At 42.1% G+C, this 57,671-nt stretch carries 43 protein-coding genes and 3 pseudogenes (1 of these 46 running past the window's edge); 27 read left to right on the forward strand and 19 right to left on the reverse strand.

Annotated features, from left to right (window positions below; translation table 11 throughout):
* Nucleotides 1-85 precede the first annotated feature (85 nt).
* Nucleotides 86-169, reverse strand: a pseudogene (locus tag V7K21_RS22400) (Uma2 family endonuclease); the annotation flags it as partial.
* A 682-nt stretch (nt 170-851) separates the two neighbouring features.
* Between V7K21_RS22400 and V7K21_RS22405 the strand changes: the two are divergent.
* The 5 genes from V7K21_RS22405 (at nt 852) to V7K21_RS22425 (ending at nt 5,244) form a co-directional block, all read left to right on the forward strand.
* Nucleotides 852-1,178 (forward strand): DUF6825 family protein, encoded by a 327-nt coding sequence (locus V7K21_RS22405; RefSeq protein WP_335177407.1) that lies wholly within the window; start codon nt 852-854, stop codon nt 1,176-1,178.
* Nucleotides 1,179-1,336: 158 nt separating this feature from the next.
* Nucleotides 1,337-3,022 carry an ABC1 kinase family protein gene (locus V7K21_RS22410; RefSeq protein ID WP_335177456.1) on the forward strand — a complete coding sequence of 562 codons (1,686 nt, stop codon included), beginning with the start codon at nt 1,337-1,339 and terminating at the stop codon, nt 3,020-3,022.
* Between the two features lie 16 nt (nt 3,023-3,038).
* Complete coding sequence (locus V7K21_RS22415; RefSeq protein ID WP_335177408.1) at nt 3,039-3,764, forward strand: PP2C family protein-serine/threonine phosphatase; 726 nt, start codon at nt 3,039-3,041, stop codon at nt 3,762-3,764.
* Between the two features lie 190 nt (nt 3,765-3,954).
* Nucleotides 3,955-4,200 carry a hypothetical protein gene (locus tag V7K21_RS22420; RefSeq protein WP_335177409.1) on the forward strand — a complete coding sequence of 82 codons (246 nt, stop codon included), beginning with the start codon at nt 3,955-3,957 and terminating at the stop codon, nt 4,198-4,200.
* Between the two features lie 846 nt (nt 4,201-5,046).
* Entirely contained in the window at nt 5,047-5,244 is a 198-nt protein-coding gene (locus tag V7K21_RS22425; protein WP_335177410.1) for an NblA/ycf18 family protein, read from the forward strand.
* A 473-nt stretch (nt 5,245-5,717) separates the two neighbouring features.
* Here V7K21_RS22425 and V7K21_RS22430 read toward each other — a convergent pair whose 3' ends face one another.
* The 4 genes from V7K21_RS22430 to V7K21_RS22445 all read right to left on the reverse strand — a co-directional run bounded on the left by V7K21_RS22430 (nt 5,718) and on the right by V7K21_RS22445 (nt 11,380).
* The gene (locus V7K21_RS22430) at nt 5,718-7,268 is read right to left on the reverse strand and encodes a serine/threonine-protein kinase (protein WP_335177411.1); all 1,551 of its coding nucleotides are present in this window, start codon (nt 7,266-7,268) and stop codon (nt 5,718-5,720) included.
* A gap of 1,100 nt (nt 7,269-8,368) precedes the next feature.
* The gene (locus tag V7K21_RS22435; protein WP_335177412.1) at nt 8,369-9,382 is read right to left on the reverse strand and encodes a glycosyltransferase family 2 protein; all 1,014 of its coding nucleotides are present in this window, start codon (nt 9,380-9,382) and stop codon (nt 8,369-8,371) included.
* Between the two features lie 190 nt (nt 9,383-9,572).
* On the reverse strand, nt 9,573-10,019 hold the full coding sequence (locus V7K21_RS22440; protein WP_273762642.1) for a hypothetical protein: 447 nt from the start codon (nt 10,017-10,019) through the stop codon (nt 9,573-9,575).
* Between the two features lie 116 nt (nt 10,020-10,135).
* On the reverse strand, nt 10,136-11,380 hold the full coding sequence (locus tag V7K21_RS22445) for an anhydro-N-acetylmuramic acid kinase (RefSeq protein WP_335177413.1): 1,245 nt from the start codon (nt 11,378-11,380) through the stop codon (nt 10,136-10,138).
* Nucleotides 11,381-12,098: 718 nt separating this feature from the next.
* On the opposite strand from V7K21_RS22445, the gene V7K21_RS22450 reads away from it, so the two are divergent.
* The 3 genes from V7K21_RS22450 (at nt 12,099) to V7K21_RS22460 (ending at nt 16,573) form a co-directional block, all read left to right on the forward strand.
* Nucleotides 12,099-12,902, forward strand: coding sequence for an Npun_F0296 family exosortase-dependent surface protein (locus V7K21_RS22450; protein WP_334792778.1), 804 nt, complete (start codon nt 12,099-12,101; stop codon nt 12,900-12,902).
* Between the two features lie 658 nt (nt 12,903-13,560).
* Complete coding sequence (locus V7K21_RS22455) at nt 13,561-14,976, forward strand: folate/biopterin family MFS transporter (RefSeq protein ID WP_335177414.1); 1,416 nt, start codon at nt 13,561-13,563, stop codon at nt 14,974-14,976.
* Between the two features lie 97 nt (nt 14,977-15,073).
* Nucleotides 15,074-16,573, forward strand: a complete 1,500-nt coding sequence (locus V7K21_RS22460; protein WP_335177415.1) for a carotenoid oxygenase family protein — start codon at nt 15,074-15,076, stop codon at nt 16,571-16,573.
* Between the two features lie 4 nt (nt 16,574-16,577).
* On the opposite strand, the gene V7K21_RS22465 is transcribed toward V7K21_RS22460, so the two are convergent.
* From V7K21_RS22465 to kdpB, 3 genes are all read right to left on the reverse strand, one after another.
* Nucleotides 16,578-17,735 (reverse strand): universal stress protein, encoded by a 1,158-nt coding sequence (locus V7K21_RS22465; RefSeq protein ID WP_335177416.1) that lies wholly within the window; start codon nt 17,733-17,735, stop codon nt 16,578-16,580.
* Nucleotides 17,736-17,806: 71 nt separating this feature from the next.
* On the reverse strand, nt 17,807-18,409 hold the full coding sequence (kdpC, locus tag V7K21_RS22470; RefSeq protein ID WP_335177457.1) for a K(+)-transporting ATPase subunit C: 603 nt from the start codon (nt 18,407-18,409) through the stop codon (nt 17,807-17,809).
* 437 nt (nt 18,410-18,846) lie between these two features.
* Nucleotides 18,847-20,952, reverse strand: a complete 2,106-nt coding sequence (gene kdpB / locus V7K21_RS22475) for a potassium-transporting ATPase subunit KdpB (RefSeq protein ID WP_335177458.1) — start codon at nt 20,950-20,952, stop codon at nt 18,847-18,849.
* Between the two features lie 99 nt (nt 20,953-21,051).
* Here kdpB and V7K21_RS22480 point away from each other — a divergent pair, with 99 nt between their 5' ends.
* Nucleotides 21,052-21,279: a hypothetical protein gene (locus V7K21_RS22480; protein WP_335177417.1), complete on the forward strand. Its 228-nt coding sequence runs from the start codon at nt 21,052-21,054 to the stop codon at nt 21,277-21,279.
* 12 nt (nt 21,280-21,291) lie between these two features.
* Here V7K21_RS22480 and kdpA read toward each other — a convergent pair whose 3' ends face one another.
* Nucleotides 21,292-22,977 (reverse strand): potassium-transporting ATPase subunit KdpA, encoded by a 1,686-nt coding sequence (kdpA, locus tag V7K21_RS22485; RefSeq protein ID WP_335177418.1) that lies wholly within the window; start codon nt 22,975-22,977, stop codon nt 21,292-21,294.
* A gap of 584 nt (nt 22,978-23,561) precedes the next feature.
* On the opposite strand from kdpA, the gene V7K21_RS22490 reads away from it, so the two are divergent.
* On the forward strand, nt 23,562-24,665 hold the full coding sequence (locus tag V7K21_RS22490; protein ID WP_442948909.1) for a sensor histidine kinase: 1,104 nt from the start codon (nt 23,562-23,564) through the stop codon (nt 24,663-24,665).
* 50 nt (nt 24,666-24,715) lie between these two features.
* Complete coding sequence (locus tag V7K21_RS22495) at nt 24,716-25,390, forward strand: response regulator transcription factor (RefSeq protein WP_335177420.1); 675 nt, start codon at nt 24,716-24,718, stop codon at nt 25,388-25,390.
* Between the two features lie 355 nt (nt 25,391-25,745).
* Here the strand turns inward: V7K21_RS22495 and priA are convergent, their stop codons facing one another.
* Complete coding sequence (priA, locus tag V7K21_RS22500) at nt 25,746-28,265, reverse strand: primosomal protein N' (RefSeq protein WP_335177421.1); 2,520 nt, start codon at nt 28,263-28,265, stop codon at nt 25,746-25,748.
* A gap of 802 nt (nt 28,266-29,067) precedes the next feature.
* On the opposite strand from priA, the gene V7K21_RS22505 reads away from it, so the two are divergent.
* From V7K21_RS22505 to petJ, 3 genes are all read left to right on the forward strand, one after another.
* Nucleotides 29,068-30,240, forward strand: coding sequence for an RpoD/SigA family RNA polymerase sigma factor (locus V7K21_RS22505; protein ID WP_335177422.1), 1,173 nt, complete (start codon nt 29,068-29,070; stop codon nt 30,238-30,240).
* 370 nt (nt 30,241-30,610) lie between these two features.
* Entirely contained in the window at nt 30,611-31,102 is a 492-nt protein-coding gene (locus V7K21_RS22510) for a GNAT family N-acetyltransferase (RefSeq protein ID WP_335177423.1), read from the forward strand.
* A 581-nt stretch (nt 31,103-31,683) separates the two neighbouring features.
* The gene (petJ, locus tag V7K21_RS22515; protein ID WP_335177424.1) at nt 31,684-32,019 is read left to right on the forward strand and encodes a cytochrome c6 PetJ; all 336 of its coding nucleotides are present in this window, start codon (nt 31,684-31,686) and stop codon (nt 32,017-32,019) included.
* Nucleotides 32,020-32,388: 369 nt separating this feature from the next.
* Here petJ and V7K21_RS22520 read toward each other — a convergent pair.
* Nucleotides 32,389-32,514: pseudogene (locus tag V7K21_RS22520) on the reverse strand (Uma2 family endonuclease); the annotation flags it as partial.
* Between the two features lie 235 nt (nt 32,515-32,749).
* Here V7K21_RS22520 and V7K21_RS22525 point away from each other — a divergent pair.
* From V7K21_RS22525 to V7K21_RS22540, 5 genes and pseudogenes are all read left to right on the forward strand, one after another.
* Nucleotides 32,750-33,604 (forward strand): hypothetical protein, encoded by an 855-nt coding sequence (locus V7K21_RS22525; RefSeq protein WP_335177425.1) that lies wholly within the window; start codon nt 32,750-32,752, stop codon nt 33,602-33,604.
* Between the two features lie 12 nt (nt 33,605-33,616).
* Nucleotides 33,617-34,174 (forward strand): hypothetical protein, encoded by a 558-nt coding sequence (locus tag V7K21_RS22530; protein WP_335177426.1) that lies wholly within the window; start codon nt 33,617-33,619, stop codon nt 34,172-34,174.
* Between the two features lie 339 nt (nt 34,175-34,513).
* Nucleotides 34,514-34,843, forward strand: coding sequence for a hypothetical protein (locus tag V7K21_RS30835; RefSeq protein WP_442948910.1), 330 nt, complete (start codon nt 34,514-34,516; stop codon nt 34,841-34,843).
* A 106-nt stretch (nt 34,844-34,949) separates the two neighbouring features.
* A pseudogene (locus V7K21_RS30840) lies at nt 34,950-35,528 on the forward strand (TonB-dependent receptor domain-containing protein); the annotation flags it as partial.
* Between the two features lie 278 nt (nt 35,529-35,806).
* Nucleotides 35,807-36,103, forward strand: coding sequence for a hypothetical protein (locus V7K21_RS22540; RefSeq protein ID WP_335177427.1), 297 nt, complete (start codon nt 35,807-35,809; stop codon nt 36,101-36,103).
* A 266-nt stretch (nt 36,104-36,369) separates the two neighbouring features.
* Here the strand turns inward: V7K21_RS22540 and ptsP are convergent, their stop codons facing one another.
* On the reverse strand, nt 36,370-38,985 hold the full coding sequence (gene ptsP / locus V7K21_RS22545; RefSeq protein WP_335177459.1) for a phosphoenolpyruvate--protein phosphotransferase: 2,616 nt from the start codon (nt 38,983-38,985) through the stop codon (nt 36,370-36,372).
* A 94-nt stretch (nt 38,986-39,079) separates the two neighbouring features.
* On the reverse strand, nt 39,080-39,448 hold the full coding sequence (locus V7K21_RS22550) for a hypothetical protein (protein WP_335177428.1): 369 nt from the start codon (nt 39,446-39,448) through the stop codon (nt 39,080-39,082).
* 534 nt (nt 39,449-39,982) lie between these two features.
* Between V7K21_RS22550 and V7K21_RS22555 the strand changes: the two genes are divergently transcribed.
* Nucleotides 39,983-41,161, forward strand: a complete 1,179-nt coding sequence (locus tag V7K21_RS22555; protein WP_335177429.1) for a GNAT family N-acetyltransferase — start codon at nt 39,983-39,985, stop codon at nt 41,159-41,161.
* Between the two features lie 217 nt (nt 41,162-41,378).
* Here V7K21_RS22555 and V7K21_RS22560 read toward each other — a convergent pair whose 3' ends face one another.
* A complete protein-coding gene (locus V7K21_RS22560; RefSeq protein WP_442948911.1) occupies nt 41,379-43,667 on the reverse strand; it encodes a cytochrome-c peroxidase in 2,289 nt (762 codons plus the stop codon).
* A 280-nt stretch (nt 43,668-43,947) separates the two neighbouring features.
* Between V7K21_RS22560 and V7K21_RS22565 the strand changes: the two genes are divergently transcribed.
* The 5 genes from V7K21_RS22565 (at nt 43,948) to V7K21_RS22585 (ending at nt 52,419) form a co-directional block, all read left to right on the forward strand.
* Nucleotides 43,948-44,871 (forward strand): DMT family transporter, encoded by a 924-nt coding sequence (locus V7K21_RS22565; protein WP_335177430.1) that lies wholly within the window; start codon nt 43,948-43,950, stop codon nt 44,869-44,871.
* Between the two features lie 430 nt (nt 44,872-45,301).
* A complete protein-coding gene (locus tag V7K21_RS22570; protein ID WP_335177431.1) occupies nt 45,302-47,089 on the forward strand; it encodes an alpha/beta hydrolase in 1,788 nt (595 codons plus the stop codon).
* A 498-nt stretch (nt 47,090-47,587) separates the two neighbouring features.
* Nucleotides 47,588-49,996 carry a DUF4214 domain-containing protein gene (locus V7K21_RS22575; protein WP_335177432.1) on the forward strand — a complete coding sequence of 803 codons (2,409 nt, stop codon included), beginning with the start codon at nt 47,588-47,590 and terminating at the stop codon, nt 49,994-49,996.
* 491 nt (nt 49,997-50,487) lie between these two features.
* A complete protein-coding gene (truB, locus tag V7K21_RS22580) occupies nt 50,488-51,372 on the forward strand; it encodes a tRNA pseudouridine(55) synthase TruB (protein ID WP_335177433.1) in 885 nt (294 codons plus the stop codon).
* 186 nt (nt 51,373-51,558) lie between these two features.
* Nucleotides 51,559-52,419: an alpha/beta fold hydrolase gene (locus tag V7K21_RS22585; RefSeq protein ID WP_335177434.1), complete on the forward strand. Its 861-nt coding sequence runs from the start codon at nt 51,559-51,561 to the stop codon at nt 52,417-52,419.
* Between the two features lie 170 nt (nt 52,420-52,589).
* Here the strand turns inward: V7K21_RS22585 and V7K21_RS22590 are convergent, their stop codons facing one another.
* The 4 genes from V7K21_RS22590 to V7K21_RS22605 all read right to left on the reverse strand — a co-directional run bounded on the left by V7K21_RS22590 (nt 52,590) and on the right by V7K21_RS22605 (nt 55,630).
* The gene (locus tag V7K21_RS22590) at nt 52,590-52,898 is read right to left on the reverse strand and encodes a DUF1816 domain-containing protein (protein WP_335177435.1); all 309 of its coding nucleotides are present in this window, start codon (nt 52,896-52,898) and stop codon (nt 52,590-52,592) included.
* An 87-nt stretch (nt 52,899-52,985) separates the two neighbouring features.
* Nucleotides 52,986-54,113, reverse strand: a complete 1,128-nt coding sequence (rlmB, locus tag V7K21_RS22595) for a 23S rRNA (guanosine(2251)-2'-O)-methyltransferase RlmB (protein WP_335177436.1) — start codon at nt 54,111-54,113, stop codon at nt 52,986-52,988.
* Between the two features lie 92 nt (nt 54,114-54,205).
* On the reverse strand, nt 54,206-54,685 hold the full coding sequence (locus V7K21_RS22600; protein WP_335177437.1) for a Mini-ribonuclease 3: 480 nt from the start codon (nt 54,683-54,685) through the stop codon (nt 54,206-54,208).
* Nucleotides 54,686-55,258: 573 nt separating this feature from the next.
* On the reverse strand, nt 55,259-55,630 hold the full coding sequence (locus tag V7K21_RS22605; RefSeq protein WP_273769590.1) for an STAS domain-containing protein: 372 nt from the start codon (nt 55,628-55,630) through the stop codon (nt 55,259-55,261).
* Nucleotides 55,631-55,667: 37 nt separating this feature from the next.
* Between V7K21_RS22605 and V7K21_RS22610 the strand changes: the two genes are divergently transcribed.
* Complete coding sequence (locus tag V7K21_RS22610) at nt 55,668-55,820, forward strand: hypothetical protein (protein ID WP_335177438.1); 153 nt, start codon at nt 55,668-55,670, stop codon at nt 55,818-55,820.
* A 52-nt stretch (nt 55,821-55,872) separates the two neighbouring features.
* On the opposite strand, the gene carA is transcribed toward V7K21_RS22610, so the two are convergent.
* The gene (gene carA / locus V7K21_RS22615) at nt 55,873-57,039 is read right to left on the reverse strand and encodes a glutamine-hydrolyzing carbamoyl-phosphate synthase small subunit (protein ID WP_335177439.1); all 1,167 of its coding nucleotides are present in this window, start codon (nt 57,037-57,039) and stop codon (nt 55,873-55,875) included.
* Nucleotides 57,040-57,356: 317 nt separating this feature from the next.
* Between carA and V7K21_RS22620 the strand changes: the two genes are divergently transcribed.
* Nucleotides 57,357-57,671, forward strand: the 5' portion of a protein-coding gene (locus V7K21_RS22620; RefSeq protein WP_335177440.1) for a retropepsin-like aspartic protease family protein. The gene runs 735 nt beyond the window's last position; 315 of the gene's 1,050 nt are visible here — the first part of the coding sequence; its start codon is at nt 57,357-57,359; its stop codon lies off the right edge, out of view.

Consider the following 57,671-nt stretch of genomic DNA (forward strand, 5'->3'; position numbering starts at 1 on the left):
TCAGCCTTTAGTGACAGTAATCTGCTGTCAGGCTGGATTAGTTATTTACGGACTAATTACCGTGATTTTACTAATCAGCGAATCGCACTACATTTGGATATTTACCATATTCTTCCCAAACCACCCCACTTTTACAGGTTTTACGTTCAGTTACTAGCACTACAAAAAATCGATATTGAAACTGTCGAACAAATAATAGTAGGTATCAATGATTATCAAGTAGCACTTTGGGTAATTTCTCATGATCTAAACCGAATTAATATTACTTAAAGTTTCAAGTTGAGAGAGCAAGCCTTATAAGATGTTTGGAAAGTCTAATTTATTATTTGCCTTGGCGACTGGAAATCTCGGCTACACGAGACTTTACCCACGTACCCTGCAAGTTCGCCAACGGGGTACGTGGGTTAAAAACCCTTGATTTTTCATCCTTTCCACGGAGGTGGACTTCTCTGCGAGACGCTACGCGTAGCTTGCTTCTCCAAAGGAGTACGTTTGTGTAGTAGCGAATTATATTCGCCTAATACTTTTCAAACATCGTCTTACAAATGACAAGCTATTCACCCAGTACACCAAAGTAATATTATCGAGAGTTACTGGAATGTCACGATTTACAAATGACAACCTATTCACCTAGTACAGCAAAGTAATATTATTGAGAGTTACTGGAATGTCACGATATATATGATCCCAGGTCGGTGTAGCTCTCGTTTGTGTGCCCGTAAACTTGGTGAATTCTATTCGCCAAGGATGAAGTCGCATATCGCCTCACGTAAATCTCTAACTCCCCAGCAGAAGCCGTAAAGCATACAGGCAAGTTATAATTCTCTTGCGGATCAACGTAACAAAAATTTATGAGTAACCCCCTTGTACAAGCCTTTTTCGTAGGCAGAGCGGTAGCTGAAGTAGTTAATGAGCGTTTAGAGGTCGCCTTGACGGATGCTTTGAGTGAGCTGGGTAAATTTGATGCGGAAGCTAGAGAGCAGTTGCGCCAGTTTACAGAAGAAGTCCTAGAACGGGCAAATCGGTCAGCAGAAGTTGCTAATGCTGGTCAACCTACCACAGGTAGTGGGCAAGCTAATTCTGATTCAGGTGACTTGCAAGCAGATATTGATGAATTACGAGCAGAAATTGCCCTGTTACGAACAGAATTGCAACATTATCGCCGAACTTCTGCATAAATTTAGTCGTTGGTCATTGGTAATTAGTCATTAGGCCAAAAATTATCCACAAATGACAAAAGACAAAACACAAATGGCACTTGATCAAAAACAGTTTAGGAATCAGAGTGTCTTTTCTTCTAAGTGATTCGGTTGCAAACCAACGGTACACACAGCATATGGAACAAGGTTATTCAGATAAGGCATACCGTTGGAATCGGGAAAAATACTCTAGCAGACGGCGTTTTGTGGACATTTGGTCTTTTGTCTTGACCTTATTGTTTAAACTTTGGCTATACAACAAATCTTGGAGTTATCCAGGTGGTGTGACTGAGGCAAAGCAAGCTGCAAGACGCAAAACCCAAGCAGTCTGGATTCGCAATACCCTGCTGGATTTAGGGCCAACCTTTATCAAAGTTGGGCAACTGTTTTCTACCCGTGCTGATATATTCCCTGGTGAATATGTAGAAGAACTAGCCAAGTTACAAGACAAAGTACCGGCATTTAGCTATGAACAAGTAGAAGCGACGATTGAGAAAGAACTAGGCAAGAAAATTCCTGAACTATTCCATAATTTTGAACCTATTCCCTTAGCTGCTGCTAGCTTGGGGCAAGTACACAAAGCTGTGCTGCATACTGGGGAATCGGTTGTTGTCAAGGTGCAACGTCCTGGACTAAAGAAGTTATTTGAAATAGATTTACAAATTCTCAAGGGAATTACCCGCTACTTTCAAAACCATCCCGAATGGGGACGGGGGCGAGATTGGTTGGGTATTTATGAAGAGTGTTGCCGCATTCTTTGGGAAGAAATTGATTATCTTAACGAAGGTCGTAACGCCGATACTTTTCGCCGGAACTTTCGCGGCTACGATTGGGTGAATGTCCCAAGAGTTTACTGGCGTTATGCCACTTCCAGAGTGTTGACCTTGGAATATCTCCCTGGAATTAAAATTAGCCAATACGAAGCTTTAGAAGCAGCGGGTTTGGATCGAAAGGTGATCGCTCGTCAAGGCGCTCAAGCCTACTTACTACAGTTACTCAATAGTGGCTTTTTCCACGCTGACCCCCACCCAGGCAATATTGCTATTAGTGCAAGTGGTGCTTTGATATTCTACGATTTTGGCATGATGGGGCGGATTAAGTCCAACGTCCGTGAAGGATTAATGCAAACACTGTTTGGCATTGCCCAAAAAGATGGGGATCGCGTTGTTCAGTCTCTGATCGATTTAGGCGCGATCGCCCCAACCGATGACATGGGCCCAGTGCGGCGTTCCGTCCAGTACATGCTGGATCATTTCATGGATAAGCCTTTTGAAAATCAATCGGTCGCAGCAATTAGTGACGACCTTTACGAAATAGCTTATAATCAGCCATTTAGATTTCCAGCAACCTTCACTTTTGTGATGCGAGCCTTTTCTACCTTAGAAGGGGTAGGCAAAGGTTTAGATCCAGAGTTTAACTTTATGGAAGTTGCCCAACCATATGCAATGCAGCTTATAACCGATATGAATGGTTCTGAGGGGAATAGCTTTCTTAACGAATTAAGTCGCCAAGCAGCTCAGGTAAGTAGTACTGCGTTGGGTTTACCACGTAGGTTAGAGGATACGCTAGAAAAGCTAGAACGGGGAGACATGCGCTTGCGCGTTCGGTCTATAGAAACTGAACGGCTGTTGCGGCGGCAGAGCAGTATTCAGCTCTCAATAAGCTATGCTCTGTTAATCAGTGGTTTCACACTTTCAGCTACGATCTTAGTGGTTAACAATTATCTATGGTGGGCACTAGTGCCTGGTTTAATTGCAGCAGGGCTTTCAGTGATCCTGATCCGACTACTTTTACGCCTAGACCGTTACGATCGGATGTATTAATTGTTGCAAAAAATTTATGAAACTTAATTTCACGGGTTTTACCGATCCGGGACTTATTCGTTCTAATAATCAGGATAATTACCATATCGACCCAGAGGGACGGTTTTTCGTTGTTGCCGATGGTATGGGTGGTCATGCCGGAGGTGAGGAAGCAAGTCGGATTGCCACTGGAGAAATTCAGGCGTATTTGCTGGCAAATTGGCAATCTTCTAAATCTTCTCAAGAATTGCTAGAGCAAGCGTTGTGGGGTGCCAATGAAGCGATTTTGCAGGATCAGCAAAATCATCCTGAACGCGGCGACATGGGTACAACGGTTGTAGCGGTAATTTTTCGCTCCCCAGAGTCGCCTTGGTGCGCTCATGTTGGCGATTCGCGGCTGTATCGCTTCCGAGAGTCGCAATTAGAACAGATAACAGAAGACCACACTTGGGTAGCACGGGCAATCCAAATAGGTGACATCACCTTAGATGAAGCACGATTACATCCTTTTCGTCATGTATTATCTCGCTGTTTGGGGCGTGAAGACTTGCATCAGATTGATGTGCAACCACTGGATGTAAAAGTTGGCGATCGCTTGCTGTTATGTAGTGATGGTCTCACCGAAGAACTTGTCGAACAGAAGATTGCTAGCTGCCTCCAAGACAGTCCTTGGCTTGATAAGGTCGCCATTTCTCTAGTTGAGGCTGCTAAGGAGCATGGAGGGCACGATAACATCACAGTTGTCATCGTCTCACTTGACTAAAAAGTTATGAGTTATTCAATGTTAGATTTTGAATTTTGGTGAAGCAGGGCGGTGAGTCAGGTGCTAACAGCGGGTTTCCCGACTTGTTCGCGCAGCGTCTCCCCTTCTCACGAATGGGAGAACTACGGTGTACACACATCTCTACATAGAATGCAAAACATCGTCTGATCCTCCTAAATCCCCCAATAAATTGGCGGACTTTGAAATTTTTGACCCCCAATTTATCGGCAGGTTGGGGGGATCAAAAGCCTCTGGGGCAACTCTAAAAGATGGTGTTGCTAAATCATGGGATGATTTCGCCCAATTTGCAAGGAATTTTCAATGGTTTCAACTGCAAATTCATCCCACATTTATGCAACGCCTAAAAAACTTGTGTGTACACCGTAGCTTTGGTATCCGCGGAGTCACTGCGCCTTGGTGGTTCCAAGAGTTGTAGCAAGTGGTATGAGACGATGCCGCGCATAGCGCAGCGTAAAGCCTTCTCTACGAGAGGCTGCGCCATACAGCATGGCAACTCTTAAAGACGCTACGCGAACGCTCGTTAGCGAGTCAGATGCTCGCGGACTCGCTAACGAGCGAAGCCATGCCGCAGGCTTTACGCTGCGCTATCCTTGCGTCAGGGATTGAAGGAAAAATCTAAAATCCCGAATTAGCAAAGTTATGAGTTTTTACTCCTGACTCCTATTTAGTAGATATACTCAGCAATTTGTTCAGCGTGAGCATTTTTCCTTTTTACAATTTGATACAAATATTTTTAGCCTCCAAAGTGATTTAAGGAGGCTGAATTTGCACAAATTGGGAAATTGACATTTTGCACGTAATAAGGTAGAGCGACTATAATTCACGCTTATTACTATTCATTCCCCAACCTCCTTAAAATCCCTACCCTCCAAAGCTTCCTCTATACTGGTGGAGACAGCATCTTAGTTTTTGCTGTTTAAGAAAAACTATCGAGGGTTAAGGATAACATCTGAGCTTCTTTACAAACGAGAGTTATGCAAAGCAGTCAGGAGTCAGGGAGGTAGTTATACTTGTCTGAGTTCAAACGCAGCCTATTTTCCGGAATATGGCTCGGCTGACTTAAGTGGTATATCAGTAGGATTAGGTGCAAGATATCAGACCAGAAAAAGTCCACATTTAGGATGTGGGCAATGTGTCAAACAATTGTTATCTTCCTTAATACGGAGGAACAAATGTTGGACAGTTATAAGTCCAAATATTATCCAATTTGGACTTCTGTGAGCGATATCATTTTTACGCGTTGTTTTTTCGGAGTTAACTTATGAGTCAACCAATGAAACTATCCTTAGAACAGCAATTCAGCATCTGCTCATTTTCTACTCAGGTGCAAAATATGAGCCATGAGCAAGCCAAAGACTTTTTAGTAAAGCTTTATGAGCAAATGGTAGTGCGCGAGGCAACTTATCAAGAACTTCTTAAGCACCAGTGGGGCTTAGATTCCGGTTCCACTATGGCATAGAGTCGTTCTACTGTCGCAGTGGGCGACCTCCTTCTCTTGCTTGTTTCCAAGGAGGAAAAGAGCTGGGGATGTCGGGGCGTCAACTTCGATAACTAATTTCTGCAAAGGTTGGACAAAAATCCAATTCAAAAAACTAACAATGAGTAAACTTTTTGAGGACACATCTGTTAGAGTCTAGACTTACTTTTATCTTGTAGGACAAATCTACTGTTTGCTTGAGATAGACTTGCTTTTGTTTCGTCAGTTAGTGTGCTGATTGACCTACGTAAATTTACAACCCCCCGGAATAATGTATACAGCAAAGAAGATTGACAGAGAATTTAGATAGCCGTGATTTGGCAGCTAGTGTTTTCACTCTTTATACATATAACTAGAACTTACATCTTTATATATATTTTGTTTATAAAAGTTTACATTATCTGAGTGAGTACTCCTTATTTCCATCTAAAATATGTAACATTAAGAAATTATTCCTAGCTAGAAAAGTCGTATGCAGAATCTGTATCAATACTTTCCAGTTTTGCCAGAATTTGAGGCTTAATCTTTTCGTACTCGCTTTTGAGTAAGCTTTTACTAATTTGCGGCTCAGCAGAGGACATCATTGTATTGCTCATTGCGACCCACTCTTGCAGTCGTTGGCGCTGGGCAGAAGCGATACTAGAAAGTAAGATATGGGTACAGCTATTTGGTGTTTCTCGTGCAAAGAACAACAGGCGGTAATAACCTGTGTGCTGTAGTAATCGAGCAATTTCTTGACCAAGGCTGGTTTTGAGATCAAGGTAATAAGGGAACCATTTAGCACTATGTTTGTGATTGTAGATGACAGTAATCCATAGCAGCATCGGATGGGGAATAGAGATGAACAGAAATTGGTTATAGCGGGTACACACTAAGCGCTTTTGAATTTCTTCTTGCGGTAGCATCACCCACAGGGCGGGTAAAATCTCTCCATTGGTATGAATAGGCTGGGGAAAGACAATATCGGCAATTGGTTTATTTTGAGGCCAGGAAATGGCACGAGCGATTTCATCGTTTGACCAGGATACCTGCAAATCGGCTTTTGTCTTTTGTTCAAGCTCAGTGCTGACTGTAGTAACAGGAACTAGCGGATGATCTTGCTTAATTTCGCGTGTATGCTCAGGCTTTTCTAGAGACGCTAAAACTTTTAGGATTTCAGTGATACTTTGGGGGCGATCGCGTGCTACTTTAGCTAGACAGCTGATCACCAAATTTTCAATTTCTTTTGGTAGTTCTAATCCAGGCGCAACCTCAGCAAAAGAACGTGGTTTTTGATAGTGATGTGTTTTATACCATGCTCCAAAAGAATGAGATGGAACCACCAGTGGCATTTTGCCTGTGAGCATCTCAAACATCATAATTCCCAAACTATAAATATCAGCACGATTGTCTAATTCTTTACCCTCCATTTGTTCGGGAGAAGAATAAGCCAATGTCCCCAAATAGAATTTTGTATGGTCGCCATCTGACTGTAATAACTTTGCAATCCCAAAATCTAGAACTTTGACCAATTCTCCGAAACTGGCATCTTGAATCACCAGTATATTGCTTGGCTTAACATCCCGATGGATAATTGGGCAAATAGCACCCTCAACTGGGATGCCATCATGAGCGCACTGCAACCCTAGGCTGAGTTGACGCGCCATACTCAGGAATCTTGGTAAAGGCAGTCGTTGCTTGCGAATAATATTGTTCAGGCTTTGTCCTTGTAGGTATTCCATGACGTAGAACGGGGTATTATTGTCGTCTACGCCATAGTCCATAACTCGGACAATGTGGATGCTTTTTTGCCCTAGTAAAGCACAGGTTTTTGCTTCTCGCTCAAAGCGGTCTTGCAATCGCATCTTTTCATTTTGGATTGATAGCGCCAGAAACTTAACTGCAACAGGTACACCTCCCAACAAAGTATCTTTAGCACGATAAACTCGACCCATTGCTCCAGTACCGATTAACTCCTGGAGTTGGTAGCGTTTGCTGAGTAAGCGACCAATGTTGGGGTCTGACATAGAGAATTTGAATCCAAAAGCGGGTTGTAAGTGTTTGGGAGGAAAAGTGCATTCAAACTGAGATTTGAATTATTGCGCCCAGAAATGACTTTCTAGGCTCGTACCACAAAGCAGAAATGGAAGTCAAAAGTCAAAAAGCTTATAGGCTAGACTTTTGGGCTATTTCCAATCGTTGGTCTATTTACGCGGTGCTGTACTAGCTTTTTTCAGTCCTTTTTTAAAACATTGAAACCATGAACTGGCAGTTTGCAATCGAGACGGTTATTACAACTAGTGCAACATGCCAGATCAAACAAGCAGAAAGGGTAGATTTAAGTAGGTGGGGGGAAAATTTATAAGTATGTCATTGCTACTGAAACGGACTGCAACGTACTCCTACGGAGAAGCAAGCTACGCGTAGCATCTCCAAGAGTTGCAATCACAAGGACTTTGACGGTTTTACATTTTGTTACATAGTTAGGTTGATTCGTGCTGACCTACTTATAATGACGCTTTGTAGCATTTTGCATTTTCATTGTGGTGTAATTTTAGTTTGCCCAATTTTGACTCAATAGATAACTATAGTAGCTGCCAAAAAGCTTAATTAGGTAGCACCACATTCACCACAGAGTTCTGATAACTGAGTAATGAGTGCGGAGTTTTGAATATAAATAAAGCCTGAGGGGATGACATGAAGCCCTGCTGGGCAGATTTTATCAGATCCAAGCTCCGCCAGGTCTTGTAAACAATGCTTTAGTCTATTAGGATTTATAACTGTTATTTTAGTGAGCCATGATCCACAACTAAAGTTTTGCTTGATTAGTACTTTCCTCCTACCTTCAGTAAGACTGTCATCTGCCTTTGTTTTGTAAGTAGGGATAATCACAAATACTTATTGCCTGACCAGGTTTTTAATCTTAAAGCTGATTCTGACTATGTAAGAGAATGTTTTAAAAGTCCCAATAGGTATAATTTTGCTATTTTCACTTGGGTTAACTTCGACGATAAATCAAAGTTTTAGCCATATATTGAGATACTTTGCTATCCTAGTTAGGATAGCAAAAGACCCTTTTAAACCATCCTCTAAAGATGTATTATTTATTGATAAAACTGTAATAATACTAATTGGTAGCTTTTCGTTTTTTATTTACGTTATAAGACATGTCATAAACTGATTTATTACCCTTCACATAGTATTGAATTCGACGTTCAATAATAGTGTTAAATCGGGAAATAAAATCAGGAAAAAAGTAGGGGTTTTCTCCCATTTTTCTTAATGCTGTTAACCATTTTCCTTGCTTTATAGGCACTACAACTTGAAAGTAAGCTAGATTTTTCTGATAAACTGCAAGATTATAAGACAGAGCACGCATTAAAGCTGGATTTTTTTTCACAACTTCTTGTTGCATGAAAGAATTAGTAGCACTTAAGTATTGATTTAGACGTAACAATATGCTTTGACGTACAAGAGAAATAGGGCGTGAGCGGTAGAAATAATAGGGTTCTGGCACAATAAAAAAGCGAGCACCATTGATTAAGCATTTCAGATCAAGCCAAAAGTCCTCAGCTATGCTGAGGGTTTCATCGTACTCAATGCCGTGCTTAACCAGAAATTCTCGTTTGAATATAGGCTTGCTTAAACCAAGACGCAATCCTGCTTTTCCATAGATATCAGTTTCCACAAAATAAATGAGATCAATTTGGAGAATTTTATCTATATGTTCTCCACTTTCTTGAATCAATGTACTCCAAGGAGATGTAGCACCATCTTTGATTAAATAAGGATCGTCAGCAATCATGTCTGCATTTGTTTCCTCTGCCAGCAACACAAGCTTTTCTAATCTTTCGGGAGCATACCAGTCATCTGAATCAAGAACAGCAATCCATTCTCCTTGGGCTGCTCTGAGGGCACGATTACGCGCAGCAGAAACCCCAAGGTTTTGTTGATTAACTATTACTTTGAGACGTTGGTCAGTAAAACTTTTAAGGACTTCTACAGTTTTATCACTTGAACCATCATCGACCACGATAACTTCAATATCAGTGAGCGTTTGCTCTAAGGCTGACTCTATTGCCTTGGCAATATAAGCTTCAGTATTATAAGCAGGGATAATGACAGATACTTTAGGATTCACGAAACTCAACTCCAGACTACACGGTTCGGTAAAAATGCTAAAATCCTGACAATAATTTGGTAACTACTTTTTTAGTATACAACTCAGTAGGTTGGTGAAAATAAACGATCACTCCTTAAGGTCAGATATGAGACATTGAACGTTGCCAGAGTTGTTTAAGCAGTGGGCTTCCAGCCTAAACATACAGCGTTTAAGTTGACTGGCGCTCTAGGCTAGCTTCCATTGTGTTAGTCAAAAAATGACCAGCCAAGATGCCACTACTGAGGTAATATGTATCTTCCGAAATCCGGTGGAGGGTTTCAAAACCACTACGACGCTGACGATCGCCTAGTACCCAGTAACGCTGCACAATAGTATCTAGACCAATCCAGCCTTCACCTTCAACCTGCCCTAAAATATTATGTTGTAGTAAAAAAGTATACTGACGCTCTCCATCATGCAGCCGCCCCTTGTATTGCAGAGAGATTTCGGAGCGATCGCTACCTGGGAATATCAGCTTTGTAGCCATAGTGAACCAGTTATCTCGATTCCAAGCTACCAAGGTCATACCCTTGACGCTGATTGGCATACCATTACGTTCCAGCCAATTTCCTTGCATTGCCCAGCGTCCTGGTTCCAATAAAAAAGTATGAGCCACATTCTATATTCCCTGCCTTGATCGAGTGCCGCCAAGACTACAGTTATAGCAGTGTTGAGTTGCGAGTGCTGAATAAAGAAATTTTTTTATCTTATTTATTGTTCCTGTCTCACGACTCAGGACTGACCTCTGTGAATTTCTCCCAAAAGCACTTCTTGAGGTGCCCCAGTGGCAGTAGGTAGGTTGCCAGGAATACCCAAATTTCGCCAGTAGGCTAAAACCGCAAAGGCAATCGCTTCTTTAAAATCTGCACTCAAACCGACTTCATCTGTAGTCCAGACTGGTATTGATGTCAACAATAACTGTAATCTTTGTTTCAAATAGAGGTTGCGACTACCACCGCCACATAATAGTACCCGTTGTGGCATTTCCGGTAAAAAAGTGCGATAACTCTGAACAATTGAAGCAGCTGTAAGTTCGGTGAGAGTTGCCAGTACGTCGGCAGCATTGAGTTGGTATGCTTGGGCATCTTTTAAACACTGATGTAGGTAAGTCACACCAAATAACTCTCGACCAGTAGATTTGGGTGGCGGCAGATGAAAATAGTCTTGGTTGAGCCATTGTTCTACCAACGGATGACAAGGAGTACCACTCGCTGCCCAATTCCCATCTTCATCGTAAGTTTTAGCACCAGCGCTTAAATGCTCCACCCCCAAATCCAACAGACTATTTCCTGGACCAGTATCCCAAGCGCGAATTTTTGAGAGCCAGTCGCCATACTGAGGCGGAATATAAGCAACATTACCAATACCACCAATGTTTTGAATACAACGCCCTTCTTCAGGATGACTGAGCAAATAGGCATCTACTCTGGGCACGAGAGGCGCACCATGACCACCAGTAGCGATATCAGCAACGCGGAAGTTGCTCACAGTTGTAATGCCTGTAAGATTAGCAATTAATGCACCGCGCCCTAGTTGCAGGCTGTAACCCAAGGGAGTGCTGTTAACGGTAGCAGGGCGTTTAGCCCCTGCTAAGTCAGAAATCAAGATTTCTCTCCTCCCCTGCTCCCCTACTACCCCAGGTGGTCGATGAAAAACCGTCTGACCGTGGGAGCCAATGAGAGTGGCTGGCTGATGACCAATTTGAATATTTTGGGCGGCTTGGGCAAAGACTTGAGCGATCGCATCATCTATTTCTGCAAATTCTGCCATTGAGATGGCAACGCCTGCACCAACTGCCAATATTCTTTCTCTGAGTTCGGCTGGATAAGGATATGTTGCCCCAGCTAGCAACTCAATTCTGATATCTAATTCTGTACCGGAAATCTCTACCAACGCAGTGTCTATGCCATCTACGGATGTGCCACTAATTAAACCTATAACGCGAGTAGGGACAGCAGCTTCTTCAATCGGATGCATTGATAAAGATTCTTTTGTTAATTGCAAGAGGTAGTTTAATTCATGTTACTACCCATGTCAAAAAAAAACTAAGGTGGCATAGTTGACGGAGAAAGACTAATTGTGAGAGAAGGAGTTAGAGGCAGCCGACGGCTACCTGTCAAAGAACGTGGGATTTCCTTGAAGCAGAAAAAACAATTACGTTTCCGATTACAACAATTCCAGAGTTATCAAAGATATTAGAACTTTCTAGATATATTGTGAAAATTGATGCAATCAGTTGTCAGAAATAGATTGGTAAGTTAATCACTCTAGCATTATGCATATTATGTAATTACCTTAAAGAATAACCAAGGTAATCTTGAGCATGAAATTGAAAAACTATTCAGTTAAGGGATAAACACAGGTTTTCAAAGGATTGGTATAGTCCAATGCCTCATACCTTCTTGATATAGAACCAGAAAAATATAAACTGTCTACAAATCACAAAATAGTACGTCTTTTAAATAAAGCTTCTTTACAATTTTGCACTGATAACTTCACGCTTTTTACATAAGTGATAGACATCATAGAACATAATGTCAGTGATTTCCCTGAAAATAAAGTCCAACAACTTACATTTTTATCTAAGTATAATCAAATCGAAAAAGTAGTAATCCTTCTGATGTTGGAATTTTGAGGCACATCGCACAATGAGGCAATGAACACGAAAGATTAAAAAAACGAAAAGGATTGTCCAATGAAAAGTCTTTTAATTAAGTCCGCGATCGCTTCTGGTGTTGTTTTGTCCTTGGCTACTGTTACCCGTCCTGTAATGGCTGCGTCTTTTGCGGTATCAATAGAAAACCCAGGCGTGCAAAATGCACAATTATCAAATCTTGTTAATGCTCATATACAAAATTTTGATGCACAAACACAAGGTTACAGTGCAACAGGCTTTCAATGGAATGATGGAACAACAAATATTGGTAGCTATCAGAAGACTTTGATCGTGAATGCAGATCAATATGGTGGTGCTGGTGGAACAGGCAAATATTTTGATGTAGATACCAGTAGATCAGGTAATGGTCAAACGGTTTCTACCCTAAATTTGACAACCGCACAAAGTTACTTTGGACTTTGGTGGTCTGCGGGAGATAGTAACAACGTAATTACATTTCTTTCACAAGGTCAGGTTGTACAAAGTATGACTACCGCTGATGTGGTTAGTTATATCGGAAAGCTACCAAATAAAGCCAGCTACTACGGTAATCCTAATTCGACATTCCAAAATCAGGATTCTGGAGAACCTTTTGCGTTTATCAACTTCTACGATGTTGGCGGAACTTTTGATCAGGTTCAATTCACCAATGTTGGCGGAACTGGTTTTGAATCAGATAATCACACAGTCGCCACTAGCTACAAGAGTATCACCGGTAATGTCGTTACAGCAGCAGTTCCTGAGTCTTCTTCTGTATTAGGAGTTCTTGTAATTGGTTTGGTGGGTGCTACTTCAGTTCTGACTCGTCGAGTCAATAAAAAGTCAATTTTGCAATTGTCATAACTGTTGCAATTTGCAAACAAGACGATTTCTGGCTCACATTAAGGATCTTCTGCACTTTTAATGATAATTAAGGGAATGTCACTTGCAACGTTAATAGCACCGTTTTTTTTGTTCCAGTCTTTATGCCGTTGGTCTTTGCAATTAATGTACTAACCGCAGTCGTTTATGGGAAAAGTGTTACAGAGATGCTGGACTTATGCGGTGCTGGTTTAAGTCTTGGGCATTCTGGCGTTGGATCATCAAGTTTCTCTGCAAGCGCAATAACGAGAAGTTGCAAAGTGGAAAGCAATTTCTTAAAAAGTACTAATTATAGCTCAGTAAGATTTGCCTGATTTTCTCTATACTCTACTTCTAGACTCCATGTTGGCGTAGTGTGCCATAGGCAGGATTTCAAAAGTTCCAGTGAGAATTCAACATTAAATACAAGTTAGGGCGAGTTTACTTAGGTATGTTCGCCCTAATTCTTTTGTCATTTATTTTATCATCAGCTGCTCTACAACACTTCCAGAAAGTTAGACAATACCTGGATTAGTTCCTGCTTTAGCTTGGAGATGTCGGCATTGCCCAGTCCAGAGGCTTAAGAACTAGATCCTGAAGCCCAGGTCTTAAGATATCGATATGATAGAAAAGTAGATAAAATTTAAAAAATATTTATCGAATGGTGCTTCAATCATCTGGCTTGTCCAAAGTCAAAGACTCGTTAACACAAAAAATCTTCTTGGGTAATGAACCCAATGCTGAGTTAATTGCAATTCTCACCGTTTACTTTGTCCAAGGAATTTTAGGGCTATCGCGTCTAGCCGTTAGCTTTTTCCTCAAAGATGAACTGCTGCTGAGTCCAGTCCAGGTTTCGGCGCTATTCGGAATTGTCTTGCTACCTTGGATGATCAAGCCAGTGTTTGGTTTTATCTCTGATGGCTTGCCTATATTTGGCTATCGTAGGCGTCCTTACTTGATTTTATCTGGGATACTGGGAACTGCTTCCTGGGTAAGTCTGGCCACAATAGTTCATACTACCTGGGCAGCTACGTTAGCGATCACTCTTAGTTCTCTCTCTGTCGCCATGAGTGATGTCATAGTTGACTCACTGGTTGTTGAACGAGCCAGAGGCGAATCGCAAGCGAAAGCCGGTTCGCTACAATCTGTGTGCTGGGGTGCTTCTGCGATCGGAGGTTTGATAACAGCATACTTTAGCGGTCTGCTGCTCCAATACTTTACTACCCGTACTGTCTTTGCAATTACCGCCTTGTTTCCTCTCATCGTTTCAGGGGTAGCTTGGTTAATTGCTGAGTCCCCCGTTAGCAAAGATTCTCAAGGTAATGATTACACCAACTCTTTACCAATCAAACATCAACTGAAGCAGCTACGCCAAGCCATTACCCAAAAAACAATTTGGCTACCAACGGCGTTTATCTTCGTCTGGCAAGCTACGCCAAGTGCTGACTCAGCCTTTTTCTACTTCTCTACCAACGAATTACACTTTGAACCAGAATTTTTGGGGCGGGTACACTTAGTAACAAGTTTCGCTTCTCTAGCAGGTGTTTGGATTTTTCAACGTTTCCTCAAAAGCATCCCTTTTCGCGTGATTTTTGCTTGGAGTACCGTCCTTTCGTCAATTTTAGGGATGACGATGCTGTTGTTAGTGACTCACACAAACAGGCGGTTAGGTATAGATGACCACTGGTTTAGTTTGGGTGATAGTGTTGTTCTTTCTGTGATGGGTCAAATTGCCTTTATGCAAGTGATGGTTCTAGCAGCAAGGCTTTGTCCCTCTGGTGTGGAAGCGACATTATTTGCCTTATTAATGTCGGTATTTAATTCTGCTGGAACGGTTTCTCGGGCATTTGGGGCATTAATCACGTATTGGCTGGGGATTACCGCAACGAACTTTGAGTCACTTTGGCTGTTGGTGTTAATTACTAACCTCAGTACGCTATTGCCCCTACCATTTATCAACTGGCTACCTGCTGCTGAAGATCAAACTGAGACACCCAAAGATGGGGAAAAACCGTTTTTGCCTGATTTGATGTCTGAGTTGGTACTGAGAGAACCAGAGTCGGAAATAGTGGAATAGTGTAATAAATCTCACGCACTGGCGTAGCAAAGTCGCAAATAAATTATTTTTAGCGGCTACATATTTTCGTACAAAGTAACAATAAAAATTAAAGTACATGCAAAGTTTTAAAAGTCAAAAAAGCCCAGTTACAGAAAAATCCTATACTCGTGCAGACTGGCAAGGAGGATATCAATCTCTGACCCAAGAGTTTGATTATTGGATTGATGATATAGAAGGACAAATTCCCAGACAATTACAAGGGACGCTGTTTAGAAATGGCCCTGGTTTGCTGGATGTGAATGGGCAACCTCTTCATCACCCATTTGATGGGGATGGGATGATTAGCAAAATTACCTTTACCAACGGTCGCGCTCATTTTCGTAACCGCTTTGTCCACACAACTGGCTATTTGGCAGAGCAAAAGGCGGGAAAAATTCTCTATCGGGGTACTTTTGGTACTCAAAAACCCGGCGGTTGGCTAGCTAATATCTTTGACTTCAAACTCAAAAATATCGCTAATACAAATGTTATTTATTGGGGTGATAAACTACTAGCGCTGTGGGAAGGGGGTGAAGCATATCGCCTCGATCCTTATACTCTTGAAACCTTGGGCAATGAATATTTTAATGGTGTTTTGTCAGCAGGTGAAGCTTTCGCTGCACATCCCCGCTTGGAAAATAATTGTGACCAAGATGGGGGTGCGCCTTGCCTGGTAAATTTCTCGATTAAGCCGGGATTATCTACCACAATTACTATTTTCGAGCTAAACTCAGCAGGTAAAATTGTCAGATATCACGCTCATAGTGTTCCAGGTTTTTGTTTCATCCACGATTTTGTCATTACTCCTAATTACTGCATCTTCTTTCAAAATCCTGTCACCTTCAATCCCATACCTTTCGCCTTGGGAATACGTGCGGCGGGAGAATGTATCAAATTCCAGCCAAATCAGCCAACTCAAATTCTAATTATTCCCCGCTTCCCCAAAGAAGGGCAAGAGAAAATAAAAATTATAGAAACTCAATCGGGTTTCGTCTTCCACCACATTAATGCTTTTGAGGTAGGAGACGAAGTTTTGATTGACTCCATTTGCTACCAATCTTTCCCAGAAGTAGAACCCGAAAGCGATTTTCGACAAGTTGATTTTGAGGCACTTTCACCTGGGCAACTCTGGCGATTTTATCTGAATCTAAAGAATGGGACAGTTTGGCGGGAATTGATTGATGACCGTTGTTGTGAATTTGCCAACATACATCCAGCGAATGTAGGACGTTCTTATCGATATCTATATATAGGTGCGGCTCATGCAGAGACTGGTAATGCTCCCTTACAAGCATTGCTGAAAATTGATTTAGAGTCTGGAGAAAGACAATTTTGGAGTGCTGCACCCCGTGGTTTTGTAGGTGAACCGATTTTTGTCCCACGCCCAGATTCTGAAAAGGAAGATGATGGTTGGATATTAGCTTTAGTTTATGATGCTACTCATCACCGTTCAGATGTAGTGATTTTAGATGCCAGTGATTTCCATAAAGGAGTAATTGCTCGGCTACATCTCAAGCATCATATCCCCTATGGTTTGCATGGAAGCTTTACTTCTAAGGTTTTTGTAAAAATTTGATCCCCTATTTGGGTGAAACCATTTTTTCGCTGGCAATGATATGCAAATCTATATTTTTGAGCAAGCGCACCAATTTTTGCGTCAAAGATCCTTTGAGGAGCATTTGCCAGCGCGATCGCTGACTCTCTCCAATTACAATTTGGGTGATCCGATATTTCTCGGCGATTTGGGCGATCGCATTAGCTACATTACTGTTGGTAACACGAAGAAAAGTACCTTCAAATTCTTTACAAAGTTTCTCACAAGTGTGGATGTGTAAGCTTTCCTCTTTAGTAAGGAAGCGCTCAGAATCAGCCACAAACAAGGTATAAAGCGGCGCGTTCATATAGTTAGCTAGCCTCGCACCCCGGCGTAACAGTTGTACTGAGTTGGGATACGTGGATACACATACCAAAACCCGCTCGTGAATATTACAAAATTGCCCGTTGGGGGTAGAGGCGATCGCATTTTCTTCCACGTTGTCTGCTACTTCCCGCAAAGCCAACTCCCGCAAAGCAATCAGGTTACGACGTTGGAAAAAGTTATCGAGGGATTGTTGGATTTTTTGGGGTGCGTAAATCTTCCCTTCTAATAACCGTTCTTGCAGAGTTTCCGGTGTAACATCTACCAACACAACTTCATCTGCTTCATCCAGAATTCTATCAGGAACCCGCTCACGGACTACCACCCCAGTAATTCGGGCTACTAAGTCATTGAGACTTTCTAAATGTTGCACATTCATTGTGGAGTAGACATCAATACCTGCTGCCAAAACTACTTCTACATCTTCGTAGCGTTTTTCGCGTGGAGAATCAGGGACATTGGTATGGGCAAGTTCATCGATTAAGACTAATTGGGGCGATCGCTTTAAAATAGCATCGGTATCCATGTCCGTTAGTGTCAACTCACCCCGAGGATATTGCTTGCGGGCTATAATTTCCAGCCCCTCTGCCTTCTCAGCTGTCTCCTTGCGTCCGTGGGTTTCCAAAAGCCCAACGACGACATCAATTCCTTCCTGTTTGAATGCGTGTCCCTCTTCCAACATCCGGTAGGTTTTGCCTACCCCAGGAGCCATGCCAATAAAAATTTTATGCTTACCCCGCCGTCGTGCCGGATAAAGAGAGTAACTTGCAGTATTTAAAGGTACAGTGCCAGCCGAAGTAGTATTACTATTATCTGACATTTCATTCTTGGTATCTGTATGGCAATCCTATTTCATCAGAAAACGGCGCTTTACCCATGCTCAATGCCCGTTTATTGATTTTGCTGACGATTAATGTCTTGCAAGTCAAGAGCATAATTTAATCGCAGAACATTGACTCCCGGTTCCCCAAAAATCCATAAAAATCTGCCATCACTATACTTATTAATTAAACGGAGGATCTCATCTTCTTTTACTCCCCGCGCACCAGCAACCCGCGTCAATTGCTGCCGGGCTGCTTTTAATGAAATATGCGGGTCTAAGCCAGAAGCAGACGTATAAATTATATCAGCGATCGGTTGAAGATTTTCGTCTCGCAATTGATTTGCCTGTTCTAGAATTCGGTTGAGTAGCTCTGGATTGCTTGCAGCGAGATTGCTAGCTCCAGATATGCCAGTTGGCCTGGCTTTTTTGCCTTGGCTATATCTAACAGTACTGGGACGAGAATGGAAATATCGCTCAGATGTGAAGACTTGACCAATCAAAGCTGAACCGATTGGTTGATTATTTAGATTCCGCATGATGCTGCCATTGGCTTGATATGGTAAAAAAACTTGACCCACTACAAGGATTACCAAAGGATAGATGATTGCAGTCAACAACCAAAGCATTAAAGTGATGAAAATTGCTCTGATAGTTTCTCGAATAATAGCCATAAAAAGTTTTCCAATTGCTGCTAATATTTCATTTTTAATTTTTAATTCTTTTACCCAAGTACAAGGACGTTCCAAGGTGCTGTCAGCAACAGCGTAAACAACTGGGGCAATTACCACATTCAAGCACAGCAGGATAAAAATAGCGAGTGTTAAGAAGACACACAGACATGGTGAACCAGCCTATAGCGCCGTATCAGTGCGTCCCCCACTCTTTGCGTCTTCTTTAGTAGGTGCTGTTTATACCATTGCAACCAAACAAAGGACATCGCCTGTATCAGATTCATTGGCAGAAACTTCTCCCAAACATTGACCTGTTTATTCATATTCTTTTTGTTCCCCTTCTCAATAGGTAAAAGTAAAAATAAAAAAGGTCAAATGTTTATTATCTTACCTTAGTAAGATGCGCTTGTTTGGCAGCATCTCTACTTTTGTTGTCCTTAAGCCAAGCCCACAATTGTAATCAGTATATCTATCAACTTAATGCCGATAAACGGTGCAATCACCCCACCTAAGCCATAAATTAAGATATTACGTTGCACTAGCTGATTAGCTGTTAGAGGTCTAAACCGCACACCGTGCAATGCCAAGGGAATCAAAGCTGGAATAATCAAAGCGTTGTAAATCAGCGCTGATAGTACAGCAGACTTAGGGCTAGTCAAATTCATAATATTCAGGCTTTGCAGGTTAGCAGCGACAAATATCATTGGGATAATCGCAAAGTATTTAGCAATGTCATTAGCGATAGAAAATGTAGTCAATGCCCCACGAGTAATCAGCAATTGTTTACCAATGCTAATGATATCGAGCAGCTTTGTGGGATCGGAATCCAAATCGACCATGTTGGCGGCTTCTTTTGCAGCTTGTGTTCCTGTATTCATCGCAACGCCAACGTTAGCTTGGGCTAATGCTGGAGCATCGTTGGTTCCATCTCCCGTCATGGCAACCAGTTTACGTGCTGCTTGTTCCTTTTTAATGACGCTGATTTTGTCTTCTGGTGTGGCTTCGGCGATGAAGTCATCTACTCCAGCTTCTTTGGCAATCACAGAAGCTGTAATTCGGTTGTCTCCAGTTAGCATGATGGTACGCACTCCCATCCGTCGCAGTTGCTCAAAGCGATCGCGGATACCAGGTTTAACTATATCTTTGAGATAAATAACCCCATAGATTTCGTTATCTAGGCTGACTGCTAGGGGTGTACCTCCCAGTCGAGAAACTCGTTCGTAGGTAGCATCCAGTTCTGCGCTATCGCGTTCGTTGTGGAAACGGACAAATCCTTTAATGGCTTCTACTGCTCCCTTCCTGGCCTCATGCCCTCCAGGCAAGTTGGTGCCACTCATGCGGGTTTCGGTAGAAAAATCAACTCCTTCTGCTTGACTGGAGTCAAAATCAAACCATGCCCCTAGCTTTTCTGCCAATCGAACAATCGATTTTCCTTCTGGTGTATTGTCAAAGACACTAGCCGCCCACGCAACATTAGCAATTTCCGACATTGAATGACCGTTAATTGGGATAAAATCTTCCGCCAAACGGTTGCCGAGGGTAATTGTACCTGTTTTATCCAGCACTAAAGTGGTGACATCTCCACAGGCTTCAACTGCTCGTCCAGAAGTGGCAATGACGTTAAATTGGGCAACTCGATCCATACCAGCAATGCCGATGGTACTTAGTAAGCCGCCAATCGTTGTCGGAATTAATGCTACTAACAAAGCAATCAAAATTGGCACGCTGACTGGACTGTTGACATAGTAAGCAAGTGCGGGCAAGGTTACCACGACTAACAAAAATACTAAGCTCAGAACTGCCAGCAATACTGTCAAGGCAATTTCATTGGGTGTTTTGCTGCGTTCTGCCCCTTCTACCAAGGCAATCATCCGGTCAATAAAGCCTTTGCCTGGGTCAGATGTGATGCGGATAATTAGTTCATCTGAGATAATCCGCGTCCCACCAGTAACGGAACTAGTAACGTCGGAGCCTGATTCTTTCAATACTGGTGCCGATTCCCCAGTAATTGCCGATTCGTCCACAGAGGCGACACCCATAATTACTTCGCCATCGGCGGGAATGATATCGCCAGCAATGACGTAGATGGTATCGCCCTGTTTCAGGGTGGTGGATGGAACTTCACTAAGTGTGCCATCGGGAGCAAGTTTTTTAGCGCTCGTCTCTGATTTCGTTGATCGCAAAGCATCGGCTTGGGCTTTACCCCGTCCTTGGGCCACGGCTTCGGCAAAATTGGCAAACCAAACTGTAAAGAATAAAATCCCCGACAACAAGCCGTTGAAAAGTTGCGGGTTCTTTTGGAGGGCTGGGCCAAATAGGTTGGGATCAATTGTTAGCAATAGGGTGATGATTGTCCCCACCCAAACCACAAACATCACTGGGTTTTTGATTGCATACTTAGGGTTGAGCTTGACAAAAGCATCTTTAATTGCCCTTAAGTACAGCCACTTAGTACTTGTCTTCGCCTTTTTACGTGCTTGGCGGCGATCGCCAGCACGGGAATTTGGGCGTCTAGCTTTGAAGTTAGTTGCCACTTGATTTATAAATAAAGTTAAGAGTTAGGAGAGACGCGATTAATCGCGTCTGTACAGGAGTTAGCAGTTACTAGGAATTTTCAATAAAAAACAGATCCAACCTGTGAGGTGCGTTACGCGATCGCTAACACAATACCAGTTGCTACAAGAGATAGCGCAGTGTTGGCGAGTCAGACGCTATGCACAGTCGCTAACGCTGTGCTACCCTTGCGTCGGGAACCTCCCAACGGGAAAGCCAGTCGCCTACAGCGCTGGACTCACCGCAACGCACTGGCTCCCCTACGAAATCGGATAATTTATTTATTTTTTGGTATTCTCTTAATTTCAAACTTATAACTCATAAATTTTCTAACTGCCAGATGCTAGTTTCAAACCCTCAGCTATGGGGCCTAAAGCCAGAACGGGAAAGAAAGTCAACACTCCCAAAACCAATGTCACTCCAGCAGTGATACCAGTAAATACCAGAGAATCAGTTCTCAGGGTAGCAGGGGTTTCTTGTACTTGTTGTTTGCGAGACATCCCGTCAGCTAACAGCAAGATGGCAATCATCGGAATATAGCGTCCTCCTATTAAGCTAACTAAAGTACTCAAATTCCACCACAGGGTATTATCCCTCAACCCCTCTAAGCCAGAGCCATTATTTGCTGCTGCTGAGGCGTATTCATAAACTACTTGAGAAATACCGTGATACCCAGTATTGCTAATTCCAGACAGGGAGATGGGATAAGCCAATGCGATCGCACTGGGAATCAAAACTACAATTGGGTGAATCAACAGCACCACGCTAACGAGGACGATTTCTGGCTTTTCAATTTTGCGTCCTAAAAACTCTGGGGTGCGTCCTGCCATTAGTCCAGTTAGGAACACTGTGAGAATTAAGTAAATGAATAGGTAAGCCGTTCCAGTTCCCTGACCACCCCAGATAACCTGAATAAACAAGTTGAAGAGAATCGAAAATATTCCTTGCGGCATTAAAGAATCGTGCATCCCGTTCACAGCACCAGACATAGTAGCTGTAGTCATAACTGCCCAGAATGCCGTTTGTGCCCAGCCAAACCGAACTTCTTTCCCCTCTAAATTGGGCTGTTCTAGTCCAAAGGCATTATTAACAAGGGGATTACCTTGTAGTTCTCCGACGGCTGTCACTCCCACCAGAACTACAAAAATCACAAACACCATCCAAAAAAGTAGCCAAGCTTGTTTGATGTTGTTGGCAAATATACCGTAAGTATAAATCAAGGCTGCTGGTACAGAAATCATGGCGAGCATTTCTATTAAGTTAGAAGCGCCATTGGGATTTTCAAAGGGATGGGCTGAGTTGACGCCAAAAAAGCCACCGCCGTTTTCGCCCAAAAGTTTGATCATTTCAAAGGATGCCACTGGGCCTCTGGCAAGATATTGCGTCCCGCCTTCTAAGGTTCTCACATCCAGAGTCTTAGCTAATGTTTGTGGTACACCTGCTACAAGCAAGGCGATCGCTCCAATAATCGAAATCGGCAGCAATATTCGCGTAATTCCACGGACGAGATCGACGTAAAAGTTCCCCAGTCTTCTACCCGTCAACCCGCGAATAAAGGCAATTCCCACAGATAAACCGGTGGCTGCGGAGGTGAACATCAAAAAGCCTAAAGCCGCTACCTGGCTAAAATAACTTAAGGTTGTCTCTCCAGCATAGTGTTGCTGGTCGGTATTCGTCACAAAGGAAATGGTTGTGTGCAATAATATATCCCAGTTGGGCGCACCGAAGCCGTTAGGATTCCAGGGCAAGAGTCTCTGAAAATATATCAGTAAATACACTGAAATACCCATAATCAGGTTGCTGCACAGTACAGCCTGGATATACTGCCAACCCGTCATGTCATCTTTCCTGTGGACACCCGCTAGTACGAACATACTTCGCTCTATCGGGTTCATTAAGAAATCAAGCAGTGTTCTTTCTCCCAAAAAGACACGCGCTATGTATCTACCGAATAGCGGAGTGATTGCGATGACGATACACAGCGTTAAGCCAATTTGCAAAAAACCTTGTCCCATATATTTTGCGCTAAATTAAATTTAAGTGCTAGTAAGCCAATTCTTAGAAATAAAAGATTAACTGTTGGGGTATTTCATTTTGAGGGATTTACTATTTTCGGTTCTTACTCTTTTCCAGATACTTGTTAAACTTTTTGTTAAGATTATTTAAATTTTCCTGTTAATTCATTTATCTCACTAATTAGGACTATTTGTTTATACAATACATTTTCAAAGTTTGCTACTTTCAAAGAATATAAAATTATCTTGGCTTTTATTAATGGGATTAGGGATTGGCAAGATCGGGGTACACACCCTGCTCCTTGTGGGTAACTACCTGGTACAGCACAGCAGAAATAAGCCACCCATTCCAAATCAACGAAACGCTTACGCTGTACTCATCTTGACTTTTTAATTTTGAATGAGTGACTTCCGCCTTGCGGTACTAGTCCCCAGTCACCAATCTCCTTTGTTGCATCAGGATGATCCCAATTTCAGGATTGTTCTCAACTTGGCACTTGCAGATATAGATTGCAAATAAATCATAATTGGTAAATCAAATAGTTATACAGATTGTATGATCACGATTTTTTAGTAAATCATAAATGACAATGTTAAGGCGATTATTGACTATGAAAGAAGCTATAAATAAGCGGAGGCAGACATATGGGCTAATAGCGATCGCCTTTACTATAGTAATAGGCTTGGAATATTTGACACCACCTGAGTACGTATTTGGCTACCTCTACACAGGGACAATTTTGTTAGCAGATTCTCGATTGAATCGGGCAGCAGTATTGGGGATCACTTTTGCAGCGACAGGATTAACATTGTTGAATTTGTTTGTCCCAGGAGGAGAAATAATTGATCCCCCAACGTTGGCAAATAGGTTGATTGCAGTATTGGCATTGCTGGTAACGGGTTGGTTAAGCGATCGCAACCACCGCAATGAAGAAGCGATCGCTTATACGCAAGCACAATTACGCTCTCAAGAACAATTAGCTACCATGCGTGAAGATTTTATTTCTACCCTAACGCATGATTTGAAAACACCCCTATTAGGAGCAATTGAAACGCTAAAATATTTTCAAAATGAGCAATTTGGTGAAGTTACACCAATGCAAGCAAAAGTCCTACAAACAATGGCTCGTAGTCATCAAAGTACACTGCAATTAGTCCAAACGCTTTTAGATGTGTATCGCAATGATGCCGAAGGGCTGAAACTACAAATATCACCTGTTAACTTGGTGACAGTGGCGGAGGAGATCATCGCTACCTTGACTGAACTAGCGAGAACACGTCAGGTTTATATTTCTCTGCACTATGGGGAATCAGATTTTCGGAGCTTTCTTTGGGTAAATGGCGATCCTTTGCAATTAAAGCGAGTCTTTACCAATCTCCTGAGTAATGGCATTAACCATACCCCCCGTGGCGGTAAAGTGGAAGTAGTATTTGAAGGTTATTCTAGCGAGCAAGTGGTAAAGATACTCGATACTGGTTCCGGCATTACCGAAGAAGAGTTACCCCACTTATTTGAGAGATTTTATCAAGGACATAGCGATCGCCACGTCTTTGGATCTGGACTAGGGCTTTATTTGACCAGGCAAATTATAGCTGCTCATGGGGGTACAATTTGGGCAGAGAATCGCTCACCACGAGGCGCACTGTTTGGTTTCCGACTCCCAGCTTGTCCACCACCAGGGAGATGAGGAGTGGGGACAGGGGAAGTAGGAGAGAAATAACCAATGACAAATAACAAATGACAAAAATCTTACTCGTTGAAGATGATGAATTGTTTCGGCTTGGTCTGCGGATGAGGTTGCAACAAGAAACTAGTTTGGAGATTGTCGCAGAAGCAGAAGATGGAGAACAAGCTGTAGAATTAGCAAATAGCTATCCCCTGGATTTGGTCTTACTGGATGTAGGTTTACCGGGCATTGGCGGGATTGAAGCTTGTCGCCAAATCAAGCAGAAGCACCCAAATTTACCAATTCTTGTTTTAACATCTCGTTCTGAAAAACCCCTGATTTCGCGGTTAATTGCTGCCGGGGCGCAAGGTTACTGTCTCAAAGGTATTCCTGCTGAATCTCTGATATTGGCGGTGCGATCGGTTGCAGCGGGCGCTTCTTGGTGGGATCAAACGGCAACAACAGAAATTAGAGCAGCTTTTGAAGGAAACTTTACGGCGGTACTGCCTGCAAAAACTGAGGAATCCTTAGAAAATCCCTTAACGAAGCGAGAGCAAGAAATTTTGGCACTGGTGGCAGCTGGTAAAAGCAATCAAGAAATTGCCGAGATTCTCTACATTGCCCCTGGTACAGTGCGGGTACATGTCCATGCTATTTTGCAGAAATTAGAAGTACGCGATCGCACTCAAGCCGCAGTTTTAGCTATCCAGAAAGGATTGGTAGCAGCAGAATTTTTGATTAATTAGATTAAATATTCAAACTGGAAAATTAAATATTAAAAATTTAAATTTGTTTCGTTTGACTTTATAAAGCTGATGACTTGATGGGGAATATAACTATTCAGCAATTGACTTCAAGAGAGCTTCTTGGTAACTGTAATTATCAGAAAAGTAGCTTTTATATCAATACAGTTCAATTAAACATGATTGTAGATTGGGTTAAGCGTAGAGGTCGGAGGCGGTTTAAGGCAGGGTAGTGAAATCCAACAAATAGCCGAAAAGGTTGGGTTTCGTTCCTCAACCCAACCTACGCAATATATTTTTGGGCTTAACTGTAATTATCTAGATAAACCGGATTTATCAATTTTTGAACCCAATAAAATTACATAATATTTAATGGGTCTACATCTATCGTTAAGCTAACAGATTGGGGACAGATATCTCGCACTTCTTCCCAATCTGGCAATTGTGGCAATGCATCGGGGGCAAATTTAATCAATATCTGCCAGCGATAACGATTAGCTACCCGTAAAATACTTGCTGGTGCTGGCCCCAATATCTCGAATTCTTCTTCTGTACTCAAGGTTGTGGCGATAATTTGCGCGGTATTTTGCACTTGAATGGGATCGAGACTACTTAAGCGCAACAAAATTAACCGCCCGTATGGCGGATAATTGAGTGCTTGCCGTTGTTCTAATTCAGCTTCAGAGAAAGAGTGATAATCGTGCGATCGCACTGCTGCAATTACCTGATGCTCTGTAGTATAAGTTTGCACAATTACCCTACCTGGATCATCACCTCTACCAGCACGTCCAGCTACCTGAGTCAAGGTTTGAAATGCCCGTTCACTGGCGCGATAGTCTGATAAATTTAGCAATCCATCGGCGGCGACAACGCCCACAAGTGTCACCTGCGGTAAATCCAAACCTTTAGTGAGCATTTGCGTTCCTACTAATAAATCTGCTTCCCCGTTGGCAAACTGGGTAAGTAGGGTTCGGTGTGAACCTTTGTTGCGAGTGGTATCGCTATCAAAACGAATCAAGCGCAACTCTGGGAACTGTCGCGCCAATTCCTGCGTTACTCGCTGAGTACCGCTACCAAAGAATTTTAGGTAAGGGGAGCTGCAATCGGGGCAATATTTGGGGTGCGATCGCGCATAGTTACAGTAATGACAGCGCAATAATTCTAGCGCTTTTTCTTCAGTATGGTGATACGCCAGCGACACATCACAGTACGGACATTCCAACACATATCCACAACTGCGGCACGATACAAAAGTACTGTGTCCCCGGCGATGGATAAATAAAATCCCTTGTTGTTTTCTTTCTTGTAACTGTTGCAAAGCTTCTTGCAATGATCTACTAAATATAGAGCGATTTCCCTGCTGCAACTCTTGCCGCATATCGACTATTTCCACTGGCGGTAGAGGGCGGGAATTTATGCGTTCGGGCAAACTTAAGTAATAACTCCTAGCTTTTGGCTCCTGGCTCCTCACGCTTACCCAACTCTCTAACGAAGGGGTAGCGGAACCTAACACCAAGGGACAATTTTCTAACTCTGCTCGCCACTGGGCGACGGTGCGAGCGTGGTAGGTGGGTATGGGAGAGTCTTGCTTAAAGCTGCTATCGTGTTCTTCATCTAAAATAATTAAACCCAAGTTGGGCAAAGGGGCAAAAACGGCGCTGCGAGTACCAATCACAACTTGAGGTTCTCCAGTGAGCATTTGTCGCCAAGTGTCGTAACGTTCGCCGTCGGAAAGGGCGCTGTGATAAACGTTGACTTTATTGCCAAAGCGGGCGCGAAAACGGTCAGTTAGCTGGGGTGTAAGTCCAATTTCTGGGACTAAGACAAGGGCGGATTTGCCTTGGTTGAGGAGGGGTGCGATCGCTTGCAAATATACTTCGGTTTTTCCTGAACCTGTCACTCCATGCAGCAAAACTTGAGCAAATCCATTTAGAGTCTGGATTGTTGCTAAGGCGCTAGCTTGGGCTGCATTTAATGACTTTGGTTGATCTTTAGCTAATGCTGGGCCTTCTTCCCTTCGCAATACTTCCCGTTCTTCGATCACAATACAGCCCTTTTCTTCTAACCCTTTTAGGGTAGGGGTAGTTGTCTTACAAATCTGTAGGAACTCATTTAGCCACAACTCGCCACCACAATCCCGTAGCACTTTTAAAATTTCCCGTTGACGCTTGTTTAGATCAATGTAAGATCCATCGGCAACTAACGTGACTACTGGTTTTGTCTGGGGTTGAGAATATCTAAGTAATTCCACATAACTTTCTGCCCAATTGCGTTTTAGTAATTGCTTCTTTCCATAGTCAAATCCTTGAATCTGGCGTTTAAGGAATTTGAAACTGTAGTCCCCATCAACTTGAGATTGCAGAATTTTGAGAATTTGACGAGCTGCGGTTGAACCAAGGAATTCTATTGCACCATTGGGAATATTTTCTCGCTTGAGCCGAATGCGATGCTGCGATCGCCCCAATAATCCAGGCGGCAACGCCATACGTATCACCTGAATTAGTTGTGTGTAATAATACTTTGATACCCGTTCCAGCAGAGTAAAGTAACTATCTCCGATGAAATCCTTCTGAATCACATCTTCTACTTCCCGGATTTTTTCTGGTGCTAAATCTGCTGGGGGTTTTGTTAGGAAACGAATAGCTACCCCTCCCACCTGTTGTAAACCAAATGGCACACTCAAAATATCCCCTGGTTTTACTTCTAACTTGGCAGGTAATCGATACGTATACAGTTTTTCCCCTTTTTCTAATTCTCTTGAAGCTGCTGGACAGTCTACCAGTACTTCAACCCACCTATTAACAGCTGCACTTAACTGATACGATTCTCCAGGTTCAGCCACCATCACAGGAGATAAATTTACGTCATTAATATACATACTTTCTGACTTGATAGTTAGACTTTTTACTCACATAGCTGTTCACAAATAACCTGACTCATTCAACTTTATTCTTTTGCTTTATTAGACATAAATTGTATTTCTCAATACTGTTATTATTCATAATACTTGATAAGTTTCCTCTTATGTAATCTACTAGACAATTTTGTCTCTTATATACGTGCAATAAATATTTGGTGCCTACTCTACAAATAAAAGCATCTCGGCTAAGTCTACAAAAGTTACCCCAACTACTAAATAGGGAGTAGCCTTTTTCCGCCTATCGATAGATATTCAAGCCTTTCTGCATATGAGATGCTTTTATACAAGTATGAGTATCCCGAAAATAAGCTGCCATTATTGTAATTTGTATCATCTGGGTAACTTGAATCGGGAATACATAACCCCAGCACCAGGTTTTTGATTTATCCAGTGACTTCCAACACCTCAAAATTAAAAATAAGTATTTAGAAAAATATATGAAACTTTAAGAAAATTGGATGGTTAGCTGAGATTTTTATGTTTGTTAAGGTTGAGAAAGTTTGAGGGGGTTTGACATATTTGGTAATTAATAAAAAAATGAAGAATATAATCTGTTAAGAGCCTGAGAATAAAGTTTTGTTGGGTGCCAAGACCAGTTTCGTTATAGGTTGTATCTAACCGTAACCCATAAGTTGTAGGTAGATGCCGATTTTTATTCCTGAAGAGAAATTAGCATAAGCCTGTATTTCGCTATATAAACGGGTGCATTCGTCCCTTAGGGAAAACTACCAAGCCTCAAGCGAGTAGCTGTAACTAAATTATGTACCAAATAAAGCAACAATCCCTAAAGAAAACTATGAATATTGTTGAATTGGGAAAAATGGAAATACTGGAGAACACTGCTGAAATTGAAGAACCATCACTCGATAGTTTAGATGCAATGGCAGGTGAAGAACATGCAATTGTAATAGAAAATCTGGAATCAGACGAACGCGATGGGGATGAGATGGCGGCGGCTCGTCCTTCGGGATACAATAAAACAGAGCATGATGATGCTGTAGGCGCGTTTTTTAAAGAGATGGCGCGTTATCCGCTCCTAAAAGCTGATGAAGAGGTAGAGTTAGCGCGGCGAGTTAGGTTTCTAGAGGAAGTTAAGGAATTACAAGCTGCCTTACACTTAAAACTGGGACAGGAACCTACCAAGCTAGAAGTAGCTTCCGAGCTAGAAATGACGGAAAAGCAATTAGAAAGTCGCTTGTATCAAGGTAGGGTAGCGAAACGTAAAATGATTCGCTCGAACTTGAGATTGGTAGTTTCTATTGCCAAGCGATATCTGAATCGGGGAGTGCCTTTTCTGGATTTAATTCAGGAAGGAGCAATGGGTTTAAATCGCGCTACAGAAAAGTTCGATCCTGATAAAGGATATAAATTTTCTACTTACGCCTACTGGTGGATTAGACAAGCAATTACCAGGGCTATAGCTAATGATGCGCGGACAATCCGGCTACCTATTCATATTGTTGAAAAGCTTAACAAGCTGAAAAAAGCCCAACGGGAACTCAAACAAAAACTCTGTCGCAATCCTACTGAAGGCGAAATGGCAGAAGCTTTGGAAATTAGTGTGCAACAACTACGCCAACTACAACAACTACGGCGTCAAGCACTTTCTCTCAACCACCGCGTCGGTAAAGAAGAAGACACGGAATTGATGGATTTGCTAGAAGATGAAGATAATCTGTCTCCAGAAGCAAAAATGAATGAAAACATGATGCGTCAGGAGATTTGGGAAGTCTTGGGTGACGTGTTAACTCCACGAGAGAAAGATGTGATTTCTCTACGCTATGGTTTGACGACCAGCGAACCCTGTACCTTAGAAGAAGTTGGCAATATGTTTAATCTTTCTCGTGAGCGAGTCCGACAAATTCAAAGCAAAGCCATGCGAAAATTGCGGCGTCCCCACATAGCCAAACGCTTAAAAGGTTGGTTGATTTAATTACATTGATGAAGATAGAGATGCAATACCTGACCTAATTAACTCCACTAACGAAGATGGATAAAATAAAGTGCAAAACTTGAAATTTTGTCGGGTGTATTATGGACATTTGTCCTAACGCACCTAAAATTCATCATGGTGTCGTCCTCTCGGCGACAACACACCAGACAAAACTTGCTCTTGATTAAATCCACATTCCTAAGAAATTTAGAGAGCTTGTATCTGTATATTATATTTCTTCAGCTTCACCTACTCCAATTCGCAAAAACTCGGTGTTTTGTAGGTTTTTTAAGCTTTTGTTTAGTGATGACTCAAAAAATTTGCACACTTGCCTATAGATTATGGACTATGAACTATGGACTATAGACTGATGACTTCGTGTAGCAATTTGATTGTGCGTTTTGTTGAACCAGGTGATTGCAGCGTACTGTTTAAATTAATTCAGGGGCTTGCTGAGTATGAAAAATTATCTCACACTGTCACTGGCAATGCTCTGACACTTGAAGAGCATTTATTTGGTTCACATAAGTATATAGAAGCGATTTTAGCAGAATCCGCGGGTCAAGCTGTTGGTTTTGCCCTATTTTTTCATAATTATTCAACATTTTTGACCAAGCCAGGAATTTATCTGGAAGACTTATTTGTTTTACCGGAATATCGTAGGCAAGGTATTGGTAAAGCTCTGATTACTAAAGTAGCCCAGATAGCTGTAGAACGTGATTGTGGGCGGTTAGAGTGGAGTGTGTTAGATCGGAACGAATCAGCTAAAGCATTCTACCGTAGTATGGGAGCATCTATATTAGATGATTGGCAAATTTGCCGTGTCACAGAAGATATGCTTCCTCATACTAATTCTTTGTGAAACTGCACAAAATAAAGCTTGGTCACACTTGGGGCAAAATCTCTAAGTTCTGAACCAACCTCACCGAATTTTAGATTTTAAATTTTGGATTTCGGATTGTGGATTGAATATTATTGCGTTCCATTATTTATAAATGTTTGAAAGCAAGCGAATTAAAACGCAAAAATAATTTTATTATCCAAAATCCAAACATTTTATGCCATGTCACTGACTTGATTGCTGGGATGAATCTAAATTCTATTATCCAAAATAAAAAATTGATTGACAGGTAATTTATATCAGTTGGGAACTGTGAATTAAAGAACAAAAGATGAAATAAAACATTTTTCATCTTGAACATTTTATCCTTAAACACCTATCATTTGTTGGTTATAAAGTATTTAAATTTATATAAACTTGCATTTTCATCATCAGACATCGCTCTGTACTAACACCTCTGAATCTAAAAGCAGAAATATTCAAAATCCAAAAAGTTTCAAAGGAAGTTTGACAGATTGTCGTTTGACTATGGCAGCAGTTCAACTGACAATTATGGAGGATATTGCAGTGAATAAGCCGTTATTCCACAGAGAGAACACCAAATGAAAAAAGTTATTACAGTAATGCTTTTAGGCATAGCAATCTTCACCTTTGCCTTCAGTAGTCCAGCATTGGCAGCAGATGCTGTTAGTGGAGCTAAAGTATTTAGTGCCAATTGTGCCTCTTGTCACGTGGGAGGTAAAAATCTGGTTCAAGCGCAAAAAAACCTGAAGAAAGATGCTTTGGAAAAGTATGGTATGTACTCAGCGGAGGCGATTATCGCCCAAATTACAAAAGGTAAAAATGCCATGCCTGCTTTCGGCAAACATTTGAAACCTAACCAGATTGAAGATGTAACTGCTTATGTACTTTCACAAGCAGATAAGGACTGGAAGTAAACTAAAATCTAACTTCAAGGAACAATTAGTGGGGCTTTTCGTCCTGCTAATTTTAGGGTTGCCAAAATTGTCAAATCCGATGTTTATAACTGATTTATAGCGATTATTTGTCATAGTAATAGAGAATTTTAATCAGGCGATTGAACTTCAGAAATATTTTGCTGTAGCTGATAGCGATCGCTAATTTATAAAAAACATCTGAGTACTTTGAAAACCAAGGAAAGCGAGTTACATACAAAAAACTCGAAATTTACTCAAGAGTTTGCGACAAAAAATTTCGTTTGCAAGGGAAATCGCTCTTTTCTAGCACTGTCAGGGTTATACAGGGTATCCACCAGCTTGAAAAATCTGTTCTGCGGTTAAATTTAATTAGGGGAAAGTAGGTGAGATAATGCGTTCCCCGAAGGGGTTGCCGCAGGCATCGCTACCTCGAAACTGGCTGACTTGGTATTCTCCATCAATTAAGGTGTAGAGCGAGACAGTTGGTTTGGGGTTTGTCAGGATATTTAGCAACGAATTCATCAAATGTAACTAGTTTGCTTATGAAGCGTAATATCTCTAGCCCTTGGAGATCGCACTCTGGGAATTTGAGCGCCTGAGAAAGAATAAAGGATATCTCAACTCAGAGTCAGATCATATTACCAATAGAACCGAGATCACACTTGAATAAGTTCATCTTGGCTAAACTAAACATTTTACTATAACAAATGCTCGCGTAGTAACTGAAATTATGGCAATCAAAAGAGCGGATCGCAAAGATTCTAATCATGACAACGCTGTTAATAATCCTCGCTCACTGCAGAAGGAACCAATTCCTCCTCGTGAGCTTCAACAGCTATTGATGACTGTTCGTGCCCAACGCAATGAAGCACAACAACGTGCGAAGGAAAATGAGGAAGCTGCATCTCAACTGGTTCTTGTTCAGCAAAAGATTCAAACTTACCAAATCGAGGCTAATGAGCTAAAAGAGCGTGTTTCTCAAAATTATCGCTTTTATATTGATGAGCAAGAAAATCATCAGAAGACGCTCTACCTTTACAACGAAGAAAAAACGAAAATATTCCAGCTAGTTCATGTTTACCAGCGAGAAATCCAAACTTGCGAACTCGAAGCTAATGAGCTAAAAGAGCGAGTCACTCAAAATTACCAGTTATATATTGATGAACAACAAAGTCACAAACAAACCCTCTGCCTCTACAACGCAGAAAAAGTGAGAGCGACTGAATTGCTTACCAAATATGATGCAGTAAACTCTGAACGAGAAATGTATTTGACTTTATACAATGAGGCGAAAGCAGAACTCAAGCATGAGCGACGTTCTAAAGCTGGTATTAAGGGATGGGAAACTCGCCGTAAAGCTGAGAATGAACGATTAAAACGGGAAATTGCTCAGATGGTTGTGCTACTACGTGAATCCTTAGAAAGTAAAGATGAAGCAGTAAACAGTCTTTACGTTGTAGCAGAACGTATGGATCGGATTCAATCTCTAGTTGATTCGGTAGAAGAAACAACTAACAATCCTATGGGTTTGGTACAAAAGTTTAAACGTATCTGGCTGGCTATTAAAGATATACTTTCTGAATAAATAAGCATATTCATGAGCAAAAAATCACTCCCAATCATCCTAAAACAAGGTAAAGCAAGGCTGGGAGATCAAATTCGCAGTATTGCTGATCGCCTTAAACAAGAGACTGATGTACAAATAAAAACAACTTCTCGGATTTTAGGGGCTGCTGCTCAAATTGCCGAAAATCATGACCGACTTATTAGTGAAGTAGTTGATCTGGTTGAGTCAGACCTTAATGTAGAGAAACAGGTATCTCAGAAGCATATTTATACTATTGATATTCTAAAGCAACAGTTTAAAACATTACGGGATGCAAAGGCTCACTTTAACCTGAAAGTTAGTAGTTGGGAATCACTAGTTAATAAATTAAATTCTGCATCTTCCCAAACAACCATAACACAAAATAAAACTAAATCAAATCGTAGTTTGACGGACAATAATGTGATAAATTACGAAGATAATCACAATAATATTGAAAAATTGACAGTTTTGTTAGAGCCTGATGTTGCAGAAATGTTTCCCAATTCGGAAGCAGTAAATGAAGCTCTGCGTTTTTTAATTAGAGTTATTAGTAAAAATAGTTTTTGAAACTGTAATGTTGTATCTACAAAAATTTTATATACTTCACACAATTAAAAATTCTTATACAGCAATTCTCATTTGAATGAGGTACATGGGTAGGGACACGGTATTGCCGTGTCCCTACGAATATGTGTAGTTGATCTGTGGTTAATTATTTTTTCTGTACCTTACTCAGCGACAAACTGCTATAGCCCTACTTAATTATTTATGAATAGCAAGATTAGCGATTTATTAAAGAAATTAAAAATCTGAGTTGTGGAAATATGACAGCGTGTCTTTTGACATGATTTTACTATTACAGCCAATATTACGTGGTGACTGTTTTTAGTTGGTGTGAAATAGAACGTGAAAAAGGATTTTTTGTTGCTAACAGCTGCTTTACCAGGTTTACTGATAGCGTTTCCTGGCTTTGCTGCTGAGAGTGAAATTAAGCAGAGAGATACTGATAAATCAACCGAAGTTATTTCAGATATTCCGAGTTTGAGTGAAATTGATCTACCCGCTATCAATGCCGAATTATTAACTCAACAATCTGAACCGAATGAAGTTAATCTAGAAATTAAATCAGAAACAGAGCAAACTCCAAGCGATGATGCAGACATTCACATAGAAGCGATCGGAGAAAAAGATAACCTACCTCAATCTACTCCAACTTACGTAATTGATAAAGAATAAATTCAAAAGCAGGGCGCTACAAGTTTAGCCGATATTTTGAAAAGAATGCCTGGTTTTGCAATCAATGATGTATGTCATGGTGTAGATACTCACACAGGTACATACTAATCCTGATTTAAGACCGGAAACTGCCTCTACTTGGAGTGCAGGAGTAGATGTCAATTTTTCGGAAAATCTGATTGGACAGTTTACTTACTTTGGTAGTAGTATAGGCGATCGCTTGGGAGTGATAGATGGAAAATGGGCAAACATTGGACTGGTAGATACCAATGGTTTAGAGGCTGCATTACAATTAAAAATTGCGCCTGGCTGGTCAACTTTCCTCAACTATACTTATACAGATTCCCAAATAAAAACAGGATCAGAGAGAGGTTTGCAATTAGGTTTGATTCCCTACTCTGTACTCCAAAGCGGTATAGGTTATGAAAATGCGGGATGGCAGGCTAACTTGTATGTTACTTACAATAGTGGCGCTCGTAGAGCCTTCTTTACTAACCCTGGTGACAAGACTACAGACTTTGCACCATCTTTTGTAAATTTAGATTTGAGCGGTCGTATACCTTTAACTAGGAATTTAGGACTAACAGTTTACTTAGAAAATCTACTCGGTGAGCAATATGAGCGAGTTAATCGTATCTATAGCCCTGGATTCACTTTTCGTGTGGGTTTAAACGCTAATTTTTAGGTATTAAATCTAGAGATTTTGTAATCACAAAATCTCTAGATTATTGGGATAAATAGGATTATTTGAAATTCCTTAAAGACTTTTTTGGTAAAGACGACACACCGCCATCCAATACAGTGCGTTAGGCTAAAGCCGTAACGCACGCTACTTATACCAATTTTTTGTGAAACTGGACAAAATCAGGCTTGGTGAAACAAGGGGCTTGAGTAACTGGTTCTATGCAACCTCAGAGATAATCGGTATTAAGATTTACTTTTAATCTAAAATCCAAAATTGCGATGAAAGCCAGAATCGAAAATAAAATACTTTTAATCCACCACGAAGATTTGCCAGAGTTTAAGAAGGGTGGTTCGGTGGTGCGGAACTCTTATTTCTGGGCGCTACGTTCAATTGCTGGTCAAGCTTCGCGTTATCGTGATTGGGAATACGAACCGGAGGTTTGGTTAGCGCTTTCACGAATGCTTTTATCGTTTGCTGAATCTGGGTATTTGGGTCTTAGAGAAACCTTGCTGGAGTTTCCTTTTTCTCAAGGGGAAATTCCTAATGTGCTGCGAGATGTGTCCACTTTTGAGTAGGAATGCTGCTGCTAGTAAGGGAGGCGGAGCCTCAAAGTAGTCGTTCCCAGTCGGAGACTGGGAACGAGGTAATCTCTCAAAGCTTTCTTACTTACTACAAACCTTTAATAATGTGGTTCAAATACATGAATAATGCTGTAATTAATATTACATTATCAAAATAATGTTTGCACTTATTGGGCACTCAAATGAGGTTCAATCCGTTCTATTCGTGGCTTTAACGGGCAACTGGGAATAAGATTTTAAGGATTAATTGTGAATTAGTATTATGCAGGCGGATTAACTGAAGTTGAGATTAGTTCTCTGACATGAACTGCGGAGTCTTGTTGTAATGCTGATGCCACGATCGCTTCACATTCAACTATACTTAACCGAGCGATCGCTTGCTTTACTCCAGCTATACTTTGAGGATTCACGCTCAACTCATCCAGCCCTAAACCCAGTAAAATTGGTGTTGCTAAAGTATCAGCTGCTAATTCTCCACATAATCCCACCGAAATCCCTGCCGCATTGGCAGCCTGGATAGCTTGCTGCACCATTCTTAACACTGCTGGGTGTAGCGCATCAACCAAATTTGCCACGCGGGGATTAGTGCGATCGCTAGCCATGACGTACTGACTCAGATCATTAGTGCCGATACTAAAGAAGTCTACTTCAGCGGCTAACTGATCAGCGATCGCCACTGCTGAGGGTACCTCCACCATAATTCCTACTTTCATCGCTACATCGAAGGGTATACCAGCTTGATTTAGTTCCGCCTGCACTTCACCCAAGATTGTTTTAGCTGCACGTACCTCCGTTACAGTAGCAATCATCGGCAACATGATCTTAATTTGGTGTACCACACTGGCTCTCAAAATTGCCCGTAACTGAGTTTTGAACAAATCTAAATTATCCAAACAGAAACGAATTCCCCGCGAACCTAAGAAAGGGTTAGCTTCTCTTAACCCTACTCTCAGATAGGGAAGTGGCTTATCACCACCTACATCTAAGGTACGAATAATCAACGGACGATGATCTAAAACTTGGGCGATCGCCTGATACACTTCTAGTTGTTCTTCTTCAGTGGGGGCGTTTGTCCGTTCCAGATAGAGAAACTCAGTGCGGAGTAGCCCCACGCCTTGGGCACCGCTAGCCACAGCAACTTGGACATCACTTATATTACCAATATTTGCGAAGACGCTAACTTGCCGACCATCACGAGTAATTGCTGGCTGGTGTGCCGTAGCTAGTGCTTGCTGTTGGGCAGTTTGCCAAGCTGACTGCTTTGCTGCCAGTAAATCTAGGATATGTGATTCTGGTTCTACCCAAGCTCTGCCACTTTCACCATCAAGTGCCATAACTGTACCATCCGCCAAGTGTAACACTTGGGCATCCACTCCCAGAACTGCGGGAATACCCAATGTCCGGGCGATAATGGCGCTGTGAGAAGTGGCGCTACCTGAAGTAGTACAAATACCCAATACCTTTGTCGGATCTAGTCCAGCGGTATCTGAGGGGGTTAAATCAGTCGCCACCAAAATCGCCGGTTCATCAAGATGCACTTTTGCAGGGGCATTCCCAGCTAGTAATCGCAGCACTCTTTGCCCGACATCCACAACATCGTCAACTCGCTCTTGCAGGGAAGAATCTTCAAGTGTGTGGTAAGAAGTTACTACTTCATCTACTACGGCTTGCCAAGCGGCTTCAGCATTTAAATGGTGTTCTAAGATGCGCTCTTTAGCCGCTTCTAACAATACTGGATCTTCTAAAAATAGTAGTTGGGCATCAAAGATGGCGGCTTCAGCATCACCAATTTGAATAGATGCTTGTGAAAAAACTGCTTGGATTTCCTGTCGGGCAGTGTGAATTGCTGCTTGTAGTCGTTGCCACTCTGCATCAGGATAATCTACGTGATATTCCTTAATCAAAATATGGGTGGGTTGATAATGAACAATCGGTGCGATCGCTACTCCAGCAGAAGCTGCAATTCCCAAAAGTTCGCCGTGAGTTACTGGAGTAACTTTATGGTGAAATGCTGGTGGAGAATTCAAGGCAACATTATCTTCACCCTCCGGGTTCGGCAGTCCAACGCCAGTCGCCTGCGACGGGAAACCCGTCTTCAGCGCTGGCTCCTCTTTGTTGGAACAACAAGACCGGGCTGCCTCACCAAAGTTATTTGCGAATAATGCCTGTAATGCCGCCAGCGCTTCATTTGCATCAGAACCAGTAGCAGTAATCATTAGTTCGTGCCCTTGACGTACCCCTAAAGTTGTGACTTGGTTAATACTGTCACCCCTGACTAGCTCAGTATTTTTGGTTAAATTCTGCACCAGAATTTGGGATTGAAACCGGGCTGCGGTTGCTACAAACTGTGCTGCGGGACGGGCGTGTAATCCTAAGCGATTGCTCACAATCAGCCGGATTTCTGGCGTTGGTGATTCTCCATTTGTTGTTGGGGTGTTGCTATTGACAACTGACGACGGCCTATTAACTACACCCAATTGAGTTGCTTTTGCTTGGAGTGCGCCGCGTGCTTCCGCCATGACTTGGTGAATATCCCTACCAGCCGCCGCAGCCACGACAGCAGCGATCGCACCTTCTACTAGAGGTGCTTCACACAGATACACTTTTTGCTGCTGTGCTTCTGGGAGAAACTCTATTGCCATTTCTGCACTCAGCAAAGCACTACCCAAATCCATTAACACCAAGACACCATCATCAGAGAAAACAGAAGCGATCGCTTCATAAACCTGGATCGGATCTGTACCCAATGGGTTTTCCGGATCTTCAATACCTGCTGCAACAGCTATAGGGACTTGGCCGTGATCCATTTGCGCGGCGAGTTCCCGCACACCCAGAGCTAGTTGTTTACTGTGAGAAACGATGACAATTCCGATCACTGCCACACCGCCAACCTTGTTGAGAGGTTTGTGTTTAGCTAGTTATCCATTTCATTTTCCCATTCCGCACCGCTAAAAACAGCGCTGATCTTTATTACAATTGCAACTGCCCGAAAATATTCCGGTCTTTCCAGCTATAAATGCGAACAAAATAGCCTTCTTTTACGGAAATACCTGGTGTCCACTCATAAACTCCATCGCTAGCAGTACGAGAAGAAATGTTTTGGATAAGTTTGTTTCCATCGTACAACTTAATCGAGGCATCACCGTCAAAATTATCCCGCCACAATATTAAATAAGGCTGATCCTTCTTTGGAAGTACTTTCTTGACTATAATATTTCTGTTCTGCGAATTGAACAAATAAGTTGATCTACCGCCGTCAACGGTAATGATATCGCCTTTAACTTCTAATTTACGTAATAAATCGGCTGCCTCGTCCAGAGTTGCTCGGTTCACCGTCATAATCAACAAAAGCTCGTCACCCTTAACACCATCTTTGTCCAGAGTACCGATGATTTGATACTTATTGCCTTGGTTTTGGGCTAATACTTTCGCCGGATGATCGCTGTATTGGTAACTGACAAGTTTTGAATTTCTAATAGTAAATAGATTTATAAGTTAATTGCAATGATTGCTACAATGATTTAAGCATTGCTTATAAATTTTAGAGCATTTGTTGCAAATGTTAAAACGTTTGCATAACTAATTTATACTTTTCCAGCAATGGCTTAAGCATTGCTTATAGATTGTAAGAGCATTTTTTGCAAAAGATGAAGTATTGTTAGCAATTGCTTATAGTTGACATACAAATGCTTAAACATACCTTATGAATGATCTAACATTAGCTGCAAACGTTTAAATTTTGACAACTAGTCTTTGGATGGGAGCAATGTCTACGATAGTCTACGCCTACGCCGTTTAGTTATTAGTGGTGAAGCATTGAGGCAACGCCTGCTGTAGTATGATTGTGGTTTTATCCTACTAATGGTATAAGAGATGACGGCTCAATTTGAATACAGCACTCTCGCCCATCCACAGGATATTCAGCAACTGGGGTATATCTTTGAGCAGTGTTATATCAGCGCATTTGGTGGCGAGGAAGTTTACATCAATCTCATTGGCGTAGAAAATTTCCGAATTATCCGTAAATTGCAGCAAGTAATTGGTGGATTGGCAACTTTGGATATGGGTCAGTGGTGGGGTGGTCAACGTGTACCAATGACAGGAATTGCGGCAGTGGGCATTGCTCCAGAGGATCGCGGTTCCGGAGCTGCGATTGCTCTAATGCAGCATACCCTCAAAGAACTTTATGCTAGGGGCGTAGCGCTCTCCGCTCTTTATCCCTCTATTCAAGGCTTATACCGAAAAGTAGGGTATGAGCAGGGGGGTCACTGGTGTGATTGGGAAGTTGCTGCTAACAGTATCCAGGTGCGGGAGCAACCCCTACCTTTGGAACCAATAATTCCGATCAATCATGAAATCTTTCATCAGCTATATCAGCAGCAGGCGAGACAAACGCATGGATATTTAGACCGACATCCAGCAATCTGGGAGCGCTTAATCCAACCAGATAAGAAGGAAACATTTTACGCATATTTTATTGGTACCAAAGAGAAACCCCAAGGCTACATCCTCTTTAGCCAACATTCAGCAGAGGATGGCGCAATTCTGCGGATCAAAGATTGGGTAATACTCACAGATTCTGCTGCACAAAGTTTTTGGTCTTTTCTTGCTAATCATCGCTCTCAAATTGACCGGGTGCGATGGAAGAGTTCTGTGATTGATTCCCTAACATTGCTGCTACCAGAGCAGACTGCCAAGATCGGGAATACGATTCGTTGGATGTTGCGAGTAATAGATGTAGTTAAGGCGCTGGAGGCGCGGGGTTATCGATCGGGAATCGAAGCTGAACTGCACTTAGAAATTCAAGATAATTTGCTAACTGGAAATAATGGTAAATTCATTCTTTCTGTCGCCAACGGACGTGGTGAAGTTACCAGAGGTGGAAGAGGTGAGTTGCAGCTAGATATCCGGGAATTGGCACCATTGTATACAAGTTTGTTCACCCCCTACCATTTGCAACAAGCCAGAAAACTGCATGGGACAGAAACCGCTATTTTAACAGCTACGCAAATATTTGCAGGTGCGTCGCCTTGGATGGCTGATCACTTTTAAGGGACTTCCAGTTAAAAAAACATCACATTCTAGGGGATCTTGGCCAAGATCCCCTAGAAATGTACAAATAATTTTGGATAATTTATTTTTTGTCAGTCCCTTAAGGGGAGTGGGGAGCGGAGCCGGAGACGCTCCGCCTCCGGTTAGGAGTTAGGAGTTAAAAGTTTTCCCCCTGCTCCCCTACTCCCACAGCTGAGTTACTAACTGAAATTGCTAGTTAGTTCAGGAAATTTCGAGTGCCACTACCACCATACCTACCAACAGCAGGAATTTCTAGTAGGCTATCCGTGGCTTTGCCAGTACCATCATTGGTAACAGAGGTAGAGTTACCCGGATGTCCATTCGGAACGAACAGTTGCGGGTGGTCAAAAGGCGCTTTCTCATACCGAACTCGCTCATCAGTCAGTCCCTTTAAAAAGGCGACCAATTGCTGTTTTTCTTCTGGTGAGAGATTCAGCGGCGGAAGAACTCCAAAGTCACCACCCCGATTGTAAAAATCAACCACTTGCTCTAAAGTCGCCTGACCTCCATTGTGAAAGTAGGGAGCAGTGAGTTCCACATTGCGAAGTCCAGGTGCTTTGAAGGCTCCGTCTGCAAACACAGTTTCACTAGGATTCAACGGTGGAGTGAGAATGGGGGGATTTTCGCCCAGGAGAGCCTGAAATTTCCCTAACTGAGCCAATCGTGCCTCTGAAAGCGGATTACCTTGGCCGTTACCAGACAAACCGTCATTACCACCCAAACCGAGATCGTCCGTAACAGGTCTGACGCCGATATTGAAGAAGCCATTGTCTTCAGGGCTGTTTGGAGGGAAGGGCGCACGTTTGATTCGTCCATTTTTAGCCACGTTGCTCACTGAAGCAGCTGTTAATTCTGATCCAACGTGACAACCAATGCACAGACCTTTGCCTTCAAACAGTTGTTTACCTAGTTGCTGCTGCTTAGTTAGGGCTGTGGTATTTCCTTGCAAGAAGCGATCAAAGGGCGTATCATTGGCAATAAGTGTAGACTCGTACAACTGAATTGCAAGCCCAAAGAATAGCGAGAAGTTATACTCCAACAGTGTGTACTCATTGGTTTGGGAAGAGTTATCAGGCGTGTTGACAAAAGTCCGTCTACCTTGAGCATCAACTTGGATAAGTCGATTAGATTTCCACCACTGCGGTTTAAAGGCATCTTTAACCAGCTGCTCGTAGGTTCTATCCTTTAATCCGGGTAGAGGCGATCTACTGTCTGCACCTAAAACGCTGTCTTGTGGATGCACAACCTGTTTGCCTAGCGGTCTGAGGCTAGTTAACTTTTGCGCCAGTACTCGAGGAAGCTTTGTACCGCTAATTGATAGAACATTTTGCACCAGTCCGTTGATAGATTTTATGTTGTCAATTTGCCCCAAATTACCAGTAATATCTTCAACAGAACTGAGTAGCGGGTCAACCAGAGTATCACCAATATTATTTAGATTATCTAGCGGCAGTCCACTGCTAGATATTCTGTTGTCAATTCGCCCGAACTTATCACCAATTTCTTGAAAAGTGCGACCATCAGCAGACGTCTCAAAGGAATTGAGTGGTGGCCCGAGTGCCTGGGAAGCCAAAGACGAATTATTCAGGCTGATTTTGACAAATTTGAGTTGATTTGGGTTTTCTGCTTTCACCACAGAGGCATTAGGGTCTCTTAAACCGAAGGGATTCACCCCATTAAAGATCCGCTGCGCCCTTCCATCCCAGAAGTTGCGGAAGTTGAATACTGCATTAATTACGCTTGGCGTGTTACGCGCCTGGACGCGGCGCACATTCGTACCTCCCACGTTAAACACCTTATCTGGCTCGGTTTTTACTTGGTCTTCCGCGCTACCAGGTTTAACATTAACAAACTTCGTATTGGAGACCCCTTGAGAGGAACTGACATCGTTACGGTCAGATACAACTGTCTTGGGATCATTCGGGTTTGACAGCTTGTGGAAGGGAAAATCTTCTTTTCTTAGCTGGTAGTTTGGCGCACCACCTACATTAAAAACTGTATCTGGATTCGGTGTCCGATCAGCGTTAACCCGCAAAAGCCCCGGAGAAATCTGATTTTTGGATCTATTGTCGGCTCCAGCATGGAAGTGACAACTAGCACAGGAACTCAGTCCGTCGCTCCCAACCTGTATATCCCAAAAAAGAGTCTTTCCTAATTTGATCGCGGCTACTTTGTCTTTTACAAAGTCTTCAAGATTGTCAGGTTCTGGAACTGATACGCTCTTGAGCGAAGCTAGAGGTGACGTAACCTGGGCTGATACAGTATTTCCAGCTATTACTGCTGCCAAAATAATCGCAGCAATTGTTATAGTCCTTAAAAATCTTGATCTCAGGTAGTTAATCTTACCATATCTGAATCTCCACTCTTGGGGCTTTATTTTTGTCACCAAAGATTTGAGCAAAAATCGACCTTTTGAGGTCAGTAGCAGGTAAATTGATAAGCCTGTAATAAACACTACTAAGCCTATGAAGGGTATAAACCCCATAGTTTTTTGTAATAAAATAACAACGGATAAATTATATACTTACGCGAAAGTTATATATTTAATATTCATGTAAAGTAACTACATGATTTACGAATTTTATGTAAATAAAAAACCCTATATGACTATCAAAGAATTGAATGATAGAGGTAAACTGTTCTATTTTAATTTAGATTAGCTAAGCTGCTAATATCCTTTTTCCACAAGAGTTTGATAAAATATAGCTATGCAAAATAGATGTGTTTTAGCTTGTTATTAGCCCTACTTTGAGTAGGATATTTGAATGTCACTACATCAAAGTTCTGGTCGGTGGCGCTTAGGGCTAGCGTTATCACTATTGACGGTCTTATTGTGGGGAATTTTACCTATTGCTCTGACGGTAACTTTACAAGTGCTTGATGTATATACCGTCATTTGGTTTCGCTTTTTGGTATCTTTTTTTCTACTTGCTGTGTATTTAGGAATACGCGGTAAATTACCAAAGTTAGAACAATTGTTTTTTGCTTCTAGGAAATTATTAGCGATCGCTACAATCTTTTTAGGGATTAATTACTTTTTCTTCATGCAAGGTTTAGCACTAACATCGCCTGCTAACGCTGAAGTTCTCATTCAATTATCTACCCTTTTATTAGGTTTAGGAGGGTTAGTAATTTTTAAAGAACGTTATCGACTGTATCAATGGATTGGTATAAGTGTACTAACTTGCGGTTACCTTTTATTTTTTGGTGAACAACTAAGGAATTTAATTACAACGCATGGTACATATATACTAGGTAGTGTTTTGATTGTGCTAGGAGCCGCAGCATGGGCTATTTATGCTTTGGCACAAAAGCAGTTATTACAATCTTTATCTTCTTCTAGTATCATGCTGATTATTTACGGGGGCTGTGCCTTATTATTCACTCCTCTAGCCAGAGTAAAATCGCTTTTTATACTTGATACTTTACACTTAGGAATGTTGCTTTTTTGTGCTTTGAATACTTTAATCGCTTACAGTGCTTTTGCCGAATCATTAGAACATTGGGAAGCATCACGAGTGAGCGCAGTATTAGCTTTAGCTCCCATTGTGACATTAATATCAGTCGGAGTTGTATCAGTTATTGCACCTTATTCGATACCAGCAGAACACTTCACTTTCATCGCAATATTAGGAGCGGCTTTAGTAGTCACAGGCTCAATAGCGATCGCTTTGGTAAAAACTGATTAAGAGAAAGGATTTTCCGGATTTTTACTGGGTTTTTTATTTAGTGAATTCGTGCCATATTCAAAGCTACAACATAAATACTGAGGCAGAAGATTTTTTATTTGTTATGATTTGATGGTGAAGGCAAACTACTGGAGTCAGCCTCTTGTAAGATGGATATTTTACTCAACTGTGTGACTCCGTAGTATCTTATTTTTGACTTTATAGCCAAGATAAAAATTCTGAAATAAGAATTCAGAAATCAGAATTTAGGAGTCAGATAAAGCTTTTTCTATTCGCCAGTCATCCACAATTCATTCTGAATTATAACGACTGACTCCTAAATTCTGTTTTGATAAAATTGAGGCTAATAATTTAAGTTAACCAAGCAGGGTGTCCGAATAACTACCAAAGCCAACACCGAATAAAACCAGACTACCGAAACAGTTGAGCGATGAATAGTTTGTTTGGTAATTGGGCCAGCACCCTGAGAAAAAATTTCCTGTTGCTGGTTCTTTCAATGATGCTGCCAACGTTTGGAATTAGTAATTCTGTCTTGGCAGCAGAGCGGATTTATGCATCTTATTCAGCTTTAGAGCTTTCTATTTCAGTCACTACTTTAGAAAACTACGCCAAAACAGGTGTAATTGACGACGATTTGGCAGCATATCAGCAATATCTGCCTCTTCAACAGCTTCAAGAATTGCGGCAGATTTTACTTAATCGTGTGAAAGTTAGTCCGGTAGTACTTTCGCAATTTCTCTACACACCGCAAGGAGAATTTTTGCTGCATCGGTTGGCGCAAGTGATTAAAACCAAATCTCCTCAACCAGAACCAGAATTTCATACTTTGCGTTCGGCGGTAATTTTAGCCTCTGCTGAATCAGGAGGCTTGACACTTTTGAATGTGTTGCGTAAATATCCCACCAACAGCATTAACCTTGATGTAGTGCAGACTTTGGAAATAGCTACAGAATTGGAGAAACTTGTTGATAAAACCCATCGAGCGATCGCAGCAGTTTCCCAAGAGTCTAAGATTGAAGCTGCTTCCATAAAACAACCAATTTTCTCGCAATTGTCTGATTTACAGGTTCCGGGAAAGTTTAAATCACAAAAATATACCCTGAAGTTTTTCGACTCAACCCGCAATCGGCCTTTATTAACTGATGTTTATATTCCCAATGTCCAGAATCCTGCACCCATAATTGTAATTTCTCACGGCTTGGGTTTAGACAGCAGCAACTTTCAATATTTAGCCACTCACCTAGCTTCCTACGGATTTGCCGTTGCCGTTCCCAATCATCCTGGTAGTGATGCTAAACAATTACATTCTCTGTTGAATGGACGCGCCAATGATGTAGCAGAACCCAGTGAATTTAAAGACCGACCTTTGGATGTAACATATATATTGAATCAATTGGAAAAAGGTAACCAATCTGATTCACGATTTAAAGGTCGGTTAAATCTGCAACAAGTTGGAGTATTTGGTCAATCTTTGGGAGGCTACACAGCCTTGGCCCTAGCAGGCGCTAAAATCAACTTTGAGCAGCTAAAACAAGACTGTCAACCAGCAGCACTGCAAAATACCTGGAATATGTCTTTACTGCTCCAATGTCGTGCTTTAGAATTGAACATCAACAAATCTGCTAAGGATTATAACCTGCGGGATGAGAGAGTAAAAGCTGCGATCGCAGTTAATCCCATTACTAGTTCTATTTTCGGCAAAGCTGGCTTAAGTCAAATTAAAACTCCAGTGATGATTGTCAGTAGTAGTGATGATACAGTTGCACCAGCTTTATCCGAACAAATTCTACCTTTCTCCTGGTTCACTAATTCACAAAAGTATCTCGTCATGCTTGTAGGTGGCACCCACTTTTCCACCATTGGCAATGGTAACCCTGCAAATCAACAAGTAGCATTACCTGCGGATATGATTGGTGATGCTTCCCAAGCGCGTCGTTACATGAATGTTTTAAGTTTACCTTTCTTCCAAACCTATGTTTCAGGAAGGTCACAATACACCCCCTACCTTAATGCCGCCTACACTCAAAGCATTTCTAGTAAATCTCTTGGGTTGAGTCTCGTCCAGTCGCTGAGTAAAACCGAATTAGCACAAGCACTTGGTAGCGATCGCCCCAAAGCTCAATACTTTCAAAAAAAAGCCTCTAACTCTATACTCAACTTTGGATTTTGGATGTTGGATGTCGGCGTTGCAATGCTGCATGTGATGATTTTTATTTAATAATTACATTTAAAAATTTCAGTCTGTCCCTCTCCAAGCCGGAGAGGGACAGGTTTTGCGTAGTCAAACTAAGGAGAGGTCTTTTTATTAGCTTAATTAGGGGGCTGCTTCCACTGTGATCAGAGGCGGAGAATGTAAATATCTATTCGATTGGTTTCACGTCACAATGCAGATAAGCAAGTAGGCGTGAATAATTAAATTAGCCTGATTCTTATAGTTGTTTTAGCTCTGGCAGTTTTTCCATTCCTTCAGCTAATCTTTATCTCTGCCTCTTATCAAAGGGGTTGAGCAATTACTAAAATCAACCTTTTAAACTACTTAATTGTATAAAATCAACCGTTTAACTACTTAATTATATAAGAGTGTTCTCAAAACAGTTCAGTATAAACACTGGATGATTTTATGCTTGAGTTTGCGAAACTATCGACTAGTGATTCAAAAAGTGAACCAGCTAAAACCAAAAATAATCTTTACGTTAATAAAGAGTGAAATAGAACTATGACTACAGCAGACAGGAATTCAATTACCAAGCTTTATGTGACCTACTTCAATCGTGCCCCTGATCTCTTTGGTCTTAATTATTGGGTAGGGCAAGGCCAACAAGGCGTATCTCTTGAAAGTATCGCTACTAGTTTTGGTACTGCACAAGAGTCCAAAGATAAATATGCTTACTTGGCCTTGCCTAATATCTCCGATCCCACTGCATTTGTCAACTCAATCTACCGCAATGCTTTCGGTCGGTCGGCAGAGCAGACAGGATTGGACTATTGGGTTAATGTGTTGAAAACTCAAGGATCGAATCAAGCTTCGACCTTTATCCTCACATTAATTCAAAGTGCTAGCGGTTCAGACATAACAGCTTTGCAAAATAGGGCTGACGTTGCCACGCGGTTTACCAATGGACTGCTGAATAATAATATTATCTCACCACCTTCGCAGGCATTTCCAGATTCAACAACTATTCTCAATACGATTACCTCTGACCCTGCATCAGTTACAGCAGGTAATACGGCGGTTGATACAAAGATCACTGGTTACACATCAGCAGCGACAGTCGGTATAAACAGTGTTCTGACAACCTCGCAATTTGACAACTTAATAGGTACAGCGAATAATGACACGTTCGCAGGCGCTAACACTGGTACATCAACAACAGATCAAGTCCAAGCCACTGACAAGATAGATGGTGGTGCAGGCACTGATACCTTCCAATACTTAAATGCTTATGGTACTGCTGCTGTCCCAACTCTATCAAATGTTGAAAAAGTAGAACTTGTAAATCCTACTACTGGTGCCACAATTGACTTCACTGGCAAAACTACAGGTCTTCAACAAGTCACTATTAAAGGTCTATCTAGTACCTTAGCCGCTTTTACTGCCAAGGGACTTAGTGGTATTACCTTTGGTGTTGAAGGTGCCCCCCTTACCGCCGGTGCCACCCCTACCACAACTATCACGTCGCTTACGGCTGATTTTGGTTCTACGACCACCAGTGCAAACTTGTCCATCAAGGATGCCACAGTCACTACGGCTGATTTAAGCACAGGCAGTATCAATGCTGCACTCACTACCCTTAACATTGCCGCTGATGGTTTAGGGAATAATTCTATTAAGACATTAACACTACCAACGGCTACGACATCCCTGAAAATTACTGGTGCTGGCACACTAGATTTAGGTGCTACTACCCCGACGACAGTATCAACGATTGATGCCAGCGCAAACACAGGCGGTGTTAAGGTGGCAGTTGGTGTCGTGAATGCTACCTTCACAGGCGGTAGCGGAAATGATACTTTAAGCTCTGCATTAACCAACTTCGACGCCAGCGATAAGCTTGACGGTGGTGCAGGCACAACGGATACATTAATACTTACGGGTTTGACTGCTGAACCCACTGCCACCCAATATACAGCTATCAACGCTGTCAAAAATTTTGAAGTACTGAACTTATCAGGTACTGGTATAACAGTCGATGGCAGTAAAATTACTGCTTTTTCAAACGATATATTGACACTAACGTCAGCAGGTAGTATCTCAGTTACTGGGGCGACTGCAAGCAATACCTTTACCTTGGCAGGTACTGGCTCTAGTGTAGCAGGTTCTTCAGCTAGTACATTCGCTCTCACCGGGACTGGTGCTGCTAATATCGCGCTTCAAGATACTGCGACAATCAACGCTTTAAACTTAACTGGTGTTACCACCCTCAACATTGCATCTAAGAAGAAGGATGCTACAACTGCTAGTAATTCGATCACACTAGGCAGTGGTCTAGGCACTGCTAGTACTAGTACTGTGGCGATTAAAGTGACGGGTGACAGCGCCCTCACAATTACACCGCCCAACACCAATGTAAACATTGACGCTACTGGTTTCCAAGGAGCTTTAACCGCTACTGGTGGTGGTAGTGGTGGTAGTAACGTATTAATAGGTGGTAATGGTAATGACCTCTTAACAGGTGGTGGTAGTGGTACTACTAGTAGATTAGTAGGTGGTCTTGGTAAAGACGTATTAACAGGTGGTGCTGGTACTGACACCTTTGTCTTCTCGATCGCAGGTTCCAATGCAGGAAGCTTTACAGGGGGTACTACCGATACCTATGATACCGTTAATTCTTTCCTGCAAGGAACAGATAAAATCGAACTTAGTGGAAGCGTATTCAATAGCGGTAGTTTGACTAGTCAGTCGGCGGTACAAGCAGCCGTCGCTAGTGCAAACAGCTTGAGCACCGCACTTGCAAGTGCTGCTACGGCAATCGGCGCTAGCAAGTTTGGTGCTTTCACATATAGTAGTGATACCTATATCTTGGGTAATGATGCCACTGTAGGTACTCTGAATCAAAGTGATCTACTGGTTAAACTCGCTGGCGTTACTCCGACGCTGGCTGCTGCGGACTTTACATTCTCCTAATCATCGCTCTTATTTGAAAAAAGAAAGGACTGATCTATTATGGTTAGTCCTTTTTTTGGGTTCCTATACTAATACCATTTTACTTTTTTGATGATAGAGCAATCCTATTTTGATTTGCTCTCCACCGAAAGGCTCAGATTCTAAACTTATTGAAGAAGTCGGGGATCTTTTTGTTCATAAACCACATCTATTTTGAGAACCATAGTTTTTAAAAGTAATGGGAGCATCTTGCTCCCATATTGTAGTAGTGGGCAAGATGCCCGCACTACTCCAGGTTTCAAAATGGACAAGGTTTAACTTGTTTAGGATAGGACTTACGCACGCACTGTACAAATTCATCGTCATGCAGCGTCGGCGGTGAGAGCATATCTTCAGCCTGGTTTATGCGTATAAATTAATGCTTTATGAAGTTTTAACTGCTGAATATTGATGTTATGAGCATTATATTGATGAGTATTTTATAGAATTTAGAAGCTGTAACTATTGCTTTTGTGTTATTTCAAGGTTTTCTAAACTTAAACAAACCATTTGACTGGACTTCCCACGACTGCGTAGCGCGGGTGCGAAAATTGTTGCGCCTCAAACGTGTGGGACATGCGGGAACCTTAGATCCAGCAGCTACCGGAGTATTACCGATCGCCCTTGGTAAAGCCACAAGATTATTACAATATCTACCAGACAATAAAGCTTACAAAGCCACCGTTCGGCTGGGTGTGCGTACTACAACCGATGATTTACAAGGTGAAATCATCACTTCTCAACCTTGTGCTGGATTGAGTTTGGCAGAGGTGAAAACTGCACTGGCACAATTTGAAGGTAAGATTGAGCAAATACCACCTATTTACAGTGCAATCCAAGTGGATGGTAAACGTCTCTACGACTTAGCACGCCAAGGTAAAACGGTGGAAGTCCCAGTGCGAACAGTGGAAGTTTTTCAGATAGATATTTTGGACTGGAGAGAAGGAGATTTTCCCGAATTGGATGTGGCGATCGCCTGTGGTTCTGGTACATATATTAGAGCGATCGCTCGTGACTTAGGTGCAATTTTAGAAACTGGTGGCACTCTTGCGGCTTTGATCCGCACCCAAAGCAGTGGTTTCGATTTAACAGATAGTCTCACTTTCACAGATTTAGAAACTAAACTACAAGCCCAGACATTTCAACCTTTTGTACCTGATGCCGCCTTGAAACATTTGTCATCTGTGACTTTACCAACAACATCTGCTCAAAAATGGTGTCAAGGTCAGCGAATTTCTCTAACTTTCGATGTTTCTGGAATAGTGAGAGTTTATGATCAAGAGACTCGCTTTTTAGGTATTGGGCAATTACAAGACGAAGTATTGATTCCTCAAATGGTTTTTGAACCTATTTCTTGAAAGTGTAGTGAATAAATTACCCTAATTTAAAATTGATCATATTCTCAATTAACCTTGGTATAGTGAAAATAACTTTGAAGAAATTGTAACCGAACTCAGAGAAATCAGATCGGAAATTAAAGGGTTGAGAACTGAAAGTCAACGCATTCTAGAACATTTATTTGGTAGACAGGAGGACAGGGAGTAATGAGCGATCGCCATACCACCACTGCTGCACGTCTTAATGTCTACATCCAAGGTCAAGGATTCCCCATTTTGGGCTTACACGGTCATCCTGGTTCTGGTCGTAGTCTATCTGTCTTTACCAATCATTTATCAAAACGCTATAAAACTTTTGCCCCTGATTTACGTGGATATGGCAAAAGTCGCTGCAATAGCAATTTTGATATGAATGACCATTTGACCGATTTAGAAGCGCTGCTAGACCGCTTTGAAATTGAAAAGTGCCTAGTATTAGGATGGTCACTTGGGGGCATTCTGGCAATGGAATTGGCATTACGTTTGCCAGAGCGCGTTACAGGGCTGATTTTGGTAGCGACAGCCGCAAAACCGCGTGGCAGTCATCCGACTATTACTTGGCAAGATAATTTATATACTGGTGTTGCTGCCCTAGTAAACTATATAAAACCGAGTTGGCAATGGAATATTGAAACTTTTGGCAAGCGATCGCTTTTCCGCTACCTAATCCAACAACATACATCTACCACTTACAAATACATCGCTACCGTTGCAGTACCAGCTTATTTGCAAACCTCTCCTGCTGCTACTCGCGCCCTTTATAGTGCAATTCAATCAGGATACAACCGACTTCTAGATTTGCAACAAATACAATGTCCTAGTTTAGTACTTGCTGGTGACCAAGACCGCCACATTACATCTGATTCCAGCTTAGAAACTGCTCAACACCTGCAAAATTCTCAGTGGCAGTGCTATCCCAACACCGCCCATCTTTTCCCGTGGGAAGTTCCTCAGCAGGTGCTGAATGACATTGACCATTGGCTCGAAGTTCATCCGCAGGTAATTGGTATTGATACTGCCCACATCTAAAGTACGGGGGATTCTTGAACAGTTAATATAGACTCTAAAACGTGTGTACCAACCGCCCCGTCAATAGTCAAAAGTCCAAGGGTTTTTGACTATTGAAGAAATAATTCGTAATTAAAACTCGAAATTACGAATTACGAATTACAAACTACGAATTGTGTTGATTCTCTGGCCTAACTTAAAATTTGACCGCCAAAGGCAGGCTGTACTTTGCGGTCAATCTTTTCCCCCAAGTCGTCAGCGATTGTTAAAGTATTGGGTTTGCAGCGCTTGACATTCACAGCAATTCCCTGCGCTCCTTCTACTTCCAAATCTTCTATATATCCAGTACTTGACAATTTTGCTTCAGAAGAACTCAGAAATGGGCCGAAGTAGTACGTGCAGCGGGGATTCTGCGTTCCAATCTCTACCCACCAAGCCAAGCCGAGGTAGTCGAATGTGTTAATCAACACTTCTTTGAGGTTATGCCAAATAGTTTTCATGATTTTCGCCGATTTATAAACGTGCTACAGGGTATTAAACGATATGTTACTTGATTAGCTTTTACATTTCTTTATACTCTTTTACTATTATTTTTTCAAAGAAAATTTTTGTAATTTATCTAAGTGCAGCGTGTTTAGCGATCGCTGCCGATAAATTTCATAAAGCGCCATACCCGCTGCTACGGAAGCATTGAGGCTAGAAGTCTTACCCTGTAGAGGAATCGATACTAAAAAATCACAGGAGCGTTGAGTTAACATACTCAGACCTTCGCCTTCTGAGCCGATTACCAAAACGATTGGGCCAGTGAAATTGACTGTATGCACGGGTTCGCTCCCACTTGCAGCAGTGCCATAAATCCAAAAGCCAGCTTCTTTTAATTCTTCTAAGGCGCGGCTGAGGTTGACAACTCTAGCTACAGCAAAATTTTCTAAAGCACCTGCTGCCACTTTCATGACAGTGGAAGTGATCCCAGATGCCCTTCTCTGGGGAATCACCAATCCTTGAGCGCCTATTGCTTCGGCGGTGCGAATAATTGCTCCCAAGTTGTGGGGATCAGTAATTCCATCAGCCACCACAATTACAGGATCGGTTACAGCTTTTGTCTGTTCAATTAGATCCGGTAATTCGATGTAGGCGTAGGGAGCAATTTGTGCCGCTACACCTTGATGATTAGCCCCGTTGGTGAGATGGTCTAAGCGCTTGGGTTCAACCTCATCAATAACTGTGCCATTTTCCTTCGCTTGCAAGAGAAAATGGTGATAGCTGGGATCGTAGCGCAGACGGGTAGTAATCCAGATCCGGTTGAGATTGCGCTGATTTTGCAATGCACTCAATACTGGATGACGACCGTAGATGAGATCGCTATCTTCTTCTGTCGGTGTAGATACAGACGCCTGGGAGAAGTTGCTATTTCGTTGTCGGGAGTTGCCAGAAACGGGGTTGTTATCTATTTTCCTGGGATTGCGAGTGGGATCAGCAACAGAAACGGGGTTGTTATCTATTTTCCTGGGATTGCGAGTAGGATCAGCAACAGAAATGGGCTTACTATCTATTTTTCTGGGATTGCGAGTGGGATCAGCAACAGAAATGGGGTTGCTATCTATTTTTCTGGGATTACGAGTGGGATTAGTAATAACACGCTTACCCTGAATTTTTACGGGTTGTCCACGGTTTGGTTCGCTAGAAGTCTTGACTTTTCTTGGTTTATTCTGCATTTGAGTTATGGATATAGCGTATAGTTGATCATCCCGATTACCTCAATTTCTTGAGCCTAATCTACTGCTGTGGCTACTGTGAAATTTAGTTTTCACTCTTTTTCTACATGAAGTATTTGCAACAGTTCGGTTAGACGCTGGTAATCGGTGAGATATAAGTAGCCGATTAAGGTTTCTAGACTAGTTGCCTGTTGATAAATTTCGGGATTAAGTCGCTTTGGGCGTCCTGTAGCGGCGTTTCTACCCCGTCGAACAATTTCTAATTCAGTGTCTCTTAGATGAGGAATCAGCGATCGCAAATGTAGCGCTTGTGTTTCCGCTCTTACCTGCTCCACTACCAGACTATGGTAAATTCCTGACCGCTGCAATGGCAGCAGGTATAACATCCTAACATACAACTCATAAATTGCATCCCCCAAATATGCTAAAGCAGTAGGAGAAATTTGTTGCACTTGTGAAAGGGAAATCTGTTGGAATAGCCCTGTGGTTGCCAAGAGTGCTTCAGTCCAAGATAAACTCTGTTTGGGAGTTTCATCTTGTCCATCTAATAGCTCTTCCTCCTGTGACTTCACAAATAAATCATTCCTTGACAGGCTACATTTGGCAGGCATTCTTCGCAAAGACTGATTTTTCTGAAGTATGCCATGATAGTATACTTAGCATAATCAATACTATCAGAATTACTTCCTAATTTCATCTTTTTGTTTGAGAGTTGGCATTTTAAATCACCCCAATGTCAACGCCTATAAACCAAATTTCGCTTACTTCTTGTGGTTTATGCCTAAGATAGAGTAAAATTTGGACATCAAATTCACCCTTTTACTTGATCACATTGCCAGGCTTACTTAGTAAGCGACAATTTCTAACTATACAGTATCAAGTCAAGTTTACATATAGACAAATGGCTAGCTTTGTATTTGCTAAAACTTTTTCAGATTTGATTGTTTATCCGAATATTCTAGCCAACGATTACATATCCTATGTCTGTGTGTCTATATCTTTAGTTATTACTCAACTTTAAGCATAATAACTTAACTGGCTTTGTGCCTCCCCCACAAGGAGAGAGGTTTTCTGCCAGAAGTTTTAAAAATTAAGCTATCCAATGTTGAATGTGGATAGCTGAATTGATCTCTCGGTTCAAGCAATTAAGATTGCTTAACGTTTTCTAGAGCGTCTTCAACTGATTTTTGCAGGGAGAGAAACTTCTCTAGGCGAACAAGCTTGACCGTTTGAGTTACGCGAGCATTCGTGACAATTTGCAAAGTGCCTTCAGCAGTTTGAGCCTGCTTGGCTAGCTGCACCAAAGCACCCAAACCAGAGCTATCAATAAAGTCGATTTGTGAGAGATCCAAAATAATGTGCTTAGGACCCTCGTCAATCTTGCTGCCAAGTACTTTGCGAAATGTTGGTTCAGAAAAGGCATCTAACAAACCTGTGAGGCGGAATAGCTGGCAGTTATCCCGGACTTCACGAGTGCCCCTCAGGCTAACGGTTAGATTCAGTGGTTCAGCAATAATTCCCTCCTCATGAGTTAAAGTGAACGCTCAAGTATAGATGGTTTTTGAGCAAGTTGTCTACAATCTTCTGGGGCATTGGGCACTTGTACTGAGCATCTCGGCTTCTCTACGAGACGCTACGCGAACGCTCGATGGAGCCGAAGCCGTTGGCGCAGCCCCTCGTAGAGAAGTATTGGGTATTAGGCATTGAAAAATTATTTTCTAGTCCCTATGCCCCATGTTCCATGCCGCATTCTTTATTTTTACCTCACCTCAGCTGCCACGGCTTGACGTGCTGTTCGCATGACTTGAACAAATTGCTCAAACAAGTAATCAGCATCGTGAGGGCCAGGACTGGCTTCTGGGTGATACTGTACGGAGAATACAGGTAGAGATTTATGACGTACCCCGGCAATGGTGCGATCATTTAAGTTCAGGTGGCTGATTTCCACAACTGCCGTAGGTAAAGAATCTGGGTCAATAGCAAAACTGTGGTTTTGGCTGGTAATTTCTACCCGTTGTTGTAAGCCCGCAGGCTGATTTAAACCACGGTGACCAAATTTGAGTTTATATGTTTCTGCCCCTAGTGCATGACCTAAAATTTGGTGTCCCATACAAATCCCAAAGATGGGTTTTTGACTTAACAGGAGGGCTTTGGCAGTAGCAATCCCTTCGGTGACAGCAGCAGGGTCGCCAGGCCCATTAGAAAGAAACACACCATCTGGATTGTAGTTGAGGATTTCCTCTGGTGGCGTATCAGCAGGCACAACAATCACCCGACAACCGTAACTTACTAAGCGACGCAAAATATTGCGTTTTACGCCAAAGTCAAGAGCAACAACAGTAAAGCGTTCCCCAAGATTTTCCGCAGCCTCAGAGTTGAATTCCCAAGCTGGAATTGTGGGATCTGACCATTCATAAGCCGTTGGGGTGGTGACTTCACGAACCAGATTCAATCCCGCCATCTTAGGAACTGCCTGTACCTGCTCTAGCAATTCCCCCTCATCAAGAATGGCTGTGGAAATACCACCGTTCATTGCTCCAAACATCCGAATTTTGCGGGTGAGGGCGCGGGTATCGATGCCGTATATCCCTGGTACTTGATTTTGTTTAAGGTAGTCAGGTAAGGATTGTGTTGATCGCCAGTTACTTGGTCGGTGACAAATATTGCGCGCGATCGCACCCCGCACTTGGGGGCCATCTGATTCCTCATCTTCAGGATTGACGCCAGTATTCCCTAATTCAGGATAGGTAAAAATGACAATCTGACCGCAATAACTAGGGTCAGTCAGTACTTCTTGGTAGCCAGTCATGCCAGTGTTGAACACCACTTCTCCGATCGCGGTTCCCATAGCACCGAAAGACCAACCGCGATAAGTGGTTCCATCTGCCAGGACAAGTAAAGCTGGTATTGCGTCAGTCAGGGGCATAGGCGATAAATTATGGATTGGGCATGGGGGAGCCACTGCGTGTCCGGGTTCCCCGGCTTATACCCCTACGGGTATCTTGCTACTCGCAGCGTCTCTCTTAGGAGAAGCAAGTGGCGGCATTGGGCATGGGGCATGGGGCATTAATCAATTGTCCCCCCTGCTCTTTCATCTCTCTCATGCCTCATTTACCAATACTGTGATTGTTAATTATCCCATGAGTTGAGCAATTGGGAGTTTTTAGAATAGTTAATTAAAATTAAAAGGGAATTAAAGTAGCTGGAGTGGATTTGGCAAAGCTTGGGCAGTTAAAATTAATTATGCTTCAGTCCTTTTTATCCCGTGCAACCCTAATTTTTCTTTCAAGCGCTCTAGCGGTTTTGTGTGTTGCCTGTAGTGAAGACAAAGGGAACATTGTGACTAGTGGCAATGAGCAACCCTCGCCAATTGGGGATCTGCCATTAATACAGCCTGCCGTCGAACCAGCAACACCAACAGCTACCCCAGAAGCACAGCCGCTACAGCCGTCTGAAACTGAACCAAGTCTTTTTGAGATGGGGCTAGACAAAGCCGTTGGCGCTTGGAGTATCAGCCAATCTGCTCAATCCCCAGGTGATTGGATTTTGGTGGCTAAT

It is taken from the genome of Nostoc sp. (genome assembly GCF_036919595.1).
Classification (GTDB): domain Bacteria; phylum Cyanobacteriota; class Cyanobacteriia; order Cyanobacteriales; family Nostocaceae; genus Nostoc.

Excerpts from the sequence above, each read along its gene's own strand:
- V7K21_RS22405 (WP_335177407.1), top strand. The coding sequence starts at position 852 with ATGAGTAACCCCCTTGTACAAGCCTTTTTCGTAGGCAGAGCGGTAGCT.
- V7K21_RS22410 (WP_335177456.1), top strand. The coding sequence starts at position 1,337 with ATGGAACAAGGTTATTCAGATAAGGCATACCGTTGGAATCGGGAAAAA.
- V7K21_RS22415 (WP_335177408.1), top strand. The coding sequence starts at position 3,039 with ATGAAACTTAATTTCACGGGTTTTACCGATCCGGGACTTATTCGTTCT.
- V7K21_RS22425 (WP_335177410.1), top strand. The coding sequence starts at position 5,047 with ATGAGTCAACCAATGAAACTATCCTTAGAACAGCAATTCAGCATCTGC.
- V7K21_RS22430 (WP_335177411.1), bottom strand. The coding sequence starts at position 7,268 with ATGTCAGACCCCAACATTGGTCGCTTACTCAGCAAACGCTACCAACTC.
- V7K21_RS22445 (WP_335177413.1), bottom strand. The coding sequence starts at position 11,380 with ATGCATCCGATTGAAGAAGCTGCTGTCCCTACTCGCGTTATAGGTTTA.
- V7K21_RS22450 (WP_334792778.1), top strand. The coding sequence starts at position 12,099 with ATGAAAAGTCTTTTAATTAAGTCCGCGATCGCTTCTGGTGTTGTTTTG.
- V7K21_RS22455 (WP_335177414.1), top strand. The coding sequence starts at position 13,561 with ATGGTGCTTCAATCATCTGGCTTGTCCAAAGTCAAAGACTCGTTAACA.
- V7K21_RS22460 (WP_335177415.1), top strand. The coding sequence starts at position 15,074 with ATGCAAAGTTTTAAAAGTCAAAAAAGCCCAGTTACAGAAAAATCCTAT.
- V7K21_RS22465 (WP_335177416.1), bottom strand. The coding sequence starts at position 17,735 with ATGTCAGATAATAGTAATACTACTTCGGCTGGCACTGTACCTTTAAAT.
- kdpC (WP_335177457.1), bottom strand. The coding sequence starts at position 18,409 with ATGGCTATTATTCGAGAAACTATCAGAGCAATTTTCATCACTTTAATG.
- kdpA (WP_335177418.1), bottom strand. The coding sequence starts at position 22,977 with ATGGGACAAGGTTTTTTGCAAATTGGCTTAACGCTGTGTATCGTCATC.
- V7K21_RS22490 (WP_442948909.1), top strand. The coding sequence starts at position 23,562 with ATGACAATGTTAAGGCGATTATTGACTATGAAAGAAGCTATAAATAAG.
- V7K21_RS22495 (WP_335177420.1), top strand. The coding sequence starts at position 24,716 with ATGACAAAAATCTTACTCGTTGAAGATGATGAATTGTTTCGGCTTGGT.
- priA (WP_335177421.1), bottom strand. The coding sequence starts at position 28,265 with ATGTATATTAATGACGTAAATTTATCTCCTGTGATGGTGGCTGAACCT.
- V7K21_RS22505 (WP_335177422.1), top strand. The coding sequence starts at position 29,068 with ATGTACCAAATAAAGCAACAATCCCTAAAGAAAACTATGAATATTGTT.
- V7K21_RS22510 (WP_335177423.1), top strand. The coding sequence starts at position 30,611 with ATGACTTCGTGTAGCAATTTGATTGTGCGTTTTGTTGAACCAGGTGAT.
- petJ (WP_335177424.1), top strand. The coding sequence starts at position 31,684 with ATGAAAAAAGTTATTACAGTAATGCTTTTAGGCATAGCAATCTTCACC.
- V7K21_RS22525 (WP_335177425.1), top strand. The coding sequence starts at position 32,750 with ATGGCAATCAAAAGAGCGGATCGCAAAGATTCTAATCATGACAACGCT.
- V7K21_RS22530 (WP_335177426.1), top strand. The coding sequence starts at position 33,617 with ATGAGCAAAAAATCACTCCCAATCATCCTAAAACAAGGTAAAGCAAGG.
- V7K21_RS22540 (WP_335177427.1), top strand. The coding sequence starts at position 35,807 with ATGAAAGCCAGAATCGAAAATAAAATACTTTTAATCCACCACGAAGAT.
- V7K21_RS22550 (WP_335177428.1), bottom strand. The coding sequence starts at position 39,448 with ATGACGGTGAACCGAGCAACTCTGGACGAGGCAGCCGATTTATTACGT.
- V7K21_RS22555 (WP_335177429.1), top strand. The coding sequence starts at position 39,983 with ATGACGGCTCAATTTGAATACAGCACTCTCGCCCATCCACAGGATATT.
- V7K21_RS22560 (WP_442948911.1), bottom strand. The coding sequence starts at position 43,667 with ATGGGGTTTATACCCTTCATAGGCTTAGTAGTGTTTATTACAGGCTTA.
- V7K21_RS22565 (WP_335177430.1), top strand. The coding sequence starts at position 43,948 with ATGTCACTACATCAAAGTTCTGGTCGGTGGCGCTTAGGGCTAGCGTTA.
- V7K21_RS22570 (WP_335177431.1), top strand. The coding sequence starts at position 45,302 with ATGAATAGTTTGTTTGGTAATTGGGCCAGCACCCTGAGAAAAAATTTC.
- V7K21_RS22575 (WP_335177432.1), top strand. The coding sequence starts at position 47,588 with ATGACTACAGCAGACAGGAATTCAATTACCAAGCTTTATGTGACCTAC.
- V7K21_RS22585 (WP_335177434.1), top strand. The coding sequence starts at position 51,559 with ATGAGCGATCGCCATACCACCACTGCTGCACGTCTTAATGTCTACATC.
- V7K21_RS22590 (WP_335177435.1), bottom strand. The coding sequence starts at position 52,898 with ATGAAAACTATTTGGCATAACCTCAAAGAAGTGTTGATTAACACATTC.
- rlmB (WP_335177436.1), bottom strand. The coding sequence starts at position 54,113 with ATGCAGAATAAACCAAGAAAAGTCAAGACTTCTAGCGAACCAAACCGT.
- V7K21_RS22610 (WP_335177438.1), top strand. The coding sequence starts at position 55,668 with ATGGTTTTTGAGCAAGTTGTCTACAATCTTCTGGGGCATTGGGCACTT.
- carA (WP_335177439.1), bottom strand. The coding sequence starts at position 57,039 with ATGCCCCTGACTGACGCAATACCAGCTTTACTTGTCCTGGCAGATGGA.